Below are 57,671 nucleotides of genomic sequence, written 5' to 3' on the forward strand. Positions count from 1 at the left end.
ATCAATATTTATAAAATCTTTAGATTCCAACATTTTTGCATAGCTAAAATACTGAAGATCTGAAAAACGCACCTTGGCATCTCTTGCTAAATTAGTAAATGAAATACTATTAGCTTGATTATTATTTTGTTCAATCTGTTGATTAAGATTTGTAATTTCAGTTTGCAGGTTTTCAATTTGACTCTGTAATCCGGAAATAATATTATCTTTTTCACCAATTTCATCGATTGCACGATCATAGGCATCAGATATCTTATCGATACTTCTATTTTTATTGCCACTTATTTCTACCTCAAAATCTTTAATTTTGTCATATCGTTTGACTTCATTTCGTAAATCTGCTTCAGTCGCATCCGTAATTTCCCCATTAAAATACAACGTGATTTTTTTATCATCAGGATTTAAATTTCCGTTTTGAAACCACAATTCGTGATTAGATTCTATTTCATCTTTAACAAATTTGTTATAATCTTGTTCGTAGCCACTTAATTTTAAAACTGACAGAAAAGTCATTACTGCTGGCACCATAACAATTATTGCCAATAAAGATGCAAATCTAGCAGTACGTTTACGTTTAGCAGAATTAGCATATTTAAGCATTGGGAATCGTAATAACTTTAATACGATAAATGTTGCTAGTGCAATAAAAATAGTATTGATTGTGAATAGATACATTGCACCTCTGAAAAATGTCCAATTTCCTTCTGCTAATGCGTATCCTGCTGTACACAATGGAGGCATCAATGCCGTAGCTATAGCAACTCCAAAAATAACCGAAGCAATCGTTCCTTTTTTAGTTCTAGCAATGATAAGTGCTAAACCGCCAAAAAAAGCAATAAGTACATCTCGAATATCTGGTTTTGTTCTTCCTAATAATTCTGAGGTTTCTTGATTTAAAGGAAATAACCAAAAGAACAAAAATGCAGTAATTAAACTCAGTACAATCATTGTTGCTAAGTTTATTAATGATTTTTTTAAGGTATCGATATCATTAATTGCAATAGACATTCCGACCCCTAAAATAGGACCCATTAATGGAGAAATTAACATCGCTCCAATAACTACTGCTGTAGAGTTTGCGTTTAATCCCACTGAAGCTACAAAAATGGAACAAATTAATATCCAAGCTGTAGCGCCTTTAAATGGAATATCTCCTTTAATCGCTTCTATTGTAGCATCACGATCTGTATCATGACGAAAATCTAAAAGCTCGACCATAAAAGTTTTCATGCTTTCCCAAAGCCCTTTAGCATCTTCTTTTACAGCTTGCTTAGATTGTTCTACCGTTTGCTCTTTTGAAATCTCTTCATCAGAGAAATTAAATTTATTTTCTTCCATTAGTATGTAAAATGTTGGTCAATACACTTCAAAACACATTACCCGTAATGTTCTCCAAATTTATTTTTGACACTTTGAAGTACTTTTTTTATATCTTGTTCTTTTGTTTTAGGAAAGATAAGTAAAACTTCGTCTTTATCCACAATTATATAATCTTTCAAGCCATCAATCACCACAATTTTATCATTTTTGGTTCGAATCATATTACCTGAAGCATCTTCAATTAATGTTCTTGCATTTACTAAAGCATTTTTATGTTCATCTTTATCTAATTTATCATATAAGCTACCCCAAGTTCCTAAATCATTCCAATCAAATGTTGCTGGAAGCACGTATACATTTGATGATTTTTCCATGATTGCATAATCTATCGAGATGTTTTCGGCTTTACCATAATTATCTCTTATAAAATCGTCTTCTAAATCTGTATTGTATACTTCTATTCCTTTTTCAAAAAGTTGAAATAATTCTGGCTTCTGCTTTTGGAATGCATTAATTACATTAGTAATACTCCATATAAAAATCCCAGCATTCCACAGAAAATTTCCTTGCGTCAAAAATTCTTTAGCAGTTTCATAATTTGGTTTTTCTCGAAACTGTTCTACCGATTTTATAGTTTTCGCTGAGTTTTTATCATACTCAATATAACCATAACCCGTATTTGGAAATGTAGGTTGTATACCCAAAGTCATCAAGGCATCATTTCCTGAACAAAAATCAAAAGCTTGCTGTACATCTTGGGTAAAAGCAACTTCGTCTTCAATCCAATGATCACTGGGTGCTACAATCATTACTGCATCAGAGTTCTCTTTCTGTATTTTTAAAGCAGCATATAAAATACAAGGAGCTGTGTTTCGCATCGCAGGCTCCAAAACTACTTGCCGTTGTGTAATTCCTGGAAGTTGTTCAAACACTAAATCATTATAACGTTCATTAGTAAGGATAAAAATATTTTCTTCAGGAATTAGATTTGCTAAACGATTAAATGTTTTTTGAATGAGTGTATCACCTGTGCCCAACATATCATGAAATTGTTTTGGGAACTCTTGAGTACTCACAGGCCAAAATCGTGAACCTACTCCTCCTGCCATTAAAACGGCATAATAATTTTTATTCATTTATATTTTTATTCATTCATGCAAAAGTGAAGATTATTTATTAATCTAATAAATCCACTTCAGCATTTGGGTTAAACAAATACACTTTTCCTGTATCTATCTCAACACATTCGTATCGTTTCACTCTTTTGCCTCCTTTTTTAAACTCTCTTCCATTATACATCTTAAATCTACTTCCTAAAGGTACTTCAAAAATATAAGTTTTACCATTAGGCGCATCAAATTGCTTTAATGCTAATGCTAATTTAATATCAGTATCACTAGACGCCTTTGGGTTTTTAAAATGATTTGCTAATAGCGGAAGAAGATCATCCGTAAATATACTAGGGTGTATATATGGTAACATTAAATGTTGAAACGTACGTTTCCACTCTACTCCATGTGGCTTTATAAATCGCCCATAATTTTTATAGGCTTTTAAATGTGCTATTTCATGAATTAACGTGATTAAAAAACGATACTGATTTAAGTTAGAATTAATAGTTATTTGGTGTTTACCACTTGGTAATTTTTTATAGTCGCCATGTCGTGTTTTACGTTCTTGTTTTATTTTAACTATAACGTTTTCGTTTGCTAATAGCTGTAAAACACCTTCAATGGCTTGCTCTGGAATATAATTTTGAAGCGTCTCTTGCATTATCACAAAAATAAGTTTTATTTTCGGAAGAATTTCAATAGTAATGATTACAAAACCCACATTAATTTTAGATGAAATAAAGTGCAAGCAGAACATTAAAATGATGTCTGATAAAGCTAAGCGCCATCAAATCGATTTTCGTCCACATTTTAAAACCCATCAATCTTTAGAAATTGGGAGGTGGTTTAAAGCTGAAGGTGTAACAAAAATAACAGTATCATCTTTAGATATGGCTCAATATTTTGCTTCAGAATGGGATGACATTACTGTAGCATTTCCTATTAATATTTTAGAGATTGATACTATTAATGTGTTAGCAAAAAAAATAACGCTTAATATATTAATTGAATCTGAAACTACAGCTAATTTATTAGAACCTCAATTATTATATCCAGTAAACTTCTTTATAAAAATAAACGTTGGCAACAATAGAGCTGGTCTAGATCCTTCTAACACAGAAAGTATTGAATCTATTTTAAGCATCACTAAATCTAGCAGAAAGCTTAATTTTAAAGGTTTTTTAGGGCATGCAGGGCAAACTTATAAATGCCGCAACAAAACAGATATTTTAAATGAACACGAGAAATGCAAATCTATTTTAATAAGTTTAAAAACTAAGTTTGAATCTAGGTATCCTGATTTAAAATTATCTTTAGGAGACACACCTAGTTGTAGTTTATCTGAAGATTTTAAAGAGGTTGATGAATTACGTCCTGGAAATTTTGTTTTTTATGATCTCACTCAAAATTTAATAAGCTCTTGCAATGCACAACAAATTGCAGTAGCAATGGCTTGCCCTATTGTTGCCATTCATCCAGAAAAAAATGAAGTTATACTCTATGGGGGTGGCATCCATTTATCCAAAGATCGAATGACAGATAAAAACGGGGTTACAATCTTTGGTAAAATCATTGCAAAAACTAAAAACGGATGGGGAGATATATTACCCGAAGTATATGTGAAAAAATTATCTCAGGAACATGGAGTTGTTAGTGTTCCTAAAAGCTTAATGTCTAATTTTAAGATTGGTGATTACGCATTGGTGCTTCCAATACATTCTTGTATGTCTGCCAATTTAATGAAACACTATATTACAACAACAGGTAAGCAAATTAAAATGCATAATATCCATTTACAAGATTAGCATGATTGTTATAAAACGCGTTTTACCTATTATCGTAATCTCACAATTTTTCTGTACTTCTTTATGGTTTGCGGGTAATGCAGTAATGGCAGATCTTATTATAACATTTAATCTTAATAATAATACTCTAGCACATTTAACCTCAGCAGTTCAATTTGGGTTTATTTTCGGCACACTAATTTTCGCACTTTTTACTATATCTGATCGTTTTTCGCCATCACGCGTGTTCTTTGTATGCGCTATAGCTGGAGCTCTGTTTAATCTTGGTACAATTATAAATAGTAACAGCTTAATTACTTTATTAATTTATAGGTTTCTAACAGGTTTTTTCCTCGCAGGTATTTACCCTGTTGGAATGAAAATTGCTGCTGATTATTACAATAAAGGTCTTGGAAAATCACTTGGCTTTTTAGTAGGAGCTCTAGTATTAGGAACTGCATTTCCACATTTATTAAAAGGATTTACAGAAGAGCTTCCTTGGAAATTGGTTTTAATTTTCACTTCTAGTATTGCATTTATTGGTGGTTTATTAATGCTTATTTTTGTCCCCAATGGTCCTTATAGGACTTCCAGTCAAAAGCTCAATTTTAAAGCTTGGTTAAGTGTATTTAAAAGCACAAAATTTAGAGCTGCAGCTTTTGGTTATTTTGGACATATGTGGGAACTCTATACATTCTGGGCTTTCGTTCCTATAATTTTGGAAACTTATTTGATAATGTATCCAAATGCCAACCTCAACATTCCTTTATTATCTTTTATGATTATTGGCGTTGGTAGTATTGCTTGTATTATTGGAGGGTATGTTTCGCAATACTTTGGCGTTAAAAAAATTGCATTTATAGCACTATTTCTATCATGTACATGCTGTTTAATCTCCCCTTTAATGCTTAGATTAAATTCTAGTGTTATTTTTATATCATTTTTAATGTTTTGGGGGATGGTTGTCATTGCAGATTCGCCATTATTTTCAACTCTAGTAGCTCAAAATGCAGACTCAAAAACTAAAGGCACTGCTTTAACTATTGTAAATTGTATTGGATTTTCTATTACCATCATTAGCATTCAGTTTATAACTAATATAAGTTCTTTTTTAAACCCAAGATATATCTATCTATTTTTAGCAATTGGACCTATTTTAGGATTAATATCATTATTCTCAAAAAGAAACCTCAGGAATTAATTTGATTATTTTTATTCAACATCATATATTTAACATCTATGAGATTTACTACTAGATTTTTATATTTAGGATTATTCTTTTTTTTAAGTAATACGATACTCTCTCAAAACAAATTAGATACTCTGAAAGTACTTTTTGTTGGAAACAGCTATACGTATTATTCAGATTTACCTCAATTAACATCTCTTATTTCTAATCATACTAAAGTAAAATTAGTAACTAAAAGTAGTGTTACTGGTGGAGCTAATTTAAATCACCATTGGAATGGAGAGAGAGGGTTAAAAACTAAGGATATTATTAAAAGTGGCAATTTTGATATTGTGATATTACAAGAACAAAGTTTAGGTACTATTCAAAATGCAAATCGATTTTTAGGTGTTGTAAAAAAGTTTAGTACATTTATAAGGCAGCATGGCGCAAAACCTTATTTATATACCACCTGGGCAAGAGAAAAAAAACCTCAACAGCAAAAAACTATCACTAGAGTATACAAACAAGCTGCAAGAGACAACAATGCTGGTATTGTTTTAGCTGGTGAAGCCTGGGCTTTAGCTCGAAAACAAAACTCTAATATCGATTTATATATCGAAGATGGTAGTCACCCATCATCTTTAGGTGCTTTTTTAACAGCATGTCTATTTGTAAACACTATATCTAAAGAATTACCAAACGAGTTACCTAATAAATATAACATAACTAACGATTTAGGAGATATTATAGAAGCACGATATTATAACTCATCAGATATTTCTTTTTGTTTAAAGGTAGTTAAAGAAACAGAAAGATAGAGTTAGGTTAACTTCTATTAATAGACAAATAATTTATAATCTTTATTTTAAAGGTTTTACTATTATATTTAATCTTTTAAAAACAACCATTATGAATAAATATCTAATACTTATATTAAGGCTGGCAGTAGCAGTAATCTTAATTCAAACACTTCGGTTTAAATTTACTGCACATCCCGATAGTGTCTATATTTTTACACAAGTAGCCCTTGAACCTTATGGAAGAATTGGAATTGGAATTGTAGAATTAATTGCTGGAATATTAATTTTAATTCCAAGAACAGTATGGATTGGTGCTACATTAGCAATAGGAGTTTTAGGAGGCGCTATTTTTATGCATCTCACAAAACTTGGTATTGAAACAAATGGAGATAAAGGAGTATTATTTTATACTGCAGTTTTAACTTTTGTTTTAAGCGCAATTATTTTATGGATATATAGAAAAGATATTCCTTTTATTAATAAGAATAAATAACTACCTCAAATAGTATTATGGTTTTATAAGTAAAACCGTAATACTATCTTAGTTAATATCATTTCATTAAATTGCTTAACTATGAATCAAAAGCAATTGTACATCTATTTTTTAAGCTTATTATTAATTGGTTGTATTTCTAAACCAAAAACCAATGCAGAAAATTGGTGTAACCAAACTCTTAGAACTCAGTTTTCAGAATTAAAAGAGATTAAAACTTCAAGTGATTGGTTTAAAGTATACGAATTAGAAACCAATACTTATGCTATTGCCGAACCTTATAATTTTCAAGAAGTTATTTCTTATTTAATTATTGGTAATGAAAAAGCTGTTCTTTTTGATTCAGGAATGGGATTATCTTCTATCGCTAAGGTTGTAAAACAATTGACTGAACTTCCCATTATAGTTATTAATTCTCATACACATTACGATCATATAGGTGGTAATCATGAGTTCAAAAATATTCTAGCAATGAATACTGAATTCACTAAAGGGCGTTCTAAAAACGGATTATCACACAATATCGTAAAACATGAAGTCGCTAGTAATGCTTTTTGTAGCGAAAAACTCCCTGAGTTAGATGTTTTACAATATTATATTAACCCTTTCCCTATTTCGCAATTTATTGAAGATGGTTCTATAATCAATTTAGGGAATCGAAGCTTAGAAATAATTGCTGTTCCTGGGCACACAATCGATGCAATTGCATTACTAGATAAAACCAACGGATTACTTTGGACTGGTGATACTTTTTATGAAGGCCCTATCTGGTTGTTTGATGAAGGTACGGATTTAAGTGCTTATCAAAAAAGTATTGAAAAGCTTTCAGCATTAAGTCCTCATTTAAAAAAAGTATTCCCCGCACATAATACACCTGTAGCAAAACCAATACGATTAGTTGAATTAACAACTGCATTTAATCAAGTTATAACAGGAACTAAAATAGCAATAGAAACTGATAATGACACATATGCTTTATTTGAGTTTGAACATTTCTCATTTATGATACGTCGTAATCTTTTAGATTGAAGAATATGAATTCAAAAAGATCAAATAGAATTTTTTCTTTCATTCTAAAAAAATTAAAGATAATCACATCTATGCTTTCTAACTTACCCTTCTTTACGTAATACTTCTAAAGGTGGGCTATTAAGTACACTTTTACTATTTACTAATCCAATAAATAATACTAATGCTGTAATCCCTGGTAAAAACACTAAAAATGGAATAAGTGATGGAACAAAACTCACTTCAAATACAAAACTTGCTAGTAGTTGACTACTAATTAAAGACAATAAAATTCCGATACCGCTACCCAGTATTCCTAAATAAAAATATTCTAAAGCAGTAATTTGTAATATCTGTTTACTTTTAGCGCCAAGTGTTCGCAATAACACGCTTTCCTTTATGCGTTGATATTTACTTGTACGTACCGATCCTATCAACACAATTATTCCTGTAAGAATACTAAAGAAAGCCATAAAATTAATCACCCAAGAAATTTTATTTAAGATATCTTCAAGAATATTAAGTATCTGTCGTAAATCAATAATAGATACATTTGGAAATTTTTTAACTAGGTCACGTTGTAATTCTGCCGAAACAATCTCATCTGGTGCATACGTTGTTAGTACATGAAACTGTGGTGCATTTTCTAATACTCCTTTAGGGAATACAACCAGAAAATTCATCTGTGCACGTCCCCAATCGACTGTACGAATGCTTCCTATAATAGTTTTCATCAAAACGCCCTGTACATTAAATACAATTTCATCTCCTAACTCTACATTCGTGTCTTCTGCCAAGTTATCAGATATTGAAATTTCAATAGGTGCTCCTGGTTTAATTTCAGGAACCCAACTCCCTTCAGATAACACTTCAGAAGCTGTTAAAGAATCTCTATAAGTACTTCTAAATTCATGATTCAGTACCCATTCTCGTACCACCGACGTACTATCTTTTCGGATATCATTAGACAATACACCTTTAATACTATGCATTCGCATTGTAACGATCGACAGATTATCTATAACAGGTAATCCTTTTGGTGTAATACTATTAGCTACTGCTTCTTTTTGTGCTGTTTGCACATCCATTAAAATAATATTAGGGTCTTTAGTATTACTTTCTATAGACGTTCTGGACTGCAACATATCCTTTGTAAAATACAAAGTACTAATTAAAAACGTACCTAAGCCAATTGCCAAAATCAAAACCATCGTCTGATTGTTTGGCCTAAAGAGATTGAGTAAACTTTGACGTGCTGTAAACCCCCAAGATTTAGGAAAGAATTTTTTAATCGCTTTCATAAACAACGTTGCAACTCCTGCCAAAACAGAAAAGGTCACTACTACTGTAATCACAAACCCTAAAGCATATATCCCATTTTCTAATAACCAAAATGAAAATAGATAAATGAATAATAATACACTCCCAAAGGTTAAAAACCTTGCTCTCCTTGATTTTATTAAGTTCCCTTCTTGGACACGTAACACCTCTAAAGGCGATACATACCAAGTATTTAACAAAGGAAGCAAGGCAAACAATACTGACATAAACACACCTAATAAAAGTCCCATGATTATAGGTTGGATGGAAAATGAAATATCGACACTAAAAGGTAAAAACTCTTGTATAATTAGTGGGAATGATTGCTGAAGCCCAACACCTATAGCCGTCCCTATCAAACCTCCGATCAAGCCCATTCCAGCAATTTGTATCAGGTAAATTAAAAAAGTTTGCTTTCGGGTAGCTCCCATACATTTAAGTACAGCTACAGCACGTAACTTTTCTTTAATATAAATGTGCACAGAGCTTGCAATACCTACACAACCTAATAAGAGTGCGATAAATGCTACTAAGTTTAAAAATTTACTCACATTGCTATAACTGCGCCCTAAGCGCTGACTCGTTACTTTATGTGTATCTAAATCTGCATTTTCAGCATCCAAAATTGGATCTAAATTTTTATTTAGTGCATCGAGATCCATAGTTTCTGGAGCTACAAAAAAATACTGGTACTCTTTACGGCTTCCCACTTGTAACAATTCTGTTTTTTCAATAAAACGAAACGGAATTAAGACTGGTGGAGCTACTGAAGTAGAAATTGCTGAACTTCCAGGAACAGATTTTAATGCACCTATAATTGGTAAAGTCAGTTGTCCTATTTTAATAGAATCTCCAGGTTCTAACTCATATTGTAACATCATCGTAGCATCCACCAAAGCTCCTCCTTTTTCTTGATATTCTGCTGCTGCTGAAATTGGCTCTGTTTCTAAAGTACCATAAAATGGAAAGCCTCCTTCCATTCCTCGAACACGTACTAATTTAGCACCATCGTTTTTAGGAAAAGCTGCCATTGACGCAAAATTAACTTCAGAAGCATCAGCGCCACCAAGAGAATCTATTATCTCCTGCACACGCTCATTAGGCAATTGTCTGCTGTCAATAATAAAATCGGCTCCCATCAAGGCTTTAGATTGTTGCCCTATATTTTCTTTTAAATTCTCACTAAATGATTGGATGGAAACTACTGCTGCAATTCCAAGAATAATAGAAGCCATAAAAAGTAACAGACGTGCTGTACTTGCTTTACCATCTCGCCATGCCATTTTAAATAGCCACTTAGTCCCTGCTTTTGAAGTATATTTGCTCAAGATAATACAGTGCGTTCGTTAGTCAATATTTTTCCACCTTTTAAGCGAAGAATCTGCTGTGTTCTATTAGCTAAATCCAAATCGTGAGTGACGATTACTAAAGTTGTACCTGCTTCACGATTTAACTCAAAAAGTAACTGTATTACTTTTTCTCCTGTTTCTTCATCTAAATTCCCTGTAGGTTCATCAGCAAACAATATAGATGGTTGATTAGAAAACGCTCTTGCTAAAGCCACACGCTGTTGCTCTCCTCCCGAAAGTTGTGATGGGTAATGATGAAAGCGATCTGCCAAGCCAACCTTATCTAACAAATCCATCGCTATTTTAGAAGCATTTTTTGCGCCCTGTAATTCTAAAGGTACACTTACGTTTTCTAAAGCACTAAGTGTTGGTAATAATTGGAAGTTTTGAAAAATAAAACCAACTTCTTTATTACGCATTAAAGCGCGTTGATCTTCATTCATATCTTGTAGAGGCATTCCGCATAATTCAATAAGTCCAGAATTGGGTCTATCTAAACCCGCACAAAGCCCTAATAAGGTTGTTTTTCCACTTCCAGAAGGACCAACTATAGAGAAAGTTTCTCCTTTTTCAATTTCGAAAGAAATATCATTTAATACTGTTAATTTTTTAGAACCACTAGTATATGTTTTCTCTAGGTTATGAATCTTTAATATCTTTGACATAGTAATCATTTTGAACTCGCATTCAGTAATCTGAGCAAAGTAAAGAAATGATTTCAATTTTTACCTCTTAATATGACTCACACACTCTTAAAGTTTCGTTATTTTTTAGTTTTCATTCTATTTATCTCTTGTGGTGGTAATCCTTCTGAATCAAAAGAAGGTCAAATTGAAGATATTTCTGAAACAGAAAACAAAACAACTAACAAAACGATTTTGTTTTTTGGAGATAGTTTAACTGCTGGATATGGATTGGATGATGTAAATGACGCTTTCCCTGCATTAATACAAACCACTATAGATTCATTACAATTAAATTATACAGTGATTAATTCAGGATTGAGTGGTGAAACAACTTCTGGCGGAAGAAATCGTTTGAACTGGGTATTGAATCAGAGTATTGATATTTTTGTATTGGAATTAGGTGCAAATGATGGTTTAAGAGGTATTCCGTTAACCGAAACAAGGGATAATCTTCAAGTAATGATCGATCTTGTAAAAGAGAAAAATCCTGAAGTAAAAATTGTTATAGCTGGAATGCAACTCCCTCCTAATATGGGGCAAGACTACACAACAGAGTTTAGAAATATATTTCCAGAGATAGCAAAACAAAACGATGCATATTTAATACCTTTTTTACTCGAAAACGTAGGTGGTATTGCTGAGTTAAATCAAGCTGATGGTATCCACCCAACTATAGAAGGACAAAAAATTGTTGCTGCAAATGTTTGGAAAGTATTGAAAACTGCACTTAAAAAATAAATTAATACTATAAAAATTATTTATATTAAACCTTAGAAAAGTGTCCCCTTATAGAATTTGCGAGACGTCTTAATAATATAACATTTAAAAACTTAATATTATGAAAGAATTTATGATGATTTTCATTGGAGCCGATTACACAGATCTAGGACTTTCCCCTGAAGAGCTTCAAAGTCGTATGGGCAAGTGGTTTGCTTGGGGTGACAAAATGGAAAAAGCTGGTGTACTTCGTGGTGGTAATGCTTTAACTCCAAGTATAAGACGTGTTGTTGGAGAAAGTCGCACAGTAACAGATTTAACTTCTGCAGAGCTTAAAGAAATTGTTGGAGGCTATTATTTAGTAGCAGCTAAAGATTTTGATGCAGTACAGGAAATTGCACAAGATTTTCCGGATTATGATTTAGGAGGCACTGTAGAAATTAGAGAAATAATGGTATTCGATCAATAATGGAATCTAAATTCATAGACCATCTGTTCCGTTATCATAGCGGAAAGATGGTCTCTGTATTAACACGTATCTTTGGATTAGCACATCTTGAAATTATTGAAGATGCCATTCAAGACACTTTTATTAAAGCTAGTATTTCTTGGAGACATCAAAAACCCGATCATCCAGAAGCTTGGCTTACTCAAGCTGCAAAAAATAGAGTTTTAGATATTTTCAGAAAGCTAAATACTGAAAAAAAATACACGTCTCACATTCGGGGCACTAACGCCATTGCTATAAATGAATTATTTCTAGATACCGAAATTGAAGATGCCCAACTTAGAATGATTTTCACAGCTTGCCATCCTAAGTTAGATCCTAGAGATCGTATTTCGTTTGCATTAAAAACTGTTTCAGGATTTAGCATTAAAGAAATTTCCTCTGCCTTATTAACCAAAGAAGAAACTATAAAAAAACGTTTATCTAGAGCTCGAAAAACCATACAACATTCTAATCTAAAATTTAATATTCCTCAAGGTAAAGAATTACCTCAGAGGTTAGAGAGTGTTATGGAAGTGCTCTATTTAATTTTTAATGAAGGGTTTCATTCTAATAAAAAAGAAAAGTTAATCCGTAAAGAATTGTGTGGTGAAGCAATGCGTTTATGTCAAATGCTTTTAAAAAATGAACATACACGATTACCATCAAGCTATGCTTTATTTGCTTTAATGTGCTTCCATTCGGCACGTTTAAATACAAAAACAAATTCGGAAAATGAGCTTTTAGATTTAAAAACACAAGATAGAAGTCAATGGCATTTTCCTTTAATTGAATTAGGAAATACAATGATGACAAAAGCTGTATCAAAACAGGCTATATTTTCTCGTTATCATTACGAAGCTGCAATTGCTGCTGAACATATAAAAGCTTCACAATTTAAAGATACTAATTGGGATAAAATATTGCATTGGTATAAACAACTCCATACACTACAACCAATGCCTTCGCATTTATTAACTATGGCTGTAGTGTGCATGCAAAATAAGGATTATAAAACTGCAAAAAATTATCTAGATCAGCTTAATCCTAAGGATTTTGCACAACGTACTTATCTATATCACGGAACTTTAGCAGATTATTATAATGCCACTAATAATAAATCTCAAGCTATCCATTTTATTGATCTTGCTTTAGAAAGTGTCAATAATAATCTTGAAAAAGAATATCTACAGAAAAAGAGAGTTACGTTACTATTAAAAAATGAATCATAATCTCTTCAAAACTTTTACATACAAATACACTCCATTAATTATCTTTGAATTATATCAGAAAAAATTTAATGGAATCTATAAACGAATCAGAGTATACATTTTATATGCAGAAATGCATTGAGCTTGCATTAATTGCTAAACAACGTGGAGATACACCTGTAGGTTCTATTGTAGTAAAAAACGGTGAGATTATTGGAGAAGGTATTGAAGGTGGAAAAACAAAAAAAGACATCACTTATCATTCTGAGATTGAAGCCATACGTGATGCTAGAAAACGATTACATACTTCCGACCTTTCAGATTGTATATTAGTCTCAACTCATGAGCCATGTTTAATGTGTTCGTACACTTTAAGACACCACAAAATTAATGTATTAATTTTTTCACTTTCGGTTGGTGAAATTGGCGGATATAGTTCTAAATTTAAAATTTTAGAAGATGAATCAATATTAAAATGGGGAAACCCACCAAAGATTATTACTGGTATTTTAGAAAAAGAATGCAGAGCTTTACATCATTAATCAACATCACATCCTTATGAAATTAAGAATTTTAATTTTCTATTTTTTAGCAACAATACTTTTTAATTGTGAATATAAAGCTGCTTCTCCTCGTTTTAATCATGTAATGTTATATACTGATGATCTAGATGCCACCATTGATTTTTATACTACCGCTTTTGATATAAAAGTCACTAATCATTTAAAAAAAATAAAACGTACACAGAAAGATGGAAATGTTTATGAAAGTGAAATCAATATTGTTTTTTTAAAATTCCCTAATCAAGGTTTTGTTTATGAGATTGCAGAGATCCCTAATTTATCACAAACTGAAAACCCAGGATACAATGTGCTTCACCATGTAGGGATTGATGTAAAAAATATAGAAAGTGCTTCAGATAGAATTCTAAAAGCTGGTGGTATTATCTTAAGACCTCAAGAATTAGTAGAAGCTGAAGGTATTACTACTAAACACGCTTTTTTTAAAGGCCCAAATGGAGAGGCTATCGAATTGATGGAAGTTATTTCTGGTGCATTTTAAAAAGAAACACGCACTATAAAAATATAATGCGTGTTTACAATTTTTATTTTAAAGATTTAATTTTTTGAAATTGTTTCTATAAAACCTTTAACTTCCATAGGTTTTGAGAACATAGGATAAACGTGATCAATAACTTGTTTTTGCGCTTCTGCTCCTGCAGTTGCTACAGCATCAGTTAATGTTACTACTTTATAACCTTTATCATAAGCATCTGTCATTGTCGCGTTTACACATACATGTGATAAAAACCCACCTAAAATAACCGTATCAACACCATTACTTCTTAAAATATGATCTAAATCTGTTCCGCTAAAAGCACTTATACTACTCTTCCCTTCTACTATAATATCCTCTTCACGAACATCTATTTCATCATAAATTTTAGCACCCCAACTCCCTTTTTCAAAAGCATTAAAATCCTTTACAATTTTAAGTATTCCATAAGGTTCTTTTCCTATCTCAACATGATTTTTAGAAAATTGTATTGGCACAAAATAAACTGGAATATCTGCCGCTCTTGCTGCTTCTATAGCTTCATTTACATTGTTTTTAAAATTGTTGCCTTCCACAACATCATTTACCAGTCCGTTTAATTTTCCCTCTGGAGAAAGAAAATCATTCTGCGTTTCAATCAATACTAACGCTGTTCTTGTATTATCCATTATTTAATTATTATATTTATTTAAGCAAATGCTTAGTTATTTTCAAAAAAAATTATTTTAAAGAATTTATTACAGTATCTATATAGTTAGATAGTGCATTTTCATCCATTACTTTTACAATCACTTTTAATCCTTGGGTGCATCCTATAAGGTAAGTAGCCAATATATTTACATCCTTATTTTTAGGTATTTGTCCGTTAAGTTGTGCTTTAATGATAAGGTCATAAAAATAATCATGCAGCTGATTGTAAAATTGATTGAGGTATTCTTTTATTCTATCATTAGAGCCTCCAAAAGCCACAGTTGTATTAGTTAGCAAACATCCATTTTTTATACTTCCGTTTTTAACACGTTCTACAAATCGATTAAAAAACAATCGAATATCTTCTAAATCTCCTTTAGATTCTATTACAGATTTTAATACTCCTGTTTTAAGTTTATCTTCATAACAATTTAAGGTTTCCAAAAATAAAGATTCTTTATTTTTGAATTCTGAATAAATGCTATTCTGATTAATGCCCATCTCATTTTCAAGAATTCTAGATGTGGTATTTTCAAATCCATTTTTCCAGAAAGCCAACATTGCTTTTTCTAAAACATCTTCTCTGTTATATTTTTTTAATCTTCCCATTGACTTCAACAAAACTAAGCAAATGCTTATTTATAAAATCATAAATGGAACTAATTTTTTGTTAATTTAATTTTCATGCTTTAATATCTATAGAAATTCTATATATAAATGCCATATTAAATCAAAATTAAATTTTATTTTTACTCTCTAAAACTTAAAATTATGCAAACACTTACTCCTTTTCACCTTGCTGTACCAGTTCATAATTTAGACGAATGCAGAAAATTTTACAGAGATGTTTTAGGATGTAAGGAAGGTAGAAGTAGTAACCATTGGGTAGATTTCAATTTTTTTGGTCATCAATTTGTGATTCATTATCAAGAGAAAAGCGATGAAGCAGTAGCAACCAACCCTGTAGATGGCAAACATGTTCCTGTACCTCATTTTGGAGTGGTTTTACCTTGGGATGTTTTTGAAACTTTGGCTGAAGACTTAAAATCTAAAGAAATTGAGTTCATTATAGAACCCTATATTCGTTTTAAAGGCGAAGTTGGCGAACAAGCCACCATGTTTTTTAAAGACCCTTCTGACAATGCCATTGAGTTTAAAAGTTTTAAGGATATGAATATGATTTTTGCTAACTAAGAAAATTAATTAGCTTGAGATTGTCTAGCTTGTAATGTATTCTTTAGAAGCATAGCAATCGTCATAGGGCCAACGCCGCCAGGAACTGGAGTAATAAAATTCGTTTTTTGGCTTACACTTTCAAAATGTACATCTCCAGCTATACGATAACCTCTTTCTCTGGTATCATCTGGAACACGAGTAATACCCACGTCAATAATCGTTACGCCATCTTTTACCATATCTCCTGTTAAAAATTCAGCTATTCCTAAAGCAGCAACAATAATATCTGCTTCTTTTGTAATTGCAGACAAGTCCTTTGTACGGCTATGAGCAATCGTTACCGTAGCATTACCGGCCTTACGCTTTTGACTCATTAAAATACTCATCGGACGTCCTACAATATGACTACGACCAATAACCACAACATTTTTTCCAGAAGTTTCAACCTCATAACGCTCTAACAGTTCCATAATACCATAAGGCGTTGCTGGCAAAAATGTTGGCAAATCTAATGCCATTCGTCCAACATTTACAGGATGAAACCCATCAACATCTTTATTTGGGTCTACAGCCATTAACACTTTTTGTTCATCAATATGTTTAGGCAATGGTAATTGCACAATATATCCGTCGATGTCTGAATCTGCATTAAGTTCAGCAACTTTATTCAATAAAGTTTCCTCTGTAGTTTCTTCTGGAAGTGAAATTAATGTAGATTCAAAACCAACACGTTCGCAAGCGCGAACTTTACTCCCTACATATGTTAAGCTAGCTCCATCACTACCTACAATAACAGCTGCTAAGTGCGGTACTTTCTCACCTTTAGCTACTATTTTTTGTACTTCAACAGCAATTTCATCTTTAATATCGTTGCTAGTTTTTTTTCCGTCGAGTAAGGTCATAGTTGTTAGTTATTCGTTTCTAATTAATTATCTCATATTTTTCATTGCTTGCATCATGGCTTTACCTTTACCTCCTTGCATCATTTTCATCATTTTACTCATTTGGTCAAATTGCTTTAACAGTTGATTGACTTGCTGTACTGAAGTTCCAGATCCTTTTCCTATACGTTTTTTTCTGCTCGCATTAATTACAGATGGTTTAGTTCTTTCTTCTGGAGTCATAGAGTGTATCATTGCTTCTATGTGCTTAAATGCATCATCATCGATATCTATATTTTTCATCATTTTTCCAGCTCCAGGAATCATTCCCATCAAATCTTTCATATTCCCCATTTTTTTCACTTGCTGAATCTGTTTTAAGAAATCATCAAAACCAAATTGATTTTTCGCTATTTTCTTTTGGAGCTTTCTAGCTTCTTGTTCATCAAATTGCTCTTGAGCACGTTCGACTAAAGATACTACATCACCCATTCCCAAAATACGATCCGCCATACGTGATGGATAAAAGATATCTATCGCTTCCATTTTTTCACCTGTACCAATAAACTTAATTGGTTTATTAACTACAGATTTAATAGAAATAGCAGCTCCACCTCGTGTATCTCCATCTAATTTCGTAAGTATAACTCCATCAAAATTTAATACATCATTAAAAGCTTTTGCTGTATTTACGGCGTCTTGTCCAGTCATAGAATCTACAACAAACAAAGTTTCTTGAGGCTGGATGGCTTTATGAATATTAGAAATCTCAGTCATCATTGTTTCATCTACAGCTAAACGACCAGCGGTATCAATAATAACCACATTAAAACCATTAGATTTAGCATGGGCAATTGCTGCTTTTGAAATCGCTACAGGATCATTGTTTCCTCTATCGCTAAAAACTTCAACACCAATTTGCTCTCCAACAACATGTAATTGATCAATTGCTGCAGGACGATATACGTCACAAGCAACTAATAATGGCTTTTTAGTTTTTTTATTTTTAAGGAAATTAGCCAATTTTCCTGAAAACGTAGTTTTACCAGATCCTTGTAATCCAGACATTAAAATTATAGAAGGATTCCCTGATAAATTTACACCTGCTGCATCACCTCCCATAAGTTCAGTTAACTCATCTTTAACGAGTTTAACCATTAACTGTCCTGGTTGTAAAGTTGTTAATACATTCTGACCTAATGCTTTTTCTTTTACTCTATTAGTAAACTCTTTTGCAATTTTAAAGTTAACATCGGCATCTAATAATGCACGACGTATTTCTTTTAAGGTTTCAGCTACATTAACTTCTGTAATACTTCCGTGTCCTTTTAAGACGTGAAGGGCTTTATCTAATTTATCACTTAAATTATCAAACATAATTTTACTTCTATTTTAAGTCTTGCAAAAATAAGGATTTGAGTGTATTAATATATAAAAAAGTTGTTATAAAAAAACCGTCAGAATAATTATTCTGACGGTCTCAACTTAAGGAAATCTAACTAACCAAAACTACTAACTTAAAACATCAATCTTTCTTTTCCATAATGAGGTTATGTTTATTTAATTTGTTCGTTCTAAAACCAATGTGTTTTCAGTACCATCTGAATCAAAACGATCTAGTAATTCGATACGATTTTCGTTTATTTCAACGATTTTCCATCTATTTAATAATTCATCAAATGGATCATTATCTGTTCCAAAATTAAGGCCTAATCTTAGTATTTCTTCTGAATCTCTGTAAGCCAACCAAGATCCTTCTAACAACTCACCATTCCCTTCTGCAAATAATGCTCCTCCTTGATTAAATCCTATTACATATCCATTGTAATTATCGGTTTCATTAATATCTCCATCTTCATACAATGCTACTTCCCATTCACTTCCAAACAGCACATTTCTTATAAAACGAACATCTTCGTCTACATTATCTTCACAAAATCTTCTGATAACCATATCTATATTATCACCATCTAGAGCTAATCTATTTTCTTCCAGCAATACAATATTCCATTCAAAAGTTATATTAGGGCGTTCGGTCAAATTTATGGCCAACATAAATCTTCCATTGTTTTGAGTCACTTCCCAGGTTCCAGTTAAAAATTCGCCATTAACTCTTAATCTTAATTCATTATTCTCTCCAAATAATAATGGGGTTCCTATAAATTCAGCTTCATTATTTTGTCCTTGAATGTTTAATCTTGTTACTCTCCACAAACATTCTTTTAATATATTTTCAATACGATCTGCTGTCTGATCTAAAAGATCACAGTTTTTTGTAAGTATAATTCGGTTTCCACCTTCTGCAAATAGCTTTATACGCCCCCTACCAATATCATACACAAACCATTCTATATTAAATACTGTAAAAGTTTCAAATTCTAATCTAATTAAAGCTCCTCTATCTGTAACTCTAGTTTCCCAAGTACCATTAAATACATCTCCATTTCTAGCTCTTACTCGAGCAGTGCCATTTTCTAAGAAATTAATTACATATTCTCTCAACTCTACAGTAACATTATCTTCATTTCGTATTACTTCATTAACAATCCAAGGGCAACTTACTAAAAGTTCATTTAATTGTTCTTGAGTAAAATCATCATCATTAAAATCATCATCATCATCTTCGTCACAATCAGCTCTTACAGATCTAATTGTATTTACTAATTCTGCATTATTATTAACTTGTACTTGAGTACCATCTGCTAATTCTAAGCTAATTGGGTAATTAATACTTGCTCGTAACCCATCTCTCACTTCTCGTATGAGCCTAAATAGTCCTCTATCATTATCAATTGAAATAACATCAATTACTTCAAACGCATCATTGAATATAGATACAGAGAAAGGATATACAAAATCAATACATTCAATATCATTATCATCTTCTCCTTCTGGAGTACAGCTTTCTATAAAAGTATTTAATTCTTCTTGATTATTAATCTCAATAATTGAATGATCACTTAAAATAATAGTTACCGGAAACATAATTTCCAAGCTATCATCATCATCTTGAAATTCATCAAAAATATCTTCAATAACATCGTAATCTTCTTCAGAGTCAACGATAATTTCTAATCCATTTACAACAACTGTAACTGGCAATTCAATAGAAAGACAACTTGCTCCATCTATAATATTGTCTGAAGATCCATCAAAAGTAGCTGTTGCTTCTATTAAATTAGATAATTCTGAATTAGCAACAATAGCCTCTGCTTCGGTAGGTTCTGTAATTTCTATTACTTCATCTTGACAAGACATAAATAATAGAACAGCAAAAAAAGGTAATATTAATAATGATTTAAATTTCGTTTTCATAATGTAGGTTTTTGAGTTTAATATTGTTTGTTTGAATATAAAACAGCTTAGCTTTAAAAACTCCTACCTTTTTTAATTATTTTTTTTATAAATTAGTCTCGCCAACCCTTCTTTTAATGAATAAAGAACTACACGATACCGTATGTGATGACGAAGTTTATATTACGGTTTTTAATGCGCACTCAAAAGACTTACACGATTTTCTCTATTATAAATTTGGAGAACATTTTAACCCAAAAGATAAAGTTCAAGATGCTTTTATTAAGTTATGGGAAAACTGTAACAAAGTTTCTCTTAATAAAGCAAAATCTTTTCTTTTTACAGTTGCTAATAATTTAATGTTAAATGAAACTGCACATCAAAAAGTAGTTTTAAAATACCAGAACATAGCGCCTAAATCACATACTAATGAAAATCCAGAATTTTTATTAGAAGAAAATGAATATATGCAAAAACTACAAGGTGCTATTTCTAATTTAACCGAAGCACAACGTGTTGCTTTTTTATTAAATAGAATAGAAGGAAAAAAACATAAAGAAATTGCCGAGCTTTTAAATATTTCTACTAAAGCGGTTGAAAAGCGAATTTATGGAGCTCTTAAAAAATTAAGAGAAGATATTGAAGAAATATAAAATGTTGAACTTTTATTTTTTTTTAACAGTTTAAAAGTAGGAGTTTTTAAAACTTAACTGTTATATACTTGATAATGGATATTATGAAACGTGAAGAATTAATAAAAAAATGGTTAGATAATGAACTCACTCCTCAGGAGTTTGAAGCATTTAATGCCCTCGAAGATGTTGAGTTTTTAAAAAAATTATCTAACAATGTAAAGCAATTTAAAGCTCCTGAATATGATACTTCAGAAGAATTGGACAAGTTATTTTCTAAAACTAAACCCATTCAATTGTCTTCTCGTAATTGGATAAAACCATTATTACGCGTAGCCGCCATACTTACCATTTGCTTTAGCATATATTATTATACTACAACTTTAGATTCGGATACTAATATCACCACATTGGTTGCTCAAAAAACAAAAGTAATATTGCCTGACGCATCAAAAGTAGAAATTAATGCTTTATCTGATCTTACATTTAACAAAAATACTTGGGGTGAGGAACGCACTGTTTCTTTAGATGGTGAAGCATATTTTAAAGTTGCTAAAGGGTCTACATTTAATGTTAATACACCTTCAGGAATAATAACTGTTTTAGGAACGCAATTTAATGTAAAGCACCGAGATGATATTTTTGAAGTGATTTGTTACGAAGGCTCTGTTGGTGTTTCTTATAACTCAACCACAGTAACTTTAAAACCTGGGGAAACATTTTTGATAATTGATGGAAACAATATTAATATCCCTAAAGAAAACATTATAAAACCCTCCTGGATAAATAATCGGAGTAATTTTAAAAGCTTACCATTTAAATATGTAATTAACGAATTTGAACGACAATACAATGTAACTATAAATGTTAAAAACATTGATGTAAACGAATTATACACTGGACATTTTTTTCATAATGATATCAATCATGCCTTAAAATCTATAACTTTACCTTTAAACTTAAAACACAATAGCGAAAACAACAGTAACGTTATTGTACTAACACGTGAATAAAACTACTATAGTTATACTATATTTATGCTTATTTTTCTTTTACCATTTGCCTTTAAAAGCGCAAGCAATTAAAGAAAAAGAAATAGCTCTTATTACATATTTAAAACAAATAGAAACTCAATATAATGTAAGTTTTACTTATGCAGATTCTAACCTCCGTAATAAAACTATTATTCCGCCTTCAAAAACCTTATCTCTTAAAGCACTTATAAGGTATTTGGAAGAGCATACAACACTAACATATGAAAAACTTAGTGATGGTATATATGTTGTTAGAAATCTAGTGCGCAGTATAACAAGTACAACTCAAGCTTTAGATGAAGTTATTATTACCAATTATTTAACTAAGGGTATTATACTTAAAAATGGAGGAATTACCAATTTAAAACCTAAAACTTTTGGTATACTTCCAGGATTAATAGAGCCTGATGTACTACAAACTATACAAGCATTACCAGGCATACAGAGTGTAGACGAACGTGTATCCAGTGTTAATATTAGAGGAGGTACTCATGATCAAAATTTAATTCTTTGGGATGGTATAAAAATGTATCAGTCTGGGCATTTTTTTGGATTAGTCTCTGCCTTTAATCCATATCTAACAGATAATGTTATTATTTCTAAAAATGGTAGTAGTGCTATTTATGGTGATGGTGTATCTAGCGTTATAGATATGCGTTCATCAAATAAAATCAAAAATATTTTTTCTAGTGGCGCAGGAATTAATTTAATTAGCGCTGATGCTTATAGTGTTCTTCCCTTAAGTAAAAAAACAGAATTACAGCTTTCTTTAAGGCGGTCGATTACAGATATTATAGAAACTCCAACATTTGATCAATATTTTAAACGAATTTTTCAAGATTCAGATCTTACTAATAATTTAAGTGGAACAGAAACGGTATCTCAAAATGAAACTTTTTATTTTTATGATTTAAGTGCAAAATTTTTATATGATATTTCTAAAAAAGATAAACTAAGAATTAACTTTTTTAATGTTTATAATAACTTAGATTATGAAGAGCAGGCTACAATAAATAACACAAATGAAGCTTTAAATAGCGAGCTTGTTCAGGGTAACATTTCTGCCGGGGTTTCATATTCAAGAAACTGGAACTCCAAATTCTCAACCTCAGCTCAATTAACTTTTTCTAATTATAAATTAGATGCCACTAATTTTGATGTAAGTAACAATCAGCGTTTAATTCAAGAAAACGAAGTTTTTGATGGCAGTTTAAAAGTTAATTTAAATTATCGCATTAATCCTTATATTAACTTTTTAGGAGGTTATCAGTTTACTGAAGTAGGCATCAGTAATCTCCAAGATGTTAACAATCCTAACTTCAGAAGTTTTATTAAAGAAGTATTACATACACATTCTGTATTTAGCGAATTTAAGTTTGTTTCTAATTCTAAAAACACAAATGCAAGTTTGGGATTACGTAGCAATTATTTTGAAAAATTTTCTGAATCTAGTATTGAGCCTCGATTAAGTTTTAGCCATCGTTTTTTAGATTTTTTTAGAGTTGAAGTTTTAGGAGAGTTAAAGAGTCAAACTACATCTCAAATTATTGATTTACAAAATGATTTTTTAGGTGTAGAGCAAAGACGCTGGGTATTATCTAATAATACTACAATCCCTATTATAAAAAGTCAGCAGTTATCTACAGGAATCCATTATAGCAGAGATAATTTTTTAATTAGCCTTGAAGCATATATAAAAAATGTTGATGGCATTACTACAAGAAGTCAAGGGTTTCAAAATCAATTTCAATTTGTAAATGCTATTGGAAGTTATCAAATAAAAGGTGTTGATTTTCTAATCAATAAAAAATTTGAAGATTTAAGTATTTGGTTAAGCTATTCCTATAGTAAAAATGATTATACTTTTGATAATTTAAACGCTGGAGAGTCTTTTCCTAATAACTTTGACACTAGACATACAGTTGCTTTTGCTGGAGCGTATACTTATAATAATTTCAAGCTAGCTTTAGGGTTAAATTGGCGTACAGGGAAGCCTTTAACAGAACCCGATACTATAGAACCAGTTGTAAACAATGTAATTAATTATAATAGCCCTAACGCTAATAATATATCTGATTATTTACGAGTTGACACTTCTGCTACATATGACTTTAAAATAGGAAATACTACTCAAGCTACTTTGGGACTTTCATTATGGAATATATTAGATAGAGAAAATATTATTAATACTTATTATACCCTTAATCGTGATGACTCTGTATCTAAGGTCGAAAATTTCTCACTCGGCATTACTCCAAATGCTAGTTTTAGAATTCAGTTTTAATAGTTAATACTCATATTATTATCTTTGTTTAATGTATTATGCTAATTACATATATAAATGGCTATTAAGTATTACATTAATTGTAACGCTATCAGCTTTTAGTGGAGTTTGTTATAATTCAACTATCCCCTTTAAAAATCCAACTACAGAATGGGTTTTTACAGAAAAACCCACATTTTCATTAAATACTACTCATTACTATTCGAAAAAGAAACCTCCTACTAAAAAACGACCTACTCTTTATAGTTTCAATTTTGATTGCTTTTTAAATTGTCAAAAATCAATTTTTAATAATACATTTATTGCACAAAATAAAAGCGTATTACATATTAAAAATAATATGGAATCACATTATCTACGTATCATAAATACTTCAAACGAGTATTCTCTATCTACAATCTCATAATTTCATTTGTTTCGGTTAACAATTAGCCACACTCACAATTCATTTTATAATTCAAGCACTCTTAATTTCTAGAGAAGCTTGTCTATATATACTTAATCATGAAAACAAAAAAAACGCTACGCATGATAGCTTTAATATTAATGATAGGTTTAGCTTGTATTTTACCAGTACCTATAACATTCACTAGGAAAGATAACTTACCTAAATATCTTATTGAACAACTAGATAGTAAAAATGATAAAGAAGAAGATGATATTAAAGAATTATTTTAGCTCTCAATTAATCTAGATTTGGGTGGATATAATTTAGAAAATATCCATCCAAAAATCATAGCAACCACAAATGAAGGCGCTAATACATCGAGTTTAATAAAATATTCGCCTACATTCTCTAACTCTTGAAGTATAAATTTTACTATAATTACACTTATAAAACCTGAAATCATTGAAGCGATGGCTCCTTTTTCTGAAAATCCTTTCCAAAATAAGGATAAGATAATAACTGGGCAGAACGTTGCAGCTATGCCAGACCATCCAAAAATAATGACCCAAAACACCTGCCTATCAGGAGATACTAAAGCGATAACCATTGCTATTGCTAAAGCAAAAATAGCCATAATAACAGTTACAATTCTTGAAATTTTTGTTAGCTCAGAATCTTTTAAATCTGGTCTAAATATTTTTTGATAGAAATCTCTTGTAACTGCACTAGATGCAATAATTAAAAGGGAATCTATTGTAGACATAATTGCAGATAATACAATAGCAATATAAATTGCTACTAATATTAAAGGTAAAAAGTTTTCCGTCATTATTGCCAATACATCTTTTGCGCCTGTTCCAAATATAGCTTCAGGGTCTTGTCCATTTTGAGTGAATAATACACGTGCTAGGATTCCTATAGTTACTGCTGCTGCATCAGTTAAAAATGTAAATGCAATAGCTACCCATTTCCCTTTATCTAATTCAGCTTCATTTTTAATCGACATAAAACGCACATATACTTGTGGTGAGCCTAAAAACCCAAGGCCTATCATTGAAAATCCGAGAATAGTAAATACATTCATCCATAAATCTGGGTTTCCTCCCCAAATATTTGTTAAAGCTGGATCAATAGTATTTAACCCTTCTGTAATACTAGTTCCATGATCCATAGAAAACCAAACGACTATAGGAAGCAATATTAATCCAAAGAACATTAACAACCCTTGAAATAAATCAGACCAAACTGCAGCGACAAAACCTCCAATAAAAATATAAATAAGCACTATAAAAAATCCTATTAAAGCTCCTGCATAATAATTCACTCCCAACATAGATTCAAAAGCAATACCAGTAGCATCAATTTGAGAACTCACATAAATCACCACAAAAATTGAAAGTACAGATGCTGCAATAATTCGAAGTGTATGCGTTGATGACCTGAAATGACTTTGCAAATAATCAGGAATTGTTATTGATTCATAATTATCGGAACGCTTTTTAAAACGCTTTGCCATAAAAAACCATGAGACCGCAACACCTAACAATTCTCCTGCAACTACCCAATAAGCTGAATAACCTGCTAAAGCCCCCATTCCAGTCAAGCCAATAAGTAACCAACCAGATTCTCCTGTTGCTCTTGCTGAAAATGCAACTGCCCAAAACCCCAATTTCTTCCCTCCAACATAAAAATCGCTCATATTTTTTATGCGTTTAGAAGCGAAAATCCCTATTAAAAAAAGAACAGATATATAAGCTATAAGAACAACTATTTTAATGGTCATAGTATTTAAATTTATGTCAAAAGTTTAATTGTCTTACAATTTAAGTTATTATTCTTATAAACTTAAAAAATCTTAAAAATCATTAGCCATATAAATGTAGTGATTTGCATTTCTATTCGACTAAAAATATTACATGAAACAATCACACGCTATATTATTTTTTTCTTTATTGATATTTGCGTGTAAACCATCTAACAAAACCACTAATACAAACATAAACAACATGTCTATTACATTAACTAAAGAAACTCCAGTAGAGGTTTTAGCAACAGAATTAATTTCTAAGATAGAAACTAAAGGTTTTAAAGTTGTAGCAGATGTAAATCATTCTGAAGCAGCTGCAAAAGTAGGCATGCAGTTACGCCCTACACGTACTTTAATTTTTGGAAATCCTTTAGGTGGAACGAAACTAATGCAACAGGATCAATTTATTGGATTAGATTTGCCTTTAAAAATCTTAATTTGGGAGAATGAAGATGGGAATAGTAACTTAAGTTATTTTGATGGTAGTACGCTAACATGTCGTTATGGGATTACAGAACCTGAAATGGTTATTAACAAAATAAATATCGCTTTAGCTAGTTTTACAGAAAATACAGATGTTACAGGTAAAACTACATCTAATATAAAAAATGAGTTGATTTCTAAAAAGAGCTCATACAATATTGACACTACTTTTACACGTTTAAAAGATATTGTTTCTTCTAAGGGCCTTATCATTATGGCTGAAGTGCCTCATGATAAAGCTGCTGCTTCGGTAGATTTAAAACTACAACCAACACGTACTCTAATTTTTGGAAATCCAAAAATAGGAACACTTTTAATGCAAAGTAATCAAAAAATTGGGTTAGATCTTCCTTTAAAAATATTAGTACACGAAACTGACAATGGAGAAGTTTTTGTGTCTTATTATAACGCAACTTTTTTAGCGAATCGCTATCAAATCACTGATAAAGATGAAGTGGTTAATAAAGTAAATGGCGCGTTAAACGGTATTACTGATGCTGTTATTTCAGAATAGCCACATCTAGTAATTGATTGACTAATTGATGAAAAACCTGCTCTTAAGCAGGTTTTTCTATTTACACTTCACAACAAATTAATACTCCAATTTTTTTCCTTATTTTTAAATCAATAAATTAATGTATTAAACTCTCTAAGTATGAAACTCAAAACATATCTCCTATCCTTTAGTTTAATTATCGGATTCATCATCACATCTTTTGCACAAACTACTGGCCCCGAAAAAGGATCATTAGTTATTGTTGGTGGTGGTAGAATGGATGAAAATGTCACTAAAAAATTTATGGAACTTGCAGGTGGTGAAAATGCAACTATTGTTGTGGTTCCTACAGCGGCTGGAAGAGCAAGTTACGATCAAAATTTAGGCATTGCGAATTTATTTAGGCGTATGGGCGCAGCAAAAGTGACTGTAATTCATACGAATGATAAAAAAGTGGCCAATTCTGAGACGTTCACAGAGCCATTAAAAGAGGCTACTGCCGTTTGGTTTGGAGGCGGACGTCAATGGCGACTCGTAGATTCGTATGCAGGCACTAAAACAGAAAAACTCTTTTGGGAGGTTTTAAATCGTGGAGGTGTAATTGGTGGTTCTTCGGCTGGTGCAAGCATTCAAGGTTCTTATTTAGCTAGGGGGCATACTCAGAACAACCAAAAAATGATGGGCGATCATGAAATAGGGTTTGGTTTTGTAAAAAATATAGCCATCGACCAACATGTGATTGCACGTAATCGTCATTTTGATATGTTTGATATTTTAAAAAATCGCCCAAAATTATTAGGCGTTAGCATAGACGAAGGTACGGCAATCGTGGTACAAGGAAATACTTTTGAAGTAGTTGGGCCAAGCTATGTGATTATGTTTGATGGTACATTTTGGTCACGTGAAGGTAGTAATCTTAAAAATTTACCCTCTAAAGAAAGTTTGTTTTACTTTTTAAGAAATGGAGATCGTTATGATTTAAAAAACAGAAAAGTGATTACAGATTAGTAATTATGGTGTCGAACTAGATACCTGTAATAACTTTCCGTTATAGTATTTATTTCCGTTTAAGGCAAAATTAAAGATATATTCTGCCATTTCTAATGCAGAATTTGGTGCTTGATATCCTGGAAATGCTTCTTCTAGCATTTCCGTTTGCACTGCTCCTAAAGCAAGTACATTAAATGATAGGTTTGTTTCTTTGTATTCTTCTGCTAATAATTCTGTTAAAGTAATTACTGCAGCTTTACTAGAACTATAAGTTGCCAGTCCAGGGAATTTTACACTTCCTTGTACTCCTCCCATAGAACTAATAGTTAACACATGACCAGTTTTCATAAATGGAATGACAGTACGAATCATCTCAGATACTCCAAATACATTTGTTCTATAAATATTTTCAAAATCTGCAATTGTTGTTTCAGCAAATGGTTTGTGAAGTAGTGCTCCTGCATTATTAATTAACACATTTACTTCTTTCCAATTATCTTTAATAAAATTTTCAATTTTTATATACGCACTTGAATCACTTAAATCAAATGGAAACGTTGTAACATTTTCTAATTTTAAATCTTTAACAGGTGTTTCGTTTCGAGATAGTGCTAATACATTATGGTTTTGCTTAGCAAATAATTTTACTAACTCAAGACCAATTCCTCTACTCGTTCCTGTGATGATGATGTTTTTGGACATATTTTTCAAATAATGTTTAAAGATAAAAATCCTACTTTTTAAAAGCAGGATTTTTTATTATTAGATTCTGTATCAAGTGCGGAATTACAAATCAATTCTTATTAGATTCATACCAGCATTGTTACTGGATTCTCAATAAATCCTTTTAGAGTTTGTAAAAACTGTGCTCCTGTAGCCCCATCAACTGTTCGATGATCACAAGCTAAGGTTAATTTCATAGTGTTACCTACTACAATTTGTCCTTCTTTAACTACTGGTTTTTCTACAATAGCGCCTACAGATAAAATTGCTGAGTTGGGTTGATTTATTATTGATGTAAAACTCTCTATACCAAACATTCCTAAATTAGAAATTGTAAATGTGCTACCTTCCATTTCTTGAGGCGTTAATTTCTTGCTTCTAGAACGACCCGCAAAATCTTTTACCGCTGCTCCAATTTGAGGCAAACTTTGCTCATTAGCAAAACGTACTACTGGAACTACTAGTCCATCTTCAACAGCTACAGCCACACCAATATGAACATGATTATTTAATTGCATTTTATCATCAAACCAACGTGAGTTTACCTGTGGGTGTTGGCGTAAAGCTAAAGCACAAGCTTTAACAATCATATCATTATATGATATTTTAGTATCTGGAATAGAATTAAATTGTTTACGGAATGCTATTGCATTTTCCATATCAAATTCTACATTTAAATAATAATGCGGCGCAGTAAATTTAGATTCACCCAAACGTTTTGCAATTACTTTACGCATTTGTGAGTGTTTAATCTCATCAAAATCTTCTTGGCCAGATGCTACAAATTTCGCTACATTAGTTCCAGATTGAGTAGCAGCTTGTGGCGTATAGTTTTCTACATCACGTTTTACAATTCTCCCATTTTCACCAGAACCTTGTACTTGAGATAAATTTATCCCTTTTTCTTCAGCTATTTTCTTTGCTAATGGAGATGCAAACAGCCTTCCATTTGAAGATACAACAGGTGTTGGTGCTGTATCTATTTTAGTTTCCGATTTCTTGTCTTCAACTTTTTTAGTATCTGCTACATTAGGTTCTTCTAATTTAGTAGAAGTTCCATTTCCATTTACTTTAAAATTACTTGCAACTTTAGATACATCTGTTCCTGCTGGTCCGATGATTGCTAAAAGTGCATCTACTTTTGCTGTATCTCCTTCTTGAATTCCAATATGAAGCAAAGTTCCTTCATTAAAGGATTCAAATTCCATAGTTGCTTTATCAGTTTCTATTTCTGCAAGAATATCGCCTTCTTCAACTTTATCTCCTACTTTTTTTAGCCAAGATGCAACGGTCCCTTCTTCCATTGTGTCACTTAAGCGTGGCATAGTAACCACAATAACATCTTTAGGTAATTCTACATTTTCATTTGCAAAATCAACATCTGACGCATCCTTAGATTTATCTCCACTTTCTTCAGGGATAACATCCGATTTAGAAACTTCAGCGTTTAATAATGTAGAAATATCTTCTCCTTCTTCTCCAATTATGGCTAATAACGCATCTACTTTTGTCGTTTCTCCTTCTGCCACACCAATATGAAGTAAAGTCCCTTCATGAAATGACTCAAACTCCATAGTCGCTTTATCAGTTTCTATTTCTGCAAGAATATCTCCTTCTTCAACTTTATCTCCAATTTTTTTTAACCAAGTTGCAACGGTTCCTTCTTCCATTGTGTCACTCAAACGTGGCATATTTATGATTTCTGCCATAGCTTATAATTTATGTTGTAAAAATGGATAATCTTCTTGCTCATAAACTGCATCATACATCACATTCTTCTCTGGGTATGGAGAATCTTCTGCAAATTGCTCACATTCTTTAACCATATCTTTAACGCGTTTATCTATTGTAGATAACTCATCCTCAGTTGCATAATTCTTTTCAAGTATTATATTCTTTACTTGAGTAATCGGATCTATTTTTTTATACTCTTCAACTTCATCTTTTGTTCTATAATGCTGTGCATCACTCATTGAGTGCCCTCTATATCTGTATGTTTTCATTTCTAAAAATGTAGGCCCATCTCCTCTACGTGCTCTTTGTATAGCTTCATCAAAAGCTTCGGCAACTTTTATAGGGTTCATACCATCTACAGGACCGCAAGGCATTTCATAACCTAAACCTAGTTTCCATACTTCGGTGTGATTAGCTGTTCTTTCTACAGAAGTTCCCATTGCATATCCATTATTCTCACAAACAAAAATTACTGGTAATTTCCATAACATTGCTAAGTTAAAAGACTCATGTAAAGATCCTTGTCTTGCAGCCCCATCTCCAAAGCAACATATTGTTACTGCATCACTATCATGGTACTTATCTCCAAACGCAATTCCTGCTCCTAAAGGAATTTGACCTCCAACAATACCATGTCCTCCATAAAAGCGATGTTCTTTAGAAAAGATATGCATCGACCCACCTAAACCATGAGAAGTACCTGTTGCTTTACCATACAATTCAGCCATAACACGTTTAGGATCTACACCCATACCAATAGGCTGCACATGATTACGATAAGCCGTTATCATCTTATCTTTTGTTAAATCCATCGCGTGTAAGGCACCAGCTAATATAGCTTCTTGACCATTGTATAAATGAAGAAATCCTCTTACTTTTTGTTGAATGTATACTGCGGCAAGTTTATCTTCAAACTTTCTCCAAAACAGCATATCTTCATACCATTTAACATACGTCTCTTTAGTGATTTTTTGCATCGACTAAGTATTACATTTTAATTAAGTTATTAGCAAAAATAACACTTTGATTGGTATAGAAAAACAGTTAATGGTTAAATTTATACGAAAACATTATAGAATCAATTTTGAAAACAAAAAAAGCTATTACTTATTGTAATAGCTTTTTTTGTTACATTATGGTTTAAGAATTTTTAATATTCTTGATAAGTATTACTACCAAAGTTAAATGTTAGCGAAAAACGTAATGTATTTTCTAAAGGGCTTTGAACATTTGATGCTGAAAACAAATAAGATACATCTATATTAATAGTTGTATATTTAAATCCTGCTCCCAAAGCAAAAAACTTTCGAGCTCCTTTATCTTCATTTTCATTAAAATATCCAGCTCTAAGAGCAAATGCATCTTGATAAGAGTACTCAGCTCCTAAAGCCCATGTAAATTCTTGCAACTCTTCACTAATTCCTCCTGGAGCATCTCCAAAAGATTGAAAAAGCCCTGATAAAAAGTTAACATCATCTGATTGACCATCAATAATTACATCTCTTCTAACTGGGTTATTAGGAAACCCTATTAAAGATTCGTCTGCTTCATCAAATACACCATTTCCATTAAGATCTTCAAATTCAAATTCACGACCAGTAATTGGAGGTGTAGGCACTAATAATTTAGTAAATTCGGTTGTTACTGCTAATTTATTATCATTAGAGAATATAAAATCAAATCCACCTCCCAATCTTAATGTTGTAGGTAAAAAGTTTTCTCTACCTGAATCATCAAACTTTATAGTTGGGCCAAGGTTTTGTATTGCAAATCCACCTCTCCAGCGGCCATTAAAATCATTATATGCAATTTCTTCACTCTGGTAATATCCTCCAATATCGACACCAAAAGAACTTGCTGCTCTGGCATTTTGATCTACTGCTTGAATTCTAAGATCTGATCTTAAATAACGTAAACCAACAGCTAATGCAAATTGATCTGATAATCTTAAGGTATAAGATCCATCAATTGTTAGTTCGTTAGGACTTTCGATTAATGCATCAGATAATGCGTCTTGTCTAATCTCAATGTCTCCAAGTCCAAAATATCTAAAACTAGCAGCAAAAGCACTACGGTCATTTAATCTATTATAATAAGTCACACTCCCTAAAAAAATATCGTTTACTAACTGACTTAAGTATGGTGTGTAACTCACTGCGATACCTGATTTAGCCTCAGAAAAAGCATATTTTGATGGATTCCACTGTTGAGAATATGCATCTGGAGATGTTGCTACACCTATATCTCCTTGTCCAGCCGCTCTTGCATCTGACGCAATTAGTAAAAAAGGCACTCCCGTAGTAATTACTCTACTATCCTGATCGGGAATAATAGTAGTCGTTGTTTGTGCATTTAATTGAACTATAAAACCTAGTATGGTTATAATTATAATGTAGTACTTTTTCATATTTTAATAAATGGTTAATGTTTATAATCGGGGTAAATTAACATTATTAGCAAATATAATTTAATATTAGAGTATAACAAGTTTTTCTATTTTTTCTACTTGCTTATTCAATTGGTTAGAGCGGACAGTTAATTTATATACATATACTCCTTTTCCTATTTTATCTCCAAAATCATCTCTACCATCCCAAACAATATCTCTAGATAATGAACTTGTTGATTTACCATCTCCATTAGTTTGTCCATTTATTGTTCTTACCAATTTACCAGAGACAGTGAATATCTGTACTGAAACGTCTAAAACCTCAGAACTATTGTGATTAAACCAAAATTCTGTGTAATTCACAAAGGGATTAGGGTAATTAAGTACATTTTCAATAACTAATTCTTCATTCTCATTATGAACAACAAATTGTATTTCCGATCTTGAAGAATTATTATAAACATCCCAGGCAATAACAGTTAGTGTATGCAATCCTGGTTCTAAATCTCTTAAAGGAAACGTTACTGTTCCTCTTTGGAAATCATCTATATCGGTTTGATAAAAATCATTTAATTTAAAAGGGTTTGTTTCGTCAGAATCTAAAATGGCTAAAATATCATGACCTATACCGCTTGCTGTATTAATTCCACTATCATCAAACAATTTTGCTATTAATGTTGGTGCTTCATTTGTAATGCCTCCAGAAACAAAATTTTCATCATTAAAAAAAACATTAATTGTTGGGCCTTCGGTATCTTCAGGGGCATTCTCATTTAGCCCGCCTATACGTACTTCAAAATTTGCACCAGCCTGATCTTCTGTAGAATTTGTATTTTTAGCATATAAGCTTACTTTACCTGTTCCTTCAGCAATACCTATATCGCGTGGTACAATAAAATTAAAATCAAATGCTCCATTTGTTACACTTACTTGCCCTCTAAAAATGACTTCTCCTAATGTGGTGAAATTTAAAATAGCTGGTTGTCCATTTACAACAACTCCATCATTTCCTAGCGTTGCTCTTTGTACATCTTTATCATAAATCGTTGCCGTTAATATACCATTATAATTATTAAGTATATTACCAGAAGCATCAACTACTTCTCCCTCAAATTTAGCTGAGCTTAATGCTTGTAACAATTGTGTATTATTTGCGATAGGAGTATCATTTATTGTAGTTATTCTTATGTTTGGTTTTGGTTTAGCTAATTTTAGTGCTGGATCTCCTATAAAAAATACAAGTCGACGCTGAGTTATTCGCGATACTCTCGGGTCTGTTTTTGTTAATCTTAATGCTTCTGCTACAGTAGTATTATCATCAAAATTTGCTGGAAACAAATAATCTCTAAGTACTACATTTAAGGATACACCTACAGTTACAAATATTTGCCTAGTAGTTGTTACCAAAGTTATTGCTCCAGCTTCTTCATTTCTAAATAATATTTCACCAGCAGTTTCCCGTAAAGGATTATCAAATCTTGTATACTCACAGGTTACAGTCAAAAAGCAAGTGAGCCTGCATACATTATTAACCTCCTCAGCATCAATTCTATCAAAAATACGCTCATCTGCAATTCCATCTTCGCCTCCATGTCCAAAATAGTTTACCACTAAAGCGCCTACTTCCATTGCATCAAAAATGGCTTGATTTACATCCGGATATCTCGCACCAGCCGCACCCGATTGTTGTTGAAATGCATCTGAATGAATTTTCACAACATTTACAGATGGGATACTTGCCGATATTTGATCTGCAATAGCATCTGTAGTTCCTTGTAATACTGTTTCAAAAGGTTCATCTACGTCGTCGGAGATAGTAACATAATTGTTTCTCCAGTTACCAAAAGATTCTTCTTGATAATATATTTCAACTTTATCTACAAGTTTTTCGGCTTGCTGTGGTGTTTCTGCAATAATTCTACCCATGGCTATATCTAATAAATCAGAATTAGCCATTGTTCCTTCATCCTCATCCATCATTCCAAAAAAATCATCTGAAATAAATGATCCTGTTAAAGAAAAACTATTAAGAGTATGCCAAGACGGAACTACATTAGTATTCCCCGGTATTCTATTTTTATAATCAAAACTTCCTTCTCCAAAAAGGCATACATATTTTAATCTATTCTCTGGAGAACTTGCATTATTATAAATATATCTAATAAAATTACGTATCCCGGCGGCATCTTGATTACCAGAACTAAATTCATTATAAATATCTTGTAATAAATATACTTTTACATTTAAATTATTACGCTCTCTATTAATCTGTGCTAGTCGTTCTGCTTGAGATAACATATCTTGACGCGTGATAATAACATAATCTATATCTTCAAATTCCCCTTGGCCATTTAAAAATACTGTTCCTTTTAAATTTTGATTATCAACTCTGGATTGATTCTCTCGTTGAGGCTCAAAATAATCTGAAGGATCTACTGCAATATAATGGCGTTGTTCTCCTAATTGTGCTTTAAATTGTATTGTTGCATTGCTCTCACTATTCACAAAACTTGTGATATTATGCTCATCTGTTACATCCCAAACTTCAGAAATGTTTGTCGCGTTAGATATTTCATATTGCCCAATTCCTGATTGTGTAACAATATCATTATTAGTAAAACCAAATTGAGAATCTACGTAAGTTAATTGTCTTCTAGCTTCAATAGAAATATAATCTAGATATCCTACTGATGTTGGGTTTCCATTATTATTATAGTTCAAGTTTATTGAAATATCTGAGGAATTTACCGTAACGTCTCCTATAAAAGCATCTTCTCTTGCAAGATTAATATCATCTATAGCATTAAATGTAAAGTTATCTATATTATTACCATTAACATTGAGCTCCATAGTAGTTGGCACTGCCCCAGTTGCAGCTGTAAATACTCTTAATCGTATTGGTTCACTCGTTATAATATTTGGAAAACTGAAATTAAATGTTTGATCATTTTCAAAATCAAATCGATTTCCAAACCACCTTCTTCCTAGGTTAACAAGATTAAACTCATCTATTTCATGAAACTGATATTCATCAAATGTATTTATAACTGTTGTTGCCGCTCCTCCAGGTTCTATAAGTGGTTGTATGCGTTTACCATTGTTAGGAGAGATATTTATAAAATAATGTGCTCTGTCTGTAAACACATTAATATTAGTATTATTTTCTTGATTAAACCCTCGAGGTCCTTCAGCATAAAATAATATAAAGTCTTCATTATCAAAACTACCATCATCTTCACCTACGACTTGGATAGCATTTTCTACCAAATCTAAGGGATAAAATACAGAATTCCTTAGAGGTAGTATTTCTCCACCTTGACCATAAATTTTAATTGTTCTTGGATTTACATTATTTGTGTTAACCCCTAAATCATTTAAAAAACGTCTCGTTAATCTAAAAACTCCTGTAGTATCAACATAAAAGCGATACCAATCTCCTTGATTTAAAACTGAATTTATTATGGCATTACTGTTATTTGCAGCATTTACACTACTAACATTCAAGCTATTTCGATTTAATGTTGAATAGTTTACTGTAAAATTATTTACTTTTTTATAATTCCCGTTATCGTTTATAATTGGGGTTACTTCTAAAAATGCAAAACTATCATTTCTAGCATTTGATGTTTTTAAATGAACTTCAATACTATTTGGAATCGTATTTAAATTGACATCTTTTAATTCATTAAGACTTATTGGGCTATATGACACATTTGAAAGTAAAACAGAGTTTTTATCTATCAATCCATTATGTTTCCATTGTGCTATGAATAATAAACCTTCATTATGTGTATAAGAAAAATGTTCTTCATCAAAAGAGGGGACGTTTATTGTTGATGTTTCTGTAGAAAGTGTTATTGTTTTATCCCATTTTATTTCAAAACTCTTTTGCTGAGAAAAAGCAACATATACAAAAAGGAATAATAAACAGAAAGTAATCTTTTTCATACTTAAATAAAACGCTCTTTTTTAAGAGATATTATTGTCAATTTATTTTTAGCAAATTTAGTATAATAAATCATTTTTACGAACGTTTTACATAGACAAAATTTAACGATAAATGACTCAAAAATCCGTTGTCATGTATCAAAAATAGGATGAAATGCACTTTTTTTAGTGTTTTTTCTTAAAAAAAGCTTGCGATATAAGTTTAATTATATATATTGCAGCACCAAAAATAATCTACTTACGTTAAAAACATGGATATGAAAAATTTTGCATCAATGAGAACAATGTTTGTTATAGCAATACTCTCTTCATTTTTCTATAGCTGTAGTAAATCTAGCAGTTCTAGCTCCACATCTAGAGGTACTGGGTGGAAGATTAATGACAAAAAAGGAGGATTTCAATTTAATTCAAACTTTAAAGAGCAAGAGACTCCTGTAGGAACTGTATTTGTTGAAGGAGGTACTTTTACCATGGGTAAAGTACAAGATGATGTTATGCACGAGTGGAATAATGCTCCTAATCAACAACATGTTCAATCCTTTTATATGGATGAAACAGAGGTTACCAATAAAATGTATAAGGAGTTTTTGGATTGGACTAAAAGAGTTTATCCACCAACAGACCCTAGATTTAAAGCTATTTATGAAGGTATTTTACCTGATACATTAGTATGGAGAAACCGATTAGGTTATAGTGAGGTTGCGGTAAACAATTATTTACGTCATCCTGGTTATGCAGAATATCCAGTAGTTGGTGTAAGTTGGATTCAAGCTGTAGAATATGCTAATTGGAGAACCGATCGTGTAGCAGAATTAAAGCTACAAAATGAAGGTTATTTAGAACGTGGTTTTGATAATAACACTGCAGATGCTAGTTTTAGTACAGATACTTATGTAAATGCCCCTACTAAATCGTTTGGTGGTAATGATAGTATTATAAATCCAGAAAAATCTAGACGAAGAATACAAACTACTGCTAGTGGAGATACAATAAATAGATATGCAAAAAGAGAGTCTGGTCTTATTCCTTTAAGATATAGGTTACCTTCTGAAGCTGAGTGGGAATATGCCGCTTTAGGGTTAAATGAATTAAGAGATTACAATGTAAGAAGAGGTCGTAAAAAATATCCTTGGGATGGAAAATATACTAGATCTGGAAAACGAAGAGTTCGTGGCGATCAATTAGCTAATTTCAAGCAAGGAAAAGGAGATTACGGAGGAATAGCTGGATGGTCAGATGATGGTGCAGATATTACTGCCCAAGTAAAATCGTATGATGCTAATGATTATGGTTTATATGATATGGCTGGTAATGTTGCGGAATGGGTCGCCGATGTTTACAGACCTATAGTAGATGATGAATTTAATGACTTTAATTATTATCGTGGTAATGTTTACACTAAAAATGCTATTAATGATGATGGTACAGTAAAAATTGTAACTACTGCAGATATTGTATATGATACACTTAGTAATGGTAAATTAATTGCACGTAACCTTCCTGGAGAAATTGCTCAAGTAGGAGTAGATGAAAACGAAACTTATTTAAGAACTAATTTTGACAGAAGTAATAACATTAATTTTAGAGATGGTGATAAAAGATCTTCTCGTGATTTTCAAAGCTTTAACGACGAGGATGAAGAAGGTGATGCTAAAAAATCTAATACAAGTAAAATGTACAACGCTCCTAATCATCGCATAGAAAGAGATTCTACAGGAGCAATCATTAGAGAGTTTGACAAATCTAATAATAGAACATCACTTATTAACGATGAAGCTCGAGTATATAAAGGAGGATCATGGAAAGATAGAGAATATTGGTTAGATCCTGCACAGAGAAGATATTTCCCGCAAGATAAAGCTACCGATTATATTGGATTTAGATGTGCAGTATCGAGAGTTGGATCAAAATCAAAATCAAAATTTAAAAAGAAAAATTAATACTTTTTTTAAAGTTTAAATAAAAAGTCCTAACTATAAGTTAGGACTTTTTTATTACATTTATTTCATGAATATAAAAGAACTTCATCTTCGCTTTTTAGAATCTCAATCTATATCAACAGATACTCGAAAAGTAGTTTCTAACGATTTATTCTTCGCTCTAAAAGGTGATAATTTTAATGGAAATCAATTTGCTGCCCAAGCATTAGAGAAAGGAGCTAAATATGCTATTATAGATGAAGAACTATATGTTAAAAATTCAAACTATATATTAGTCCCTGACGTTTTAAAAACTCTACAGCAGTTGGCAAGTTATCATCGAGATTATTTAGGCCTTAAAATTATTGCGCTTACAGGAAGCAACGGAAAAACTACAACAAAAGAGCTTATTCATAAAGTTTTAAAACAACGTTACAGAACTGTAGCAACAATCGGCAACTTAAACAATCATATAGGAGTACCACTAACACTTCTCTCTATGGATAAAACTACTGAAGTGGGTATTGTAGAGATGGGGGCTAATCATTTAGAAGAAATTGCATTTTTATGTAGTATAGCGAAGCCTAATTATGGGTATATTACTAATTTTGGAAAAGCACACCTAGAAGGTTTTGGAAGTATAGAAGGTATAGTAAAAGGGAAAAGTGAACTTTATAATTATTTAATTTCTAATAATGAATATGTATTCTTTAATGCCGATGATGCTATTCAAAGTGCTAAATTAAATAGTTACATAAATAAATTTGGATTCAGTCAAGCAGATTCTAATTATTATAATGTTATATTAAAAGAAACTAATCCGTTTGTTCGTGTACAACTTGAAAACATGTCTATTGATTCAAATCTTATAGGCGATTACAATTTCACAAATATATGTGCCTCAATAATTATTGGAAAATATTTTAATGTTCCTATAAATAACATTAAAAAGGCTATTGAAGCATACACTCCTGACAACAATCGTTCTCAGATTATTGAAAAAGCTTCAAATAAAATTATAATGGATGCTTACAATGCTAACCCTACAAGCATGACCGCTGCAATAGATAATTTTTCTAATTTAAAAAGTGATCAAAAAATTGCAATTTTAGGTGATATGTTTGAATTAGGTCATGAAGCAGAAATTGAACATCAAGCTCTAGTAAATCATACTTCTAAATTAAACATTGATATAATTCTTTTAGTTGGAGAAAATTTTTATAAAACATTACCCGTTTCAGAAAATATTCAAAAATTTCAAAATTTTGAAGCTTTAAAGCTTTACTTAGACAATGAGATATTTAAAAATTCGACAATTTTAATAAAGGGCTCCCGCGGAATGGCTTTAGAAAGGGTATTAGAATTAATTTAATTATTTGTTTTTCAATAAAAAATTAGAAAACGATTTCCAATAACCTTCTACACCATCAGTTGTTTCCCAAAGTGCTCTAGATCCATGAATTCCTTTTTCGCTAGGCTTATAATGTGTAAGTGATTTGTTTTTAATTTTACTAACCAATATTTCTACTCCTTTTGTTTCTTGATTAGATGCCGTCACATACAACGGTTTAGAAAAACCTGCTATCTCTTCATTAATTTGTATACCTTTAAAGTATTCTCCTGGGCTAAAAACAGCAACAGCCTTCACTTTATCATTTTTATTTCCAATTAGCAATGATAAAGATGCTGAATAGGAACTTCCTACTAAAATTATTTTACGATTTCCGTTGTGTTTATATATATAATCTATGGCAGCTTCAATATCTTGTCTTGCATCGAGAAAACCAGTAGGGATACCTTTTTGTTTAGCTAGTTTCGCCGTTTCATTTATTATAGAATTTGCAGAATTACCTGAACGTTGATCTATGGCTAATGCAGAAAACCCTAACTCATTCAACTTAAGTGCCGAGTCTTTATATTCACCTCGACTAAAGCCTGCTTGATGACATAACAAAACTGTTATAGGTTGATCGTCTTTAAAATAAGCATCTGCAGTTATATCCAATCCATCTTTTGATTTAAAAATAATTGGTTTAAAGAAGTTTTCATTGGCATAATCTTCAATTACATTTAAGGTTTGTAATTCTCCCTTTTTATTTTGATTACTACATCCATATATTAAAAACGACGTCAGTAAAATAAGTGCTATTCTTTTCATAATTTATGTATTACAACACAAATATATAATAAAGCACTCTTCTTAAATAAGTCTTTATGATTTTATAAACAAAAAAATCCGCATCTTTCGATACGGATTTAAGTTGTTGTGGGCGCGAAGGGATTCGAACCCCTGACCCCTTGGGTGTAAACCAAGTGCTCTGAACCAACTGAGCTACGCGCCCTCTAAATTGGACTGCAAATATAAGTCAGTTTTTTAATCTACCAAATAAATTTTATGCAAAATCTCAAATAATTTCAGCAACTACAAATGTGCTTCCTCCTATATAAATAACATCTGTTTTGTCAGCAGCATTCTTAGCCGAATTTAATGCCTCATTAACAGAATTATAAGCTTCACCAACTCTATTTTTGTTTTCGAATTGATGTTTTAAAACATTAGCATCTAATCCTCGCGGAATAGCTGGCTTACAAAAATAATATATAGCATTTTCAGGAAACAAATCAATAATAGTATTCAAACTTTTATCATTTACAACTCCTATAACTAAATGAAGTTTATTAAAGATCTCTTCATTTAATTGTTTCATTGTATAATTTAAACCTTCTTTATTATGTGCCGTATCACAAATAATTTTAGGTTCTTCTTGTAAAACTTGCCAACGCCCATTCAATTTTGTGTTTTTTATAACACTTAATAATCCATCCTTAATGTTTGAGTTTGATATTTTAAAACCTCGTTTTCGAGCTTCATATACAGTTTGTATAGCAGTTTTTATATTATGCTTCTGATAAACCCCTTGTAAATCTGATGGATACTCTTTCTCAATTAATTGATCTGCAAAATAAATTGATGCCTTATTTTTAATTGCTATATTTCTAAAAATAGGTTCTGTTTCCGTTTGAGTTTCACCAATAACTACAGAGGTGCTGGGTTTTATAATTCCGCCTTTTTCTAGAGCAATCTCTTTTAAAGTAGTTCCTAAAAACTGCATATGATCTAACCCTATGTTAGTAATCACAGATACTTCAGGGCTTAATACATTTGTAGAATCTAATCGCCCTCCTAATCCCACTTCAACAATGGCAATATCTACTTTTTTCTTAACGAAATAATCAAATGCCATACCTACTGTCATTTCAAAAAATGAAAGAGAATTATTTTCAAAAAAAGCTTTATTCTGTTCTATAAATTGGATTACAAATTGCTTACTTATCTGTTTTCCATTAATTTTAATACGCTCTCTAAAATCCTTTAAATGAGGAGATGTATATAATCCTACAGTATAACCAGCTTCTTGAAATATGGATGCCAGCATATGACTAGTTGATCCTTTTCCATTTGTACCTGCTACATGTATAGATTTAAATTTTGTTTCTGGATGTTTTAGATGATTTGTAAGCAATAGAGTATTACTTAAATCTTCTTTATAGGCAGTTTTGCCCTTTTTTTGATACATAGGTAATTGGTTAAACATCCAATTTACAGTATCTAAATAATTCATTTATTGGCTAATACTAAAATTAATTACTACAAAACCAACTTGTTTTGCTGGCGCTTTAGAATCTGCTGGCCATTTGTAAGTTAAAGCTGTTTTTTTAGCAGCATCATATAAACATAATGCGCCTGTAGTTCCTCTTTTTCCGGGGAATGCATTGATTACTTTTCCATTTCTATTTACATGAATTTCTACAACTACACTACCTTCTTCATCACATTCTGGAACTACTTTAGATTTGGTAGGACGTCCTCTACCTCTTAATCCATAACCTGTACCACCATTTCCAGAGCCTGGCTCACCAAAATAACTTGGTGCATAAGGGTTTCCATTTAATTGACCTTTATCCCCTACTTTGTTATCATTTCCTTCACTTCCTGATTCTTTTCCATCAGATTTACCAATACCACCAATTAAAGCATCAAGTTTCTTTTTTTTATCTTCTTTTTCTTTTTTCTCTTTAGCAATTCTATCTGCTTCGGCTTTGGCTTTTGCAGCTTCTGCTCTAGCTTTAGCTTCTGCTTCTCTTTTAGCTTTCTCTTCTGCTTCGAGCTGTTTTTTTATAGCAATTGCTTCTTCATCTTCTTGTGTTAACACATCTTCTTTCACTTCTTTAGTAGGTTTTGAAGCTTCTGGTTGTGTTTTTTCAACTTTAGTTTCTTGAGGTGGTTTATTAATTTGTTTAGGAGTAGATTTTACAGGTTCTTTAGGTTGAATTTTACCACTCCCAACTTCAGAATTACCAAAATTTACTGCAACACCATATTCTGGTGGCGGATCTAAATATGGAGGTCCTATTACAAATAAAAGCAACAGCAATATCAACACAATAAGCGTTGTTACTTTTGCTGAGTTTCGTTCGTGTTTTGTTTCTAAGTATTTCATTAACTAAATGGAAAATAAATTAATATTATTTTACAGATTTTACGGCTAATGTTGATTTTATTTTATTTCTATTGGCAATATCCATAATATATACTACATGTTTCATTTCGACATCTTGATCAGATCTTATCGTTATGGTTGGAGAGTTAGACCCTCCAACTTGATCTAGAATTTCTGATTCTAAATTATTCTTTGGTACTTGTTTTAAATTAACAAAGTATTGAACTCTTTTATTTACACTTACCGATACATTCTTAGTTTGCGTTGTTTTACTAGATGATTTAGGTAATAGTAAATCGATCGCTTCTGCAGAAACCAGTGTTGATGCTATCATAAAAAAGATAAGCAATAAAAAAACAATGTCTGTCATCGACGACATATTAAACTCTGGTGTAACTTTATTTCTTCCTCTTATATCCATATTTTAAATAGGTTCGTTAAGAAGATCTAAAAACTCAACCGAATTCGCTTCCATTTGATGAATCACTTTATTCGTTCTTCCTACCAAATGATTATAGGCAATATACCCTATAATACCCACTATTAATCCACCAACAGTAGTTGTCATAGCTGTGTAAAGTCCATCTGCTAACGTTTTAATATCTATTGAACCTCCAGAGTTCGAAATCGCAAATATGGATAAAATCATACCAATAACTGTTCCTAAAAATCCAATCATTGGAGCAACTCCAGAAATTGTTGCTAGTACACTTACGTTTTTCTCTAGACCATAAACTTCTAATTTTCCTGCATTCTCAATAGCTGTATTAATATCCTCTAAAGGTTTTCCAATTCTAGAAATTCCTTTCCCTATTAATCGTGATACTGGAGAGTTTACTTGTGCGCATAATACTTGTGCTGAATCTGTTTTACCATTAGTGACATGATCTTTAATCTGATTCATAAAATTAGTATCCACTTTTGACGCCGCTTTTATAGCAAATAAACGTTCAAAATAAATATAAGATGCTATGATTAATAAAACGAATAATAATAAAATAATCACTTGTCCAGCAATTCCTCCACTTTTAACAAGTTCTATAATAGAAAGTGTTTTTTCTACTGATTCACCATCTGTTAATAATTCTGCTCCATCTTGAACAGTTTTTGAAATCATCGTAATTGGCATATTTTGTTTTTGTTAGATATTGAATAATAACGAGTGATTTTTAAATAAAGTATTTAAAACATTGTTCTTGTTGCTAAAAAGGCTACTGCTCCTGCTAAAAACCCTAAAAGTGCTAGCCATGAAATCTTCTTTAAATACCAGAAAAAATCTATTTTTTCCATCCCCATGGCAACAACTCCGGCTGCAGAACCTATAATTAACATACTTCCACCTGTACCAGCAGAATATGCAATAAAATGCCATAATTGATTATCTAAACTTTCAGAAAACATCCCTAAACTAGCTGCTACCAATGGAACGTTATCAATAATTGCTGAACCAACTCCTAATAAAAGAACTACTAAATCGGAAACATTGGTTCCAGCCATTTCTGTTCCTAACATTGGAGTACTTTCTTGCAATGTAGATGCAAAACCAAATAATAACCCTAAAGATTCTAAAGCTGCTACTGCCATTAAAATCCCTAAAAAGAAGAGTATACTTGGTAATTCTATTTTTGATAATGAGTGATGTACTGGACTATGGTTAGCATGTGCACTACTTTCTCCTCCATCTAACTCTGTTAAACTAAACTTAGAGTTACTATAAATTTCTGCAAAAATAGCAACAACACCTAAAGCTAACATCATTCCAACATAAGGAGGTAAATGCGTGATTACTTTAAATACAGGTACAGATACTATAGCCCCTAATCCTAAGTAAAGCATTGTACTGCTAAATTTACTCTTAGGTTTTTCTATCTTAATTTCCTCTGTATCAATATGTCCTTTAAAAGCAGGTAAAAATGAAGCTATAAATGTAGGCACAATCATACATATCATAGATGGTATAAATAAGTAACCTATTAGTTTTCCTGTACTTACCTTATCTCCAATCCAAAGCATTGTCGTTGTAACATCTCCAATTGGAGACCAAGCCCCACCAGCGTTTGCTGCTATAATAATTAATCCTGCAAACCAGATCCTGCTATTTCTATCATTAACAATTTTTTGTAAAATTGAAATTAATACTATTGTCGCTGTTAGGTTATCTATAATTGCAGAAAGTATAAATGCTAAGATTGAAAATATCCAAAGGATTTTAGATTTTTTCTTTGTTTTAATAAAACTTTTTATGGTTGAGAAACCATCAAAATAATCTATGATCTCAACAATAGTCATTGCTCCCAAAAGAAATACTAATATCTCTGCAGTTTTTCCTAAATGATGGAGTAATGTTTCTTCTAATAAATGTAATTTGCTTTCATGACCTAATTCTGTAAAACCATCAACTAATCCGTGATTAGCAGAATCAAACCATTGTGAAAAATCGTCAATACCTAAAGAAATTAACGCCCAAGAAATGGCCATCATTACCAAAGCAGGGATAAGTTTATCTATTTTGATACTGTGTTCTAGCGTAATTGCTAAATAGCCTACTACAAATACTATAATTATTGCTGCTTCCATTCTATATATGTTTTATTTATATGAGGGTTTTTCAAAAAATCACATCTTATTTATCTAAATTTTGAAAGGTAACAAATATAAAAAACTAAAAATGCTTAATCTTAATTTAACAAAAATTTTACTTAATAACTATTCCTGAACTATGATCTCTTTCTGCTCCTGTAACACTACTAAGGCAGTTCATTTCATTTCTTAATTTTAAGACTCCTAAGAATCCAAAAACTAATGCTTCCTTATAATTTACAATAGTTTTAGATGGGATAACTATTTCGTTATCTGTATAATTAGAAATACGTTCTATTAAAAAAGTATTATATACTCCACCGCCAGTAATTAATATTTTTGATTGGTTCATTTTATTTATTTCTTTTCCAATTTGTGTTGCAGAATGTTCTATTAAAGTACGTAAAATATTCTCTACGGGGAGCTGATAAATATCAACTAAAGGAAACACATTCTGTTTCACCCATTCTAACCCTAAAGATTTTGGGTGGGTCAAACTATAAAACTCTAGGGCATTTAACTTATTTAAAAGCTCTTGATGTATTTTTCCAGATTTAGCAATAATTCCCTTATTATCATAAACATATCCAAGTTGTTCTACATAATAATTCAAAGTAATATTTACTGGGCATATATCATAAGCAATACGTTTTCCTTCTAGTTGTAAAGACATATTGGCAAAACCTCCTAAATTTAAACAAATATCAAATTCGTTAAATAAAAGTTGATCTCCTATGGGCACTAAAGGAGCTCCTTGCCCTCCAAGCTTTACATCATCAATACGAAAATCGCAAACAATTGGGCATTTTATATGATTAGAAATATGAGGCATATTCCCTATTTGATAAGTTATTCCTTTATCTGGTTGATGCAATACTGTATGACCATGAGAGCAAACTGCATCAAGGTTTTTGATTTCATTTTGCTTAATAAATTCTAATATTACACTATTTAAGTAACTCGTATAATTCTCATCTAATTTTATAAGAAAAGCCTTATCTAGCAATATTGAAGCCTTCAAATTGTTTGCCCATTCTTTTGGATAATCTACAGTTTTGGCAGTAATAATTTTAAAACTCCAAACATTATTATAAGTGAAGTCTGCATAACATAAATCTATGCCATCTAAAGAAGTTCCAGACATTACTCCAATTACTTTAAATTTAGATTTCATCATATTAAGTAAAAATAACAAAACATTACATAAAATATGTGAACAAAAAAGTATCTTTGTCCACATTTTTATGAATTTTGAATTAAAACAATATAATGGATTTTAAACTAACAGAAGAACACATTTTAATTCGCGATGCAGCTCGTGATTTTGCTAATACTGAATTATTACCTGGAGTAATTGAGCGTGATAATAAGCAAGAGTTTCCTCAAGAACTAGTTCGAAAAATGGGAGAACTAGGGTTTTTAGGAATTATGGTAGATCCAAAATATGGTGGAAGTGGTATGGATGCTATATCTTACGTATTAATTATGGAAGAATTATCTAAAGTAGATGCTTCTGCTTCTGTTATGGTATCTGTAAATAATTCATTAGTTTGTTATGGTTTAGAAGCTTATGGTACTGAGGAACAAAAACAAAAATATCTTACCAAATTAGCAACTGGAGAATCTATTGGAGCTTTTTGTTTAAGTGAACCTGAAGCTGGTAGTGATGCAACGTCGCAAAGTACTACAGCTATTGATAAAGGTGATCATTATTTAATTAACGGAACTAAGAATTGGATTACTAATGGTGGGCGTTCTGATGTTTATTTAGTAATTGCTCAAACCGATCGTGAAAAAGGACATAGAGGTATTAATGCTTTTATTGTTGAAAAAGGGATGGAAGGTTTTGCTATAGGTCCAAAAGAAGATAAGTTAGGAATTAGAGGTAGCGACACACATACCTTACAATTTAATGATGTAAAAGTTCCTAAAGAAAATAGAATTGGTGAAGATGGATTTGGATTTAAGTTTGCTATGAAAACTTTATCTGGAGGTCGTATAGGAATTGCTTCTCAAGCATTAGGAATTGCATCTGGAGCTTATGAATTGGCTTTAAAATACTCTAAAGAGCGTAAAGCTTTTGGTACTGAAATATGCAATCATCAAGCAATAGCTTTTAAATTAGCTGATATGGCTACAGAAATAGAAGCTGCTCGTATGTTAGTTATGAAAGCTGCTTGGGATAAAGATCAAGGGAATAATTATGATATGTCTAGTGCTATGGCTAAACTTTATGCATCAAAAGTAGCAATGGAACAAACAGTTGAAGCTGTACAGATTCATGGCGGTAATGGTTTCGTTAAAGAATATCATGTAGAACGATTAATGCGTGATGCAAAAATCACCCAAATTTATGAAGGTACTTCAGAAATTCAGAAAATTGTAATTTCTAGAGGAGTTATAAGAGATTAAAAAATAATTTTTAATTACAAAAAAAGCTGATATATTAATAAAATATATCAGCTTTTTAAGTTTATGCTCTATAGGTATCTGCTTTCCAATCTTTAATTGCTAGCTTAATTTCTTTTTCCGAAAGATTATCGTTAACTGCTTTATCCACTAATTCAGGGAATTCTTCATCTGATGCAAATCTCAAACCAACAACTTGTCTCGTTGTTAATTTATCATTCATTGGTTTATTTGTTAAAATATAATACCTAAGCTTCTCTTCTGCTCTAATTGCTCTATCTTGAGCTTTTAAGGCAAATGTTCTCATAAAATAAAAAACAAATATTAAAACCACAGCAATTAGAACAATTAAAGAAGCTGAATATTTATTTTCATTTGAAGATTTCACTAGATTAATAATTGATCCTATCAATAAAGCAAGAATTGCTAATAAAGTTATAAAATGGTATCCTATAACCCATTTGGAGTGATTTTTAAAGTTTTGCTGATTCATAATATTTTATTTTAGTAGTTTAATATATTCTATTTTACAATCAAATTATTCACAATTATATTACCCTTACTCCCGAATCTAAATTAACAATATACGCATCTTTTCCACTTTGTTTAATTGCATCAATCACATTTTGTTGTTTCTTTTTTGTTGCTATAGCTACAATACAACCTCCTCCTCCTGAGCCAACTATTTTAGCACCGTAAGCTCCAGCTTGTAATGCATTGTCAATCATTTTATCAATTACAGGAACAGTAATTTTAAGTATATTTTTTAAAACAGAATGATGCTCATTCATCAAATCACCAATATATTCTAAATTGGATTTTTCTTTTTTTAGTTCTTTTAAAGCACTTAAAGTTATAGAATGATTTTTTAATGCAGCAAAAAAATAAGGTCTTAATTCTAATGGAATAGAGCTTTCCAATTTTTCATAATCATTTAGAGAAGCTAATTCTATTTTAAAATTTGGTTTTTCCTGAATCACACATTCTATAGCTTTTATAGCTTTATCTTTTAAATCTCCTAATGTTCCAATAGTTTCTTTTTTTATTCCAGATTCTCCTATGATCAACCCTCGAATATTATTTTGGATTTTTTCATAAGAAGGTTTATTTGTGTTAATAAATAAAGTACCTCCTACTCCTATAGTATAATGATCCATTATTCCACCTGGTTCATTGTGTTCTACTACTTCAGCTTCATGAGCTATTCTTGAAATTAATACTGATGTTACTTTTTGAGAAATACCAAATGCTCCTATCAAAAATCGAATCCATGCAATCGTTAATGCAGTAGAACTAGATAATCCAGCGTTTATAGGTAGAGTTCCGTTTATTTCAATATTATATCCTTTATCAGGAATACAATTATATCTCCTCAACACTTTTAAAGATGATGCAAAATAATCTCTATAATCAAGAACATCAAACTCTTCATGTATATTAATAATTCTTTTTTCATTAATATCTGGGAGCTGGATATAAAAAAAATTTGTTGTGTTTTCAATAGCATTTAAGTTAATACATTTATTTATAGCACAAGCTATTACTGGTAAACCTAAGTAATCTTGGTGATCTCCAAATAAACAAACCCTTCCTGGAGATTTTATATGTGTTGTTTTTAAAGTCATTTATAGATTATAAAATCTGATATTAAGTTTAATATGTATCCTTAATCCAATTATAAGGTTTTCGTTTCACCCATAACCCCCTTGTAAAATCAGGGAAATTCTGAGGTTCTCCATTATTTTCTATAGAAATTTCTGATAATGGAGTAATCGCACTCCATGCTGCAGCATCATATACATCTAATGGTGGTGTTATATTTTGTTTAGCAGATTCAACAAAAGCATTAATTACAAAAAAATCCATCCCGCCATGCCCTGCTCCTGTAGCATGTTCTCCATATTTTTTCCATAATGGATGATCATATTTAGCCAACCATTCATCAGCTTTGTCCCATTTATGTGGCTCGGATTGTCCTTCAATATACATTCTATTACCATCAACTTCCCATAATCCATTAGCTCCTTGAACTCTAAATCCAAGGGAATAAGGTCGTGGTAAGTTACAATCATGAGTAACTATTATTGTTTCTCCTAAAGCAGTTTCTATTGTTGATGTAATAACATCTCCTTGCTTGAATTTTATTTTTGCATTTGGATGATCTTTACCTCCATTTTTTACAATGTAATTATGTAATCCTATACTTTTTGAAGCGTTAGAAGTTAATGATAAAAAACGATTACCTCTATTAATATCACACATGGTAGCTATAGGGCCTACTCCATGGGTTGGATAAACATCTGCATTTCTTATTACTGAATGCTGAGTTCTCCATTTTGATTCAGAAATACCTTTCTCACCAAATTCTACACCTTTTCCATATGCTGTTTTACCATCATTTAATTTCACAAATCTCAAATCATGCTGATAACCACATCTAAAATGAACTAGTTCTCCAAATACATTTTGTTTCACCATATTTAAAACTGCTAATACATCTCTTCTATAGTTTACATTCTCTAAGATCATTAAATGCGATCCTGTCTCTTCATGTGTGTTTACTAAATCCCAGCACTCTTCTAATGTATTAGCTGCTGACACTTCTAATCCAGTAAATTTGCCTGCTAGCATTGCATCTTTTGCCATTCGGGTGTGCCATAGCCAAGGAGTAGATATAATTACAGCATCCACAGTTTTTAAATCTAATAAGTTTCTATAATCATACTCATTCTTTCCAAATACTTCCGGTTTGGGTGCGTTTGATTTTTCAATAGTGTCTAAGGATATTTTTATTCTAACATCATCAATATCACAAATTGCTGTAACTAATACATCATCTCTTAAAAGAACATTCTTGAGATGGTTAGTTCCTCTTAATCCTACACCTATGAGTCCTACTTTTAATACTTCTTTTTTACTAATACTTGAGTTAGCAAATGTCAAACTTGGAATCATAGAAATCCCTGCCCCTACTATTGCTGTTTTTTTAATAAAATTTCGTCTGGATTTTTGTGTGCTCATTGCATGGTTCTTTTTTAATATCTGTTCTAAATATAATAGAAATATATGTAGTTAAAAAAGAAACATTAAAGCTCTCCATCCCAATATTCTTAGAATAAGTTTTAAGATTGAGAAAAGTGTATAATAAATAGAAACAAAAAACCCTTCATTAAATAATAATGAAGGGTTTCTAAAAAAGGCAGCGACCTACTCTTCCACAATGTAGTACCATCGGCGCTAATGGGCTTAACTTCTCTGTTCGGAATGGTAAGAGGTGAGCCCCATTGCTATAACCACCTTAAATCTTTATCTCATATCTATTAAATACAAGATCTAATATCTTAACATATTGAAAAAAGTATATACATAAATTCATTGTAATTGAACTTTTAAAAAAACAGGCGTACAATAAGCCTATGGGTTATTAGTACTACTTGGCTATGACATTACTGCCTTTACACCTATAGCCTATCAACGTGGTAATCTCCCACGACCCTTTAAAGAAATCTCATCTTGTGGTGGGTTTCGCGCTTATATGCTTTCAGCGCTTATCCCTTCCCAACGTAGCTACTCTGCAATGCTCCTGGCGGAACAACAGATACACCAGAGGTTAGTCCAACTCGGTCCTCTCGTACTAGAGTCAGATCCACTCAAATTTCTAACGCCCACTGTAGATAGAGACCGAACTGTCTCACGACGTTCTGAACCCAGCTCGCGTGCCACTTTAATGGGCGAACAGCCCAACCCTTGGGACCTTCTCCAGCCCCAGGATGTGACGAGCCGACATCGAGGTGCCAAACCCCCCCGTCGATGTGAGCTCTTGGGGGAGATCAGCCTGTTATCCCCGGAGTACCTTTTATCCTTTGAGCGATGGCCCTTCCATACGGAACCACCGGATCACTATGCTCTACTTTCGTACCTGATCGACCTGTATGTCTCTCAGTCAAGCTCCCTTATGCCATTGCACTCTACGCACGGTTACCAAGCGTGCTGAGGGAACCTTTAGAAGCCTCCGTTACTCTTTTGGAGGCGACCACCCCAGTCAAACTACCCACCAAGCACTGTCCTTCGCAAGAAGTTAGACTCTAGATAAGCAAAGGGTGGTATTTCAACAATGACTCCACAACGCCTAGCGACGCCACTTCAAAGTCTCCCACCTATCCTACACATTACTTATCCAAAGCCAATACTAAGCTATAGTAAAGGTTCACGGGGTCTTTTCGTCCCACAGCGGGTAATCGGCATCTTCACCGATACTACAATTTCACCGAGCTCATGGCTGAGACAGTGTCCAGATCGTTGCACCATTCGTGCAGGTCGGAACTTACCCGACAAGGAATTTCGCTACCTTAGGACCGTTATAGTTACGGCCGCCGTTTACTGGGGCTTCATTTTAGACCTTCGCATTGCTGCTAAGCCCACCACTTAACCTTCCAGCACCGGGCAGGTGTCAGGCCATATACGTCATCTTTCGATTTAGCATAGCCCTGTGTTTTTGATAAACAGTCGCCTGGACCTTTTCACTGCGGCCCATCCGAAGATGGGCGACCCTTCTCCCGAAGTTACGGGTCGATTTTGCCTAGTTCCTTAGCCATGAATCTCTCGAGCTCCTTAGAATTCTCATCCCAACTACCTGTGTCGGTTTAGGGTACGGGCTGCTTCACTTGTTTTTCTTGGAAGTCGATTTGCTAGATTATCACCTTGACCGTAGTCTCAGTGTACTATCGCAGTGTTACCACTTGCTTCAACGTACTATTCCGTCAGTACGCACTAACTTCTCGCCTCCGTCACGTTTAGTGTGAGCAGGTACAGGAATATTAACCTGTTGTCCATCCACTACCCCTTTCGGGTTCGCGTTAGGTCCCGACTAACCCTCAGCTGATTAGCATAGCTGAGGAAACCTTAGTCTTTCGGAGTGCGGGTTTCTCGCCCGCATTATCGTTACTTATGCCTACATTTTCTTTTGTAGCTTCTCCAGAAAAGCTCACGCTCTTCCTTCGACGACACTACAATGCTCCCCTACCGATATTAAATATCCCATAGCTTCGGTAATATGCTTATGCCCGATTATTATCCATGCCGAACCGCTCGACTAGTGAGCTGTTACGCACTCTTTAAATGAATGGCTGCTTCCAAGCCAACATCCTAGCTGTCTAAGCAGTTCAACCTCGTTTATTCAACTTAGCATATATTTTGGGACCTTAGCTGATGGTCTGGGTTCTTTCCCTTTCGGACATGGACCTTAGCACCCATGCCCTCACTGCATTACATCATTTTATAGCATTCGGAGTTTGTCAGGAATTGGTAGGCGGTGAAGCCCCCGCATCCAATCAGTAGCTCTACCTCTATAAAACTAATAATACGCTGCACCTAAATGCATTTCGGGGAGTACGAGCTATTTCCGAGTTTGATTGGCCTTTCACCCCTACCCACAGGTCATCCCAAGACTTTTCAACGTCAACGGGTTCGGGCCTCCACTATGTGTTACCACAGCTTCACCCTGCCCATGGGTAGATCACACGGTTTCGCGTCTACCGCCACTAACTATAGCGCCCTATTCAGACTCGCTTTCGCTACGGATCCGCACCTGAAGTGCTTAACCTTGCTAGAAACGGTAACTCGTAGGCTCATTATGCAAAAGGCACGCCGTCACCCCAAAGGGCTCCGACCGCTTGTAAGCGTATGGTTTCAGGTTCTATTTCACTCCTTTATTCAAGGTTCTTTTCACCTTTCCCTCACGGTACTAGTTCACTATCGGTCTCTCAGGAGTATTTAGCCTTAGCGGATGGTCCCGCCAAATTCATACAGGATTACACGTGTCCCGCACTACTCAGGATACCACTATCAATAACGCTCTTTACTTATACGGGACTATCACCCTCTTTGGTCACTTTTTCCAAAGTGTTCTAATTCATTACGCATCAAATATCGTGGTCCTACAACCCCACAATTGCCGTAACAATTATGGTTTGGGCTAATCCGCGTTCGCTCGCCACTACTAACGGAATCACTTTTGTTTTCTTCTCCTCCGGGTACTTAGATGTTTCAGTTCTCCGGGTTCGCCTCCTTACGGATACTATATCTTCAATATAGTGGGTTGCCCCATTCGGAAATTTGCGGATCAATTCTTGTGTGCAGATCCCCGCAACTTATCGCAGCTTATCACGTCCTTCATCGCCTCTGAGAGCCTAGGCATTCCCCATACGCCCTTATTTAGCTTATTGTACTTTTTGCTTTTTTAATGAGTTACTCTTTATTAACTTCAGCTCGTGACTTTAGTTAATAAAGTATTACTTTTCTAAAGATTATCTCTAATCTTTAATTTTTGATTTTTATGTATCTTTTTTCAATATGTCAATGAACTTTCAGTTATCCAATCTTGTTGGATACTTTGGTGGAGAATATCGGAGTCGAACCGATGACCTCCTGCGTGCAAGGCAGGCGCTCTAGCCAGCTGAGCTAATCCCCCATTATCAATTCCGAATGTTGAATTCAGAATTATAAATTTAGAATTTTCAACTTCTAGAATTTCCTTTTAAAATAAAAAAATTAGTAGTCTCAGGCAGACTCGAACTGCCGACCTCTACATTATCAGTGTAGCGCTCTAACCAGCTGAGCTATGAGACTCTACTTTTTTATTTAGTTCTTTTTTAATTAACAGCTTTGAGAATAAACAATTTCTTGTCCTCTTGATTTCCTTTAGTCGTCTTTCTCTAGAAAGGAGGTGTTCCAGCCGCACCTTCCGGTACGGCTACCTTGTTACGACTTAGCCCTAGTTACCGATTTTACCCTAGGCCGCTCCTTGCGGTGACGGACTTCAGGCACTCCCAGCTTCCATGGCTTGACGGGCGGTGTGTACAAGGCCCGGGAACGTATTCACCGGATCATGGCTGATATCCGATTACTAGCGATTCCAGCTTCACGGAGTCGAGTTGCAGACTCCGATCCGAACTGTGATAGGTTTTATAGATTCGCTCCTACTCGCGTAGTGGCTGCTCTCTGTACCTACCATTGTAGCACGTGTGTAGCCCAGGACGTAAGGGCCGTGATGATTTGACGTCATCCCCACCTTCCTCACAGTTTGCACTGGCAGTCTTGTTAGAGTTCCCGACTTGACTCGCTGGCAACTAACAACAGGGGTTGCGCTCGTTATAGGACTTAACCTGACACCTCACGGCACGAGCTGACGACAACCATGCAGCACCTTGTAAGTAGTCCGAAGAAAAGAATATCTCTACTCTATGCAACTTACATTTAAGCCCTGGTAAGGTTCCTCGCGTATCATCGAATTAAACCACATGCTCCACCGCTTGTGCGGGCCCCCGTCAATTCCTTTGAGTTTCATTCTTGCGAACGTACTCCCCAGGTGGGTCACTTATCACTTTCGCTTAGCCACTCAGACCGAAGTCCAAACAGCTAGTGACCATCGTTTACGGCGTGGACTACCAGGGTATCTAATCCTGTTCGCTACCCACGCTTTCGTCCATCAGTGTCAGTATATTATTAGTAATCTGCCTTCGCAATTGGTATTCTATGTAATATCTATGCATTTCACCGCTACACTACATATTCTAACTACTTCATAATAACTCAAGATAACCAGTATCAAAGGCAATTCTACAGTTGAGCTGCAGGATTTCACCTCTGACTTAATTATCCACCTACGGACCCTTTAAACCCAATGATTCCGGATAACGCTTGGATCCTCCGTATTACCGCGGCTGCTGGCACGGAGTTAGCCGATCCTTATTCTTACAGTACCGTCAAGCCTCTACACGTAGAGGTGTTTCTTCCTGTATAAAAGCAGTTTACAACCCATAGGGCAGTCTTCCTGCACGCGGCATGGCTGGGTCAGAGTTGCCTCCATTGCCCAATATTCCTCACTGCTGCCTCCCGTAGGAGTCTGGTCCGTGTCTCAGTACCAGTGTGGGGGATCCCCCTCTCAGGGCCCCTATCTATCGTCGCCATGGTATGCCGTTACCATACCATCTAGCTAATAGAACGCATACTCATCTTTTGCCGTAACCTTTAATGTTTGTATGAGGCCATACTAACATACTATGAAGTATTAATCCAAATTTCTCTGGGCTATCCTTCAGCAAAAGGTAGATTGTATACGCGTTACGCACCCGTGCGCCGGTCGTCAGCAAATAGCAAGCTATCTCTGTTACCCCTCGACTTGCATGTGTTAAGCCTGCCGCTAGCGTTCATCCTGAGCCAGGATCAAACTCTTCATCGTTAAATTTTTAAGCATCTCTGCTTGTCTCTTTAACAACTAAAAGAAATTATTTCAATTGTACTCAAAATGGTTTATTCTCTGTAATGAATTGTATCGTTTCCAATACCATTCTTACGCTGTCAATCAATATGTTTAATGAACTTTTTTATTTCTTACTTTTAGCTCGTTTCCTTGCTAAGCGGGTGCAAATATAAAACCCTTTTTTATTCTCACAAAACTTTTTAAAGAAAATTTGATTTTATTTTTTATAACCCTTTTAATGAACTTTTCACCTCCCTCGTTTCCTCGTTAAGCGGCTGCAAATATAAAACCCTTTAATTAACTTCCTAACCTTTTTTAAACTATTTTTTAATCTATTTTTTTATCCCAACCAAAACACCTTAGTAACAGCATTTTGCACCTCCAATAAATTACAAAAAGAAATTCCATACCAAGCCAAACCTAATCACAAAATCCCTGTAGGGCTGGTTTGGGGCTGAGAAAAAATTAAATCCTGTGAAAGAAGAATTAAAATGTTCTGCTTTTAAGAAGATGCGTGTTTGACGAACTTTCATATTAA

Annotated in this window: 47 protein-coding genes, 3 tRNA genes and 3 rRNA genes (2 of these 53 only partly in view); 20 read left to right on the top strand and 33 right to left on the bottom strand. The window is 32.7% G+C overall.

What is annotated here, in order from left to right; genetic code table 11:
- The 3 genes in view from D1817_13800 to D1817_13810 are tightly spaced (at most 40 nt apart) and all read right to left on the bottom strand, a layout consistent with a single transcriptional unit that may run on beyond the window.
- Positions 1-1,338, bottom strand: the 5' portion of a protein-coding gene (locus tag D1817_13800) for a DUF389 domain-containing protein (protein ID AXT20910.1). Its footprint begins 132 nt before the window's first position; 1,338 of the gene's 1,470 nt are visible here — the first part of the coding sequence; the start codon lies at positions 1,336-1,338; its stop codon lies off the left edge, out of view.
- A 38-nt stretch (positions 1,339-1,376) separates the two neighbouring features.
- Positions 1,377-2,456, bottom strand: a complete 1,080-nt coding sequence (locus tag D1817_13805) for a mannose-1-phosphate guanylyltransferase (GenBank protein AXT20911.1) — start codon at positions 2,454-2,456, stop codon at positions 1,377-1,379.
- A 40-nt stretch (positions 2,457-2,496) separates the two neighbouring features.
- Positions 2,497-3,093 carry a sprT domain-containing protein gene (locus tag D1817_13810; protein ID AXT20912.1) on the bottom strand — a complete coding sequence of 199 codons (597 nt, stop codon included), beginning with the start codon at positions 3,091-3,093 and terminating at the stop codon, positions 2,497-2,499.
- A 43-nt stretch (positions 3,094-3,136) separates the two neighbouring features.
- Here D1817_13810 and D1817_13815 point away from each other — a divergent pair, with 43 nt between their 5' ends.
- The 5 genes from D1817_13815 to D1817_13835 all read left to right on the top strand — a co-directional run bounded on the left by D1817_13815 (position 3,137) and on the right by D1817_13835 (position 7,709).
- Positions 3,137-4,237 (top strand): alanine racemase, encoded by a 1,101-nt coding sequence (locus D1817_13815; GenBank protein ID AXT20913.1) that lies wholly within the window; start codon positions 3,137-3,139, stop codon positions 4,235-4,237.
- A 1-nt stretch (position 4,238) separates the two neighbouring features.
- Positions 4,239-5,417 (top strand): MFS transporter, encoded by a 1,179-nt coding sequence (locus tag D1817_13820; GenBank protein ID AXT20914.1) that lies wholly within the window; start codon positions 4,239-4,241, stop codon positions 5,415-5,417.
- Between the two features lie 38 nt (positions 5,418-5,455).
- Complete coding sequence (locus D1817_13825; GenBank protein ID AXT20915.1) at positions 5,456-6,205, top strand: hypothetical protein; 750 nt, start codon at positions 5,456-5,458, stop codon at positions 6,203-6,205.
- Between the two features lie 91 nt (positions 6,206-6,296).
- Positions 6,297-6,680, top strand: a complete 384-nt coding sequence (locus tag D1817_13830) for a DoxX family membrane protein (protein AXT20916.1) — start codon at positions 6,297-6,299, stop codon at positions 6,678-6,680.
- Between the two features lie 81 nt (positions 6,681-6,761).
- Complete coding sequence (locus tag D1817_13835) at positions 6,762-7,709, top strand: MBL fold metallo-hydrolase (protein ID AXT20917.1); 948 nt, start codon at positions 6,762-6,764, stop codon at positions 7,707-7,709.
- Between the two features lie 83 nt (positions 7,710-7,792).
- Here the strand turns inward: D1817_13835 and D1817_13840 are convergent, their stop codons facing one another.
- Together D1817_13840 and D1817_13845 are read right to left on the bottom strand one after the other, a co-directional pair.
- A complete protein-coding gene (locus D1817_13840; GenBank protein AXT21294.1) occupies positions 7,793-10,291 on the bottom strand; it encodes a hypothetical protein in 2,499 nt (832 codons plus the stop codon).
- Between the two features lie 41 nt (positions 10,292-10,332).
- The gene (locus D1817_13845) at positions 10,333-11,022 is read right to left on the bottom strand and encodes an ABC transporter ATP-binding protein (protein ID AXT21295.1); all 690 of its coding nucleotides are present in this window, start codon (positions 11,020-11,022) and stop codon (positions 10,333-10,335) included.
- 72 nt (positions 11,023-11,094) lie between these two features.
- Between D1817_13845 and D1817_13850 the strand changes: the two genes are divergently transcribed.
- The 5 genes from D1817_13850 (at position 11,095) to D1817_13870 (ending at position 14,520) form a co-directional block, all read left to right on the top strand.
- The gene (locus tag D1817_13850; protein ID AXT20918.1) at positions 11,095-11,781 is read left to right on the top strand and encodes an arylesterase; all 687 of its coding nucleotides are present in this window, start codon (positions 11,095-11,097) and stop codon (positions 11,779-11,781) included.
- Positions 11,782-11,881: 100 nt separating this feature from the next.
- Positions 11,882-12,229, top strand: coding sequence for a hypothetical protein (locus D1817_13855; GenBank protein ID AXT20919.1), 348 nt, complete (start codon positions 11,882-11,884; stop codon positions 12,227-12,229).
- A complete protein-coding gene (locus D1817_13860) occupies positions 12,229-13,479 on the top strand; it encodes a sigma-70 family RNA polymerase sigma factor (GenBank protein AXT20920.1) in 1,251 nt (416 codons plus the stop codon). The genes D1817_13855 and D1817_13860 overlap by 1 nt, the downstream gene beginning before the upstream one ends.
- A gap of 68 nt (positions 13,480-13,547) precedes the next feature.
- Positions 13,548-14,000, top strand: coding sequence for a nucleoside deaminase (locus D1817_13865; protein ID AXT20921.1), 453 nt, complete (start codon positions 13,548-13,550; stop codon positions 13,998-14,000).
- Positions 14,001-14,016: 16 nt separating this feature from the next.
- Entirely contained in the window at positions 14,017-14,520 is a 504-nt protein-coding gene (locus D1817_13870) for a hypothetical protein (GenBank protein AXT20922.1), read from the top strand.
- Positions 14,521-14,576: 56 nt separating this feature from the next.
- Here D1817_13870 and D1817_13875 read toward each other — a convergent pair whose 3' ends face one another.
- Positions 14,577-15,182 carry a cysteine hydrolase gene (locus D1817_13875; protein ID AXT20923.1) on the bottom strand — a complete coding sequence of 202 codons (606 nt, stop codon included), beginning with the start codon at positions 15,180-15,182 and terminating at the stop codon, positions 14,577-14,579.
- 52 nt (positions 15,183-15,234) lie between these two features.
- Positions 15,235-15,813: a TetR/AcrR family transcriptional regulator gene (locus D1817_13880; protein AXT20924.1), complete on the bottom strand. Its 579-nt coding sequence runs from the start codon at positions 15,811-15,813 to the stop codon at positions 15,235-15,237.
- Positions 15,814-15,975: 162 nt separating this feature from the next.
- Here D1817_13880 and D1817_13885 point away from each other — a divergent pair, with 162 nt between their 5' ends.
- A complete protein-coding gene (locus D1817_13885) occupies positions 15,976-16,398 on the top strand; it encodes a glyoxalase (protein AXT20925.1) in 423 nt (140 codons plus the stop codon).
- A 5-nt stretch (positions 16,399-16,403) separates the two neighbouring features.
- Here D1817_13885 and D1817_13890 read toward each other — a convergent pair whose 3' ends face one another.
- The 3 genes from D1817_13890 to D1817_13900 all read right to left on the bottom strand — a co-directional run bounded on the left by D1817_13890 (position 16,404) and on the right by D1817_13900 (position 20,519).
- Positions 16,404-17,282 carry a bifunctional 5,10-methylene-tetrahydrofolate dehydrogenase/5,10-methylene-tetrahydrofolate cyclohydrolase gene (locus D1817_13890; GenBank protein AXT20926.1) on the bottom strand — a complete coding sequence of 293 codons (879 nt, stop codon included), beginning with the start codon at positions 17,280-17,282 and terminating at the stop codon, positions 16,404-16,406.
- 27 nt (positions 17,283-17,309) lie between these two features.
- Positions 17,310-18,638: a signal recognition particle protein gene (locus tag D1817_13895; protein AXT20927.1), complete on the bottom strand. Its 1,329-nt coding sequence runs from the start codon at positions 18,636-18,638 to the stop codon at positions 17,310-17,312.
- 183 nt (positions 18,639-18,821) lie between these two features.
- Positions 18,822-20,519 carry a hypothetical protein gene (locus tag D1817_13900; GenBank protein ID AXT20928.1) on the bottom strand — a complete coding sequence of 566 codons (1,698 nt, stop codon included), beginning with the start codon at positions 20,517-20,519 and terminating at the stop codon, positions 18,822-18,824.
- A 173-nt stretch (positions 20,520-20,692) separates the two neighbouring features.
- Here D1817_13900 and D1817_13905 point away from each other — a divergent pair, with 173 nt between their 5' ends.
- From D1817_13905 to D1817_13920, 4 genes are all read left to right on the top strand, one after another.
- Positions 20,693-21,208 (top strand): sigma-70 family RNA polymerase sigma factor, encoded by a 516-nt coding sequence (locus D1817_13905; protein AXT20929.1) that lies wholly within the window; start codon positions 20,693-20,695, stop codon positions 21,206-21,208.
- 83 nt (positions 21,209-21,291) lie between these two features.
- On the top strand, positions 21,292-22,200 hold the full coding sequence (locus D1817_13910; protein AXT21296.1) for a FecR family protein: 909 nt from the start codon (positions 21,292-21,294) through the stop codon (positions 22,198-22,200).
- Positions 22,201-22,213: 13 nt separating this feature from the next.
- Positions 22,214-24,505: a TonB-dependent receptor gene (locus D1817_13915; protein ID AXT21297.1), complete on the top strand. Its 2,292-nt coding sequence runs from the start codon at positions 22,214-22,216 to the stop codon at positions 24,503-24,505.
- Between the two features lie 31 nt (positions 24,506-24,536).
- Positions 24,537-24,911, top strand: coding sequence for a hypothetical protein (locus D1817_13920; protein ID AXT20930.1), 375 nt, complete (start codon positions 24,537-24,539; stop codon positions 24,909-24,911).
- 268 nt (positions 24,912-25,179) lie between these two features.
- On the opposite strand, the gene D1817_13925 is transcribed toward D1817_13920, so the two are convergent.
- A complete protein-coding gene (locus tag D1817_13925) occupies positions 25,180-26,676 on the bottom strand; it encodes a sodium/proline symporter (GenBank protein ID AXT20931.1) in 1,497 nt (498 codons plus the stop codon).
- Positions 26,677-26,809: 133 nt separating this feature from the next.
- Between D1817_13925 and D1817_13930 the strand changes: the two genes are divergently transcribed.
- Positions 26,810-27,697: a DUF302 domain-containing protein gene (locus D1817_13930; GenBank protein AXT20932.1), complete on the top strand. Its 888-nt coding sequence runs from the start codon at positions 26,810-26,812 to the stop codon at positions 27,695-27,697.
- Between the two features lie 141 nt (positions 27,698-27,838).
- Positions 27,839-28,687, top strand: coding sequence for a peptidase S51 (locus tag D1817_13935; protein AXT20933.1), 849 nt, complete (start codon positions 27,839-27,841; stop codon positions 28,685-28,687).
- 3 nt (positions 28,688-28,690) lie between these two features.
- On the opposite strand, the gene D1817_13940 is transcribed toward D1817_13935, so the two are convergent.
- From D1817_13940 to D1817_13960, 5 genes are all read right to left on the bottom strand, one after another.
- A complete protein-coding gene (locus D1817_13940) occupies positions 28,691-29,371 on the bottom strand; it encodes an SDR family oxidoreductase (GenBank protein ID AXT20934.1) in 681 nt (226 codons plus the stop codon).
- Positions 29,372-29,478: 107 nt separating this feature from the next.
- Complete coding sequence (locus D1817_13945; protein ID AXT20935.1) at positions 29,479-31,101, bottom strand: pyruvate dehydrogenase complex dihydrolipoamide acetyltransferase; 1,623 nt, start codon at positions 31,099-31,101, stop codon at positions 29,479-29,481.
- 3 nt (positions 31,102-31,104) lie between these two features.
- Positions 31,105-32,103: a pyruvate dehydrogenase (acetyl-transferring) E1 component subunit alpha gene (gene pdhA / locus D1817_13950; GenBank protein ID AXT20936.1), complete on the bottom strand. Its 999-nt coding sequence runs from the start codon at positions 32,101-32,103 to the stop codon at positions 31,105-31,107.
- Positions 32,104-32,276: 173 nt separating this feature from the next.
- Positions 32,277-33,533 carry a hypothetical protein gene (locus D1817_13955; GenBank protein ID AXT20937.1) on the bottom strand — a complete coding sequence of 419 codons (1,257 nt, stop codon included), beginning with the start codon at positions 33,531-33,533 and terminating at the stop codon, positions 32,277-32,279.
- A 66-nt stretch (positions 33,534-33,599) separates the two neighbouring features.
- Positions 33,600-37,463 carry a T9SS C-terminal target domain-containing protein gene (locus tag D1817_13960; GenBank protein ID AXT20938.1) on the bottom strand — a complete coding sequence of 1,288 codons (3,864 nt, stop codon included), beginning with the start codon at positions 37,461-37,463 and terminating at the stop codon, positions 33,600-33,602.
- 257 nt (positions 37,464-37,720) lie between these two features.
- Between D1817_13960 and gldJ the strand changes: the two genes are divergently transcribed.
- Both gldJ and D1817_13970 read left to right on the top strand, forming a co-directional pair.
- A complete protein-coding gene (gldJ, locus tag D1817_13965) occupies positions 37,721-39,403 on the top strand; it encodes a gliding motility lipoprotein GldJ (protein AXT21298.1) in 1,683 nt (560 codons plus the stop codon).
- A 67-nt stretch (positions 39,404-39,470) separates the two neighbouring features.
- Positions 39,471-40,754 (top strand): UDP-N-acetylmuramoyl-tripeptide--D-alanyl-D-alanine ligase, encoded by a 1,284-nt coding sequence (locus tag D1817_13970; protein AXT20939.1) that lies wholly within the window; start codon positions 39,471-39,473, stop codon positions 40,752-40,754.
- Here D1817_13970 and D1817_13975 read toward each other — a convergent pair whose 3' ends face one another.
- From D1817_13975 to D1817_14010, 8 genes are all read right to left on the bottom strand, one after another.
- Positions 40,755-41,540 (bottom strand): hypothetical protein, encoded by a 786-nt coding sequence (locus D1817_13975; GenBank protein AXT20940.1) that lies wholly within the window; start codon positions 41,538-41,540, stop codon positions 40,755-40,757. It abuts the gene before it with no gap.
- Between the two features lie 106 nt (positions 41,541-41,646).
- Positions 41,647-41,724: transfer RNA gene (locus D1817_13980), tRNA-Val, on the bottom strand.
- Between the two features lie 63 nt (positions 41,725-41,787).
- A complete protein-coding gene (locus tag D1817_13985) occupies positions 41,788-43,005 on the bottom strand; it encodes a bifunctional folylpolyglutamate synthase/dihydrofolate synthase (GenBank protein ID AXT20941.1) in 1,218 nt (405 codons plus the stop codon).
- The gene (locus D1817_13990; GenBank protein ID AXT20942.1) at positions 43,006-43,884 is read right to left on the bottom strand and encodes an energy transducer TonB; all 879 of its coding nucleotides are present in this window, start codon (positions 43,882-43,884) and stop codon (positions 43,006-43,008) included.
- Positions 43,885-43,909: 25 nt separating this feature from the next.
- Entirely contained in the window at positions 43,910-44,305 is a 396-nt protein-coding gene (locus D1817_13995; GenBank protein AXT20943.1) for a biopolymer transporter ExbD, read from the bottom strand.
- Positions 44,306-44,308: 3 nt separating this feature from the next.
- Positions 44,309-45,001: a MotA/TolQ/ExbB proton channel family protein gene (locus D1817_14000; GenBank protein ID AXT21299.1), complete on the bottom strand. Its 693-nt coding sequence runs from the start codon at positions 44,999-45,001 to the stop codon at positions 44,309-44,311.
- Between the two features lie 65 nt (positions 45,002-45,066).
- On the bottom strand, positions 45,067-46,461 hold the full coding sequence (locus tag D1817_14005; GenBank protein ID AXT20944.1) for a sodium:proton antiporter: 1,395 nt from the start codon (positions 46,459-46,461) through the stop codon (positions 45,067-45,069).
- A gap of 118 nt (positions 46,462-46,579) precedes the next feature.
- Positions 46,580-47,641: an anhydro-N-acetylmuramic acid kinase gene (locus D1817_14010; protein ID AXT20945.1), complete on the bottom strand. Its 1,062-nt coding sequence runs from the start codon at positions 47,639-47,641 to the stop codon at positions 46,580-46,582.
- A 92-nt stretch (positions 47,642-47,733) separates the two neighbouring features.
- Between D1817_14010 and D1817_14015 the strand changes: the two genes are divergently transcribed.
- A complete protein-coding gene (locus tag D1817_14015; GenBank protein AXT20946.1) occupies positions 47,734-48,876 on the top strand; it encodes an acyl-CoA dehydrogenase in 1,143 nt (380 codons plus the stop codon).
- Positions 48,877-48,937: 61 nt separating this feature from the next.
- Here D1817_14015 and D1817_14020 read toward each other — a convergent pair whose 3' ends face one another.
- The 9 genes from D1817_14020 to D1817_14060 form a co-directional block, all read right to left on the bottom strand.
- On the bottom strand, positions 48,938-49,366 hold the full coding sequence (locus D1817_14020) for a hypothetical protein (protein AXT20947.1): 429 nt from the start codon (positions 49,364-49,366) through the stop codon (positions 48,938-48,940).
- 55 nt (positions 49,367-49,421) lie between these two features.
- Complete coding sequence (locus tag D1817_14025; protein AXT20948.1) at positions 49,422-50,498, bottom strand: galactokinase; 1,077 nt, start codon at positions 50,496-50,498, stop codon at positions 49,422-49,424.
- Positions 50,499-50,526: 28 nt separating this feature from the next.
- The gene (locus D1817_14030) at positions 50,527-51,894 is read right to left on the bottom strand and encodes a gfo/Idh/MocA family oxidoreductase (GenBank protein ID AXT20949.1); all 1,368 of its coding nucleotides are present in this window, start codon (positions 51,892-51,894) and stop codon (positions 50,527-50,529) included.
- A gap of 173 nt (positions 51,895-52,067) precedes the next feature.
- A 5S ribosomal RNA gene (gene rrf / locus D1817_14035) occupies positions 52,068-52,174 on the bottom strand.
- 99 nt (positions 52,175-52,273) lie between these two features.
- Positions 52,274-55,100: ribosomal RNA gene (locus D1817_14040) — 23S ribosomal RNA — on the bottom strand.
- 165 nt (positions 55,101-55,265) lie between these two features.
- Positions 55,266-55,342 (bottom strand) — tRNA-Ala (locus D1817_14045).
- Positions 55,343-55,423: 81 nt separating this feature from the next.
- Positions 55,424-55,500, bottom strand: a tRNA-Ile gene (locus tag D1817_14050).
- An 88-nt stretch (positions 55,501-55,588) separates the two neighbouring features.
- Positions 55,589-57,112: ribosomal RNA gene (locus D1817_14055) — 16S ribosomal RNA — on the bottom strand.
- Together the 16S, 23S and 5S rRNA genes with 2 tRNA genes alongside form the textbook arrangement of a ribosomal RNA operon.
- A 410-nt stretch (positions 57,113-57,522) precedes the next feature.
- A protein-coding gene (locus tag D1817_14060) for a hypothetical protein (protein ID AXT20950.1) crosses the window boundary here: on the bottom strand, positions 57,523-57,671 show its final stretch. The gene runs 1,741 nt beyond the window's last position; the window shows 149 of its 1,890 coding nt (coding positions 1,742-1,890); its start codon lies beyond the right edge, outside the window — the gene reads right to left on this strand; it ends in the stop codon at positions 57,523-57,525.

This window comes from Flavobacteriaceae bacterium (genome assembly GCA_003443635.1).
GTDB lineage: Bacteria > Bacteroidota > Bacteroidia > Flavobacteriales > Flavobacteriaceae > AU392.

Bases quoted from the DNA above. Each gene is read 5' to 3' on its own strand.
- D1817_13805 (AXT20911.1), bottom strand. From the start codon at position 2,456: ATGAATAAAAATTATTATGCCGTTTTAATGGCAGGAGGAGTAGGTTCA.
- D1817_13810 (AXT20912.1), bottom strand. From the start codon at position 3,093: ATGCAAGAGACGCTTCAAAATTATATTCCAGAGCAAGCCATTGAAGGT.
- D1817_13815 (AXT20913.1), top strand. From the start codon at position 3,137: ATGATTACAAAACCCACATTAATTTTAGATGAAATAAAGTGCAAGCAG.
- D1817_13820 (AXT20914.1), top strand. From the start codon at position 4,239: ATGATTGTTATAAAACGCGTTTTACCTATTATCGTAATCTCACAATTT.
- D1817_13825 (AXT20915.1), top strand. From the start codon at position 5,456: ATGAGATTTACTACTAGATTTTTATATTTAGGATTATTCTTTTTTTTA.
- D1817_13830 (AXT20916.1), top strand. From the start codon at position 6,297: ATGAATAAATATCTAATACTTATATTAAGGCTGGCAGTAGCAGTAATC.
- D1817_13835 (AXT20917.1), top strand. From the start codon at position 6,762: ATGAATCAAAAGCAATTGTACATCTATTTTTTAAGCTTATTATTAATT.
- D1817_13840 (AXT21294.1), bottom strand. From the start codon at position 10,291: ATGGCATGGCGAGATGGTAAAGCAAGTACAGCACGTCTGTTACTTTTT.
- D1817_13845 (AXT21295.1), bottom strand. From the start codon at position 11,022: ATGTCAAAGATATTAAAGATTCATAACCTAGAGAAAACATATACTAGT.
- D1817_13850 (AXT20918.1), top strand. From the start codon at position 11,095: ATGACTCACACACTCTTAAAGTTTCGTTATTTTTTAGTTTTCATTCTA.
- D1817_13855 (AXT20919.1), top strand. From the start codon at position 11,882: ATGAAAGAATTTATGATGATTTTCATTGGAGCCGATTACACAGATCTA.
- D1817_13860 (AXT20920.1), top strand. From the start codon at position 12,229: ATGGAATCTAAATTCATAGACCATCTGTTCCGTTATCATAGCGGAAAG.
- D1817_13865 (AXT20921.1), top strand. From the start codon at position 13,548: ATGGAATCTATAAACGAATCAGAGTATACATTTTATATGCAGAAATGC.
- D1817_13870 (AXT20922.1), top strand. From the start codon at position 14,017: ATGAAATTAAGAATTTTAATTTTCTATTTTTTAGCAACAATACTTTTT.
- D1817_13875 (AXT20923.1), bottom strand. From the start codon at position 15,182: ATGGATAATACAAGAACAGCGTTAGTATTGATTGAAACGCAGAATGAT.
- D1817_13880 (AXT20924.1), bottom strand. From the start codon at position 15,813: ATGGGAAGATTAAAAAAATATAACAGAGAAGATGTTTTAGAAAAAGCA.
- D1817_13885 (AXT20925.1), top strand. From the start codon at position 15,976: ATGCAAACACTTACTCCTTTTCACCTTGCTGTACCAGTTCATAATTTA.
- D1817_13890 (AXT20926.1), bottom strand. From the start codon at position 17,282: ATGACCTTACTCGACGGAAAAAAAACTAGCAACGATATTAAAGATGAA.
- D1817_13895 (AXT20927.1), bottom strand. From the start codon at position 18,638: ATGTTTGATAATTTAAGTGATAAATTAGATAAAGCCCTTCACGTCTTA.
- D1817_13900 (AXT20928.1), bottom strand. From the start codon at position 20,519: ATGTCTTGTCAAGATGAAGTAATAGAAATTACAGAACCTACCGAAGCA.
- D1817_13905 (AXT20929.1), top strand. From the start codon at position 20,693: ATGAATAAAGAACTACACGATACCGTATGTGATGACGAAGTTTATATT.
- D1817_13910 (AXT21296.1), top strand. From the start codon at position 21,292: ATGAAACGTGAAGAATTAATAAAAAAATGGTTAGATAATGAACTCACT.
- D1817_13920 (AXT20930.1), top strand. From the start codon at position 24,537: ATGTATTATGCTAATTACATATATAAATGGCTATTAAGTATTACATTA.
- D1817_13925 (AXT20931.1), bottom strand. From the start codon at position 26,676: ATGACCATTAAAATAGTTGTTCTTATAGCTTATATATCTGTTCTTTTT.
- D1817_13930 (AXT20932.1), top strand. From the start codon at position 26,810: ATGAAACAATCACACGCTATATTATTTTTTTCTTTATTGATATTTGCG.
- D1817_13935 (AXT20933.1), top strand. From the start codon at position 27,839: ATGAAACTCAAAACATATCTCCTATCCTTTAGTTTAATTATCGGATTC.
- D1817_13940 (AXT20934.1), bottom strand. From the start codon at position 29,371: ATGTCCAAAAACATCATCATCACAGGAACGAGTAGAGGAATTGGTCTT.
- D1817_13945 (AXT20935.1), bottom strand. From the start codon at position 31,101: ATGGCAGAAATCATAAATATGCCACGTTTGAGTGACACAATGGAAGAA.
- pdhA (AXT20936.1), bottom strand. From the start codon at position 32,103: ATGCAAAAAATCACTAAAGAGACGTATGTTAAATGGTATGAAGATATG.
- D1817_13955 (AXT20937.1), bottom strand. From the start codon at position 33,533: ATGAAAAAGTACTACATTATAATTATAACCATACTAGGTTTTATAGTT.
- D1817_13960 (AXT20938.1), bottom strand. From the start codon at position 37,463: ATGAAAAAGATTACTTTCTGTTTATTATTCCTTTTTGTATATGTTGCT.
- gldJ (AXT21298.1), top strand. From the start codon at position 37,721: ATGAAAAATTTTGCATCAATGAGAACAATGTTTGTTATAGCAATACTC.
- D1817_13970 (AXT20939.1), top strand. From the start codon at position 39,471: ATGAATATAAAAGAACTTCATCTTCGCTTTTTAGAATCTCAATCTATA.
- D1817_13975 (AXT20940.1), bottom strand. From the start codon at position 41,540: ATGAAAAGAATAGCACTTATTTTACTGACGTCGTTTTTAATATATGGA.
- D1817_13985 (AXT20941.1), bottom strand. From the start codon at position 43,005: ATGAATTATTTAGATACTGTAAATTGGATGTTTAACCAATTACCTATG.
- D1817_13990 (AXT20942.1), bottom strand. From the start codon at position 43,884: ATGAAATACTTAGAAACAAAACACGAACGAAACTCAGCAAAAGTAACA.
- D1817_13995 (AXT20943.1), bottom strand. From the start codon at position 44,305: ATGGATATAAGAGGAAGAAATAAAGTTACACCAGAGTTTAATATGTCG.
- D1817_14000 (AXT21299.1), bottom strand. From the start codon at position 45,001: ATGATTTCAAAAACTGTTCAAGATGGAGCAGAATTATTAACAGATGGT.
- D1817_14005 (AXT20944.1), bottom strand. From the start codon at position 46,461: ATGGAAGCAGCAATAATTATAGTATTTGTAGTAGGCTATTTAGCAATT.
- D1817_14010 (AXT20945.1), bottom strand. From the start codon at position 47,641: ATGATGAAATCTAAATTTAAAGTAATTGGAGTAATGTCTGGAACTTCT.
- D1817_14015 (AXT20946.1), top strand. From the start codon at position 47,734: ATGGATTTTAAACTAACAGAAGAACACATTTTAATTCGCGATGCAGCT.
- D1817_14020 (AXT20947.1), bottom strand. From the start codon at position 49,366: ATGAATCAGCAAAACTTTAAAAATCACTCCAAATGGGTTATAGGATAC.
- D1817_14025 (AXT20948.1), bottom strand. From the start codon at position 50,498: ATGACTTTAAAAACAACACATATAAAATCTCCAGGAAGGGTTTGTTTA.
- D1817_14030 (AXT20949.1), bottom strand. From the start codon at position 51,894: ATGAGCACACAAAAATCCAGACGAAATTTTATTAAAAAAACAGCAATA.